The 56,770-nt window shown below is 64.6% G+C and carries 50 protein-coding genes and 3 tRNA genes (1 of these 53 cut by a window edge); 26 read left to right on the top strand and 27 right to left on the bottom strand.

Going from position 1 to position 56,770, the window contains the following annotated elements; genetic code table 11:
- Positions 1-420, bottom strand: the 5' portion of a protein-coding gene (locus Q4G14_RS09105; RefSeq protein ID WP_303361424.1) for a lytic transglycosylase domain-containing protein. It extends 171 nt beyond the left edge of the window; only the first 420 of its 591 coding nucleotides appear in the window; the start codon lies at positions 418-420; its stop codon lies off the left edge, out of view.
- A gap of 240 nt (positions 421-660) precedes the next feature.
- On the opposite strand from Q4G14_RS09105, the gene gatB reads away from it, so the two are divergent.
- The 3 genes from gatB to Q4G14_RS09090 all read left to right on the top strand — a co-directional run bounded on the left by gatB (position 661) and on the right by Q4G14_RS09090 (position 3,254).
- The gene (gatB, locus tag Q4G14_RS09100; RefSeq protein WP_303361423.1) at positions 661-2,175 is read left to right on the top strand and encodes an Asp-tRNA(Asn)/Glu-tRNA(Gln) amidotransferase subunit GatB; all 1,515 of its coding nucleotides are present in this window, start codon (positions 661-663) and stop codon (positions 2,173-2,175) included.
- A gap of 36 nt (positions 2,176-2,211) precedes the next feature.
- Positions 2,212-2,688, top strand: a complete 477-nt coding sequence (locus tag Q4G14_RS09095) for a cell wall hydrolase (RefSeq protein WP_303361466.1) — start codon at positions 2,212-2,214, stop codon at positions 2,686-2,688.
- A gap of 107 nt (positions 2,689-2,795) precedes the next feature.
- Positions 2,796-3,254, top strand: coding sequence for a DUF4177 domain-containing protein (locus Q4G14_RS09090; protein WP_303361422.1), 459 nt, complete (start codon positions 2,796-2,798; stop codon positions 3,252-3,254).
- A gap of 23 nt (positions 3,255-3,277) precedes the next feature.
- Here the strand turns inward: Q4G14_RS09090 and Q4G14_RS09085 are convergent, their stop codons facing one another.
- The 4 genes from Q4G14_RS09085 to recA form a co-directional block, all read right to left on the bottom strand.
- Complete coding sequence (locus Q4G14_RS09085; RefSeq protein WP_303361421.1) at positions 3,278-4,072, bottom strand: class II glutamine amidotransferase; 795 nt, start codon at positions 4,070-4,072, stop codon at positions 3,278-3,280.
- Positions 4,073-4,132: 60 nt separating this feature from the next.
- On the bottom strand, positions 4,133-4,432 hold the full coding sequence (locus tag Q4G14_RS09080) for a DUF1330 domain-containing protein (RefSeq protein ID WP_303361420.1): 300 nt from the start codon (positions 4,430-4,432) through the stop codon (positions 4,133-4,135).
- Positions 4,429-7,086: an alanine--tRNA ligase gene (alaS, locus tag Q4G14_RS09075; RefSeq protein WP_303361419.1), complete on the bottom strand. Its 2,658-nt coding sequence runs from the start codon at positions 7,084-7,086 to the stop codon at positions 4,429-4,431. Before alaS ends, Q4G14_RS09080 begins: the two co-directional genes overlap by 4 nt.
- 134 nt (positions 7,087-7,220) lie before the next feature.
- Positions 7,221-8,291 (bottom strand): recombinase RecA, encoded by a 1,071-nt coding sequence (gene recA / locus Q4G14_RS09070; protein WP_303361418.1) that lies wholly within the window; start codon positions 8,289-8,291, stop codon positions 7,221-7,223.
- Between the two features lie 227 nt (positions 8,292-8,518).
- Here recA and Q4G14_RS09065 point away from each other — a divergent pair, with 227 nt between their 5' ends.
- Entirely contained in the window at positions 8,519-9,103 is a 585-nt protein-coding gene (locus Q4G14_RS09065; RefSeq protein ID WP_303361417.1) for a hypothetical protein, read from the top strand.
- A gap of 4 nt (positions 9,104-9,107) precedes the next feature.
- Here the strand turns inward: Q4G14_RS09065 and Q4G14_RS09060 are convergent, their stop codons facing one another.
- From Q4G14_RS09060 to Q4G14_RS09030, 7 genes are all read right to left on the bottom strand, one after another.
- Positions 9,108-11,111, bottom strand: coding sequence for an ATP-binding protein (locus tag Q4G14_RS09060; protein ID WP_303361465.1), 2,004 nt, complete (start codon positions 11,109-11,111; stop codon positions 9,108-9,110).
- 152 nt (positions 11,112-11,263) lie between these two features.
- Entirely contained in the window at positions 11,264-12,415 is a 1,152-nt protein-coding gene (locus Q4G14_RS09055) for an RsmB/NOP family class I SAM-dependent RNA methyltransferase (RefSeq protein ID WP_303361416.1), read from the bottom strand.
- Between the two features lie 58 nt (positions 12,416-12,473).
- Positions 12,474-13,322 (bottom strand): hypothetical protein, encoded by an 849-nt coding sequence (locus Q4G14_RS09050; RefSeq protein WP_303361415.1) that lies wholly within the window; start codon positions 13,320-13,322, stop codon positions 12,474-12,476.
- Positions 13,323-13,468: 146 nt separating this feature from the next.
- Positions 13,469-13,544, bottom strand: a tRNA-Thr gene (locus tag Q4G14_RS09045).
- Between the two features lie 89 nt (positions 13,545-13,633).
- On the bottom strand, positions 13,634-15,523 hold the full coding sequence (locus Q4G14_RS09040) for a heme biosynthesis protein HemY (protein ID WP_303361414.1): 1,890 nt from the start codon (positions 15,521-15,523) through the stop codon (positions 13,634-13,636).
- Positions 15,524-15,531: 8 nt separating this feature from the next.
- Positions 15,532-17,043, bottom strand: a complete 1,512-nt coding sequence (locus Q4G14_RS09035; RefSeq protein WP_303361413.1) for a COG4223 family protein — start codon at positions 17,041-17,043, stop codon at positions 15,532-15,534.
- Between the two features lie 95 nt (positions 17,044-17,138).
- The gene (locus Q4G14_RS09030; RefSeq protein ID WP_303361412.1) at positions 17,139-17,813 is read right to left on the bottom strand and encodes a uroporphyrinogen-III synthase; all 675 of its coding nucleotides are present in this window, start codon (positions 17,811-17,813) and stop codon (positions 17,139-17,141) included.
- Positions 17,814-17,881: 68 nt separating this feature from the next.
- Here Q4G14_RS09030 and tsaD point away from each other — a divergent pair, with 68 nt between their 5' ends.
- The 8 genes from tsaD to lpxK all read left to right on the top strand — a co-directional run bounded on the left by tsaD (position 17,882) and on the right by lpxK (position 23,938).
- On the top strand, positions 17,882-18,949 hold the full coding sequence (gene tsaD, locus Q4G14_RS09025; protein ID WP_303361411.1) for a tRNA (adenosine(37)-N6)-threonylcarbamoyltransferase complex transferase subunit TsaD: 1,068 nt from the start codon (positions 17,882-17,884) through the stop codon (positions 18,947-18,949).
- 30 nt (positions 18,950-18,979) lie between these two features.
- Entirely contained in the window at positions 18,980-19,294 is a 315-nt protein-coding gene (locus tag Q4G14_RS09020) for a hypothetical protein (protein WP_303361410.1), read from the top strand.
- The gene (locus Q4G14_RS09015; protein WP_303361409.1) at positions 19,291-20,229 is read left to right on the top strand and encodes an NAD(P)H-dependent glycerol-3-phosphate dehydrogenase; all 939 of its coding nucleotides are present in this window, start codon (positions 19,291-19,293) and stop codon (positions 20,227-20,229) included. Before Q4G14_RS09020 ends, Q4G14_RS09015 begins: the two co-directional genes overlap by 4 nt.
- 3 nt (positions 20,230-20,232) lie before the next feature.
- Positions 20,233-20,505 (top strand): YciI family protein, encoded by a 273-nt coding sequence (locus Q4G14_RS09010; protein ID WP_303361408.1) that lies wholly within the window; start codon positions 20,233-20,235, stop codon positions 20,503-20,505.
- A complete protein-coding gene (locus tag Q4G14_RS09005) occupies positions 20,505-20,924 on the top strand; it encodes an EVE domain-containing protein (RefSeq protein ID WP_303361407.1) in 420 nt (139 codons plus the stop codon). Before Q4G14_RS09010 ends, Q4G14_RS09005 begins: the two co-directional genes overlap by 1 nt.
- 604 nt (positions 20,925-21,528) lie before the next feature.
- A complete protein-coding gene (locus Q4G14_RS09000) occupies positions 21,529-21,774 on the top strand; it encodes a DUF4170 domain-containing protein (protein ID WP_303361406.1) in 246 nt (81 codons plus the stop codon).
- Positions 21,774-22,955, top strand: a complete 1,182-nt coding sequence (locus Q4G14_RS08995) for a 3-deoxy-D-manno-octulosonic acid transferase (protein WP_303361405.1) — start codon at positions 21,774-21,776, stop codon at positions 22,953-22,955. Before Q4G14_RS09000 ends, Q4G14_RS08995 begins: the two co-directional genes overlap by 1 nt.
- A complete protein-coding gene (gene lpxK, locus Q4G14_RS08990; protein ID WP_303361404.1) occupies positions 22,952-23,938 on the top strand; it encodes a tetraacyldisaccharide 4'-kinase in 987 nt (328 codons plus the stop codon). Before Q4G14_RS08995 ends, lpxK begins: the two co-directional genes overlap by 4 nt.
- Positions 23,939-23,995: 57 nt before the next feature.
- Here lpxK and pheT read toward each other — a convergent pair whose 3' ends face one another.
- The 9 genes from pheT to pyk all read right to left on the bottom strand — a co-directional run bounded on the left by pheT (position 23,996) and on the right by pyk (position 34,818).
- Positions 23,996-26,383, bottom strand: a complete 2,388-nt coding sequence (gene pheT / locus Q4G14_RS08985; RefSeq protein ID WP_303361403.1) for a phenylalanine--tRNA ligase subunit beta — start codon at positions 26,381-26,383, stop codon at positions 23,996-23,998.
- A gap of 637 nt (positions 26,384-27,020) precedes the next feature.
- On the bottom strand, positions 27,021-28,103 hold the full coding sequence (pheS, locus tag Q4G14_RS08975; RefSeq protein ID WP_303361401.1) for a phenylalanine--tRNA ligase subunit alpha: 1,083 nt from the start codon (positions 28,101-28,103) through the stop codon (positions 27,021-27,023).
- 104 nt (positions 28,104-28,207) lie between these two features.
- Positions 28,208-29,617, bottom strand: a complete 1,410-nt coding sequence (locus Q4G14_RS08970; RefSeq protein ID WP_303361400.1) for a sodium:alanine symporter family protein — start codon at positions 29,615-29,617, stop codon at positions 28,208-28,210.
- A 65-nt stretch (positions 29,618-29,682) separates the two neighbouring features.
- On the bottom strand, positions 29,683-30,780 hold the full coding sequence (locus Q4G14_RS08965) for an acyltransferase (RefSeq protein WP_303361399.1): 1,098 nt from the start codon (positions 30,778-30,780) through the stop codon (positions 29,683-29,685).
- Between the two features lie 40 nt (positions 30,781-30,820).
- A complete protein-coding gene (locus tag Q4G14_RS08960; RefSeq protein ID WP_303361464.1) occupies positions 30,821-32,197 on the bottom strand; it encodes a cytochrome P450 in 1,377 nt (458 codons plus the stop codon).
- 216 nt (positions 32,198-32,413) lie between these two features.
- Entirely contained in the window at positions 32,414-32,773 is a 360-nt protein-coding gene (gene rplT, locus Q4G14_RS08955; RefSeq protein ID WP_303361398.1) for a 50S ribosomal protein L20, read from the bottom strand.
- Positions 32,774-32,786: 13 nt separating this feature from the next.
- Positions 32,787-32,987, bottom strand: coding sequence for a 50S ribosomal protein L35 (gene rpmI / locus Q4G14_RS08950; protein ID WP_303361397.1), 201 nt, complete (start codon positions 32,985-32,987; stop codon positions 32,787-32,789).
- Positions 32,988-33,093: 106 nt separating this feature from the next.
- Complete coding sequence (locus Q4G14_RS08945) at positions 33,094-33,336, bottom strand: hypothetical protein (RefSeq protein WP_303361396.1); 243 nt, start codon at positions 33,334-33,336, stop codon at positions 33,094-33,096.
- A gap of 36 nt (positions 33,337-33,372) precedes the next feature.
- A complete protein-coding gene (gene pyk / locus Q4G14_RS08940; RefSeq protein WP_303361395.1) occupies positions 33,373-34,818 on the bottom strand; it encodes a pyruvate kinase in 1,446 nt (481 codons plus the stop codon).
- 114 nt (positions 34,819-34,932) lie between these two features.
- Here pyk and Q4G14_RS08935 point away from each other — a divergent pair, with 114 nt between their 5' ends.
- Positions 34,933-35,673, top strand: coding sequence for an N-formylglutamate amidohydrolase (locus Q4G14_RS08935; RefSeq protein ID WP_303361394.1), 741 nt, complete (start codon positions 34,933-34,935; stop codon positions 35,671-35,673).
- A gap of 229 nt (positions 35,674-35,902) precedes the next feature.
- Here the strand turns inward: Q4G14_RS08935 and Q4G14_RS08930 are convergent, their stop codons facing one another.
- The gene (locus tag Q4G14_RS08930) at positions 35,903-36,763 is read right to left on the bottom strand and encodes a D-amino-acid transaminase (protein WP_303361393.1); all 861 of its coding nucleotides are present in this window, start codon (positions 36,761-36,763) and stop codon (positions 35,903-35,905) included.
- Positions 36,764-37,038: 275 nt separating this feature from the next.
- Between Q4G14_RS08930 and Q4G14_RS08925 the strand changes: the two genes are divergently transcribed.
- Together Q4G14_RS08925 and Q4G14_RS08920 are read left to right on the top strand one after the other, a co-directional pair.
- Positions 37,039-38,370, top strand: coding sequence for an MFS transporter (locus tag Q4G14_RS08925; RefSeq protein ID WP_303361392.1), 1,332 nt, complete (start codon positions 37,039-37,041; stop codon positions 38,368-38,370).
- 131 nt (positions 38,371-38,501) lie between these two features.
- Positions 38,502-39,464 carry an L-malyl-CoA/beta-methylmalyl-CoA lyase gene (locus Q4G14_RS08920; protein WP_303361391.1) on the top strand — a complete coding sequence of 321 codons (963 nt, stop codon included), beginning with the start codon at positions 38,502-38,504 and terminating at the stop codon, positions 39,462-39,464.
- Between the two features lie 570 nt (positions 39,465-40,034).
- Here the strand turns inward: Q4G14_RS08920 and Q4G14_RS08915 are convergent.
- Positions 40,035-40,880 (bottom strand): TIGR02186 family protein, encoded by an 846-nt coding sequence (locus Q4G14_RS08915; protein ID WP_303361390.1) that lies wholly within the window; start codon positions 40,878-40,880, stop codon positions 40,035-40,037.
- Complete coding sequence (locus Q4G14_RS08910; RefSeq protein ID WP_303361389.1) at positions 40,877-41,791, bottom strand: sulfite exporter TauE/SafE family protein; 915 nt, start codon at positions 41,789-41,791, stop codon at positions 40,877-40,879. The genes Q4G14_RS08915 and Q4G14_RS08910 overlap by 4 nt, the downstream gene beginning before the upstream one ends.
- Positions 41,792-41,926: 135 nt before the next feature.
- Here Q4G14_RS08910 and surE point away from each other — a divergent pair, with 135 nt between their 5' ends.
- From surE to Q4G14_RS08895, 3 genes are read left to right on the top strand one after another with little or no spacing between them, the layout of a single operon-like run.
- Positions 41,927-42,721 (top strand): 5'/3'-nucleotidase SurE, encoded by a 795-nt coding sequence (surE, locus tag Q4G14_RS08905; RefSeq protein ID WP_303361388.1) that lies wholly within the window; start codon positions 41,927-41,929, stop codon positions 42,719-42,721.
- A gap of 4 nt (positions 42,722-42,725) precedes the next feature.
- Complete coding sequence (locus tag Q4G14_RS08900) at positions 42,726-43,373, top strand: protein-L-isoaspartate(D-aspartate) O-methyltransferase (RefSeq protein ID WP_303361387.1); 648 nt, start codon at positions 42,726-42,728, stop codon at positions 43,371-43,373.
- A 35-nt stretch (positions 43,374-43,408) separates the two neighbouring features.
- Positions 43,409-44,548 (top strand): LysM peptidoglycan-binding domain-containing protein, encoded by a 1,140-nt coding sequence (locus tag Q4G14_RS08895; protein WP_303361386.1) that lies wholly within the window; start codon positions 43,409-43,411, stop codon positions 44,546-44,548.
- Positions 44,549-44,969: 421 nt separating this feature from the next.
- On the opposite strand, the gene Q4G14_RS08890 is transcribed toward Q4G14_RS08895, so the two are convergent.
- Both Q4G14_RS08890 and Q4G14_RS08885 read right to left on the bottom strand, forming a co-directional pair.
- Positions 44,970-45,512, bottom strand: a complete 543-nt coding sequence (locus Q4G14_RS08890) for a hypothetical protein (protein WP_303361385.1) — start codon at positions 45,510-45,512, stop codon at positions 44,970-44,972.
- Between the two features lie 163 nt (positions 45,513-45,675).
- Entirely contained in the window at positions 45,676-46,134 is a 459-nt protein-coding gene (locus Q4G14_RS08885) for a hypothetical protein (protein WP_303361384.1), read from the bottom strand.
- 150 nt (positions 46,135-46,284) lie between these two features.
- On the opposite strand from Q4G14_RS08885, the gene uvrA reads away from it, so the two are divergent.
- From uvrA to Q4G14_RS08855, 6 genes are all read left to right on the top strand, one after another.
- Entirely contained in the window at positions 46,285-49,206 is a 2,922-nt protein-coding gene (gene uvrA / locus Q4G14_RS08880; RefSeq protein WP_303361383.1) for an excinuclease ABC subunit UvrA, read from the top strand.
- The gene (locus Q4G14_RS08875) at positions 49,203-50,267 is read left to right on the top strand and encodes a 3-keto-5-aminohexanoate cleavage protein (RefSeq protein ID WP_303361382.1); all 1,065 of its coding nucleotides are present in this window, start codon (positions 49,203-49,205) and stop codon (positions 50,265-50,267) included. Before uvrA ends, Q4G14_RS08875 begins: the two co-directional genes overlap by 4 nt.
- A gap of 94 nt (positions 50,268-50,361) precedes the next feature.
- Positions 50,362-50,436, top strand: a tRNA-Gly gene (locus tag Q4G14_RS08870).
- A gap of 134 nt (positions 50,437-50,570) precedes the next feature.
- Positions 50,571-51,914: an esterase-like activity of phytase family protein gene (locus tag Q4G14_RS08865; RefSeq protein WP_303361381.1), complete on the top strand. Its 1,344-nt coding sequence runs from the start codon at positions 50,571-50,573 to the stop codon at positions 51,912-51,914.
- 86 nt (positions 51,915-52,000) lie between these two features.
- Positions 52,001-52,075 (top strand) — tRNA-Gly (locus Q4G14_RS08860).
- Between the two features lie 267 nt (positions 52,076-52,342).
- Positions 52,343-52,954 carry a TetR/AcrR family transcriptional regulator gene (locus Q4G14_RS08855; protein ID WP_303361380.1) on the top strand — a complete coding sequence of 204 codons (612 nt, stop codon included), beginning with the start codon at positions 52,343-52,345 and terminating at the stop codon, positions 52,952-52,954.
- 6 nt (positions 52,955-52,960) lie between these two features.
- Here the strand turns inward: Q4G14_RS08855 and Q4G14_RS08850 are convergent, their stop codons facing one another.
- Positions 52,961-55,450 (bottom strand): FAD-dependent oxidoreductase, encoded by a 2,490-nt coding sequence (locus Q4G14_RS08850; RefSeq protein WP_303361379.1) that lies wholly within the window; start codon positions 55,448-55,450, stop codon positions 52,961-52,963.
- 168 nt (positions 55,451-55,618) lie between these two features.
- Between Q4G14_RS08850 and hisF the strand changes: the two genes are divergently transcribed.
- Together hisF and Q4G14_RS08840 are read left to right on the top strand one after the other, a co-directional pair.
- On the top strand, positions 55,619-56,380 hold the full coding sequence (gene hisF / locus Q4G14_RS08845; RefSeq protein ID WP_303361378.1) for an imidazole glycerol phosphate synthase subunit HisF: 762 nt from the start codon (positions 55,619-55,621) through the stop codon (positions 56,378-56,380).
- Positions 56,377-56,685 (top strand): phosphoribosyl-ATP diphosphatase, encoded by a 309-nt coding sequence (locus tag Q4G14_RS08840; RefSeq protein ID WP_303361377.1) that lies wholly within the window; start codon positions 56,377-56,379, stop codon positions 56,683-56,685. The genes hisF and Q4G14_RS08840 overlap by 4 nt, the downstream gene beginning before the upstream one ends.
- Positions 56,686-56,770: the final 85 nt, after the last annotated feature.

Genomic DNA, 56,770 nt, shown 5'->3' with positions numbered 1-56,770 from the left:
CATATTATCGGCCCCGTCCAGCATCTTGCCATCGCAGCCATAATGCCGCCACGTCGCGGGCGAGATCTGCATCAGCCCCAGCCAGCGACCGCCGCCGCCCTTGGCACCGGGGTTATAGGTGCTTTCATGCTTGGCCACCGCCGACATGAACCCGGCCCAAAAGGCGCGCCGTCCCTCAGGCCCCTGATCGGCATAGGCAGGGCAATAGGCGCTGACGTCACTGGGAACGCGCGACATGATGGTGACGCCATGCTGATCCAATGCGTCCAGCGTGGCCTGCGTCCATGCGTCCGAACCGGCGCGCCCGGTCCAGCGCATCGACACGTCAACCTTTTCCGCCACCGCCTGCGTCGCCGGCTCTGCACGCAGGTTCATCTGCCCGCCCGCACCGCCGCTGTCACAGGCAGACAGGGTGGCCACAGCAGCAAGGGCAGCAATGCAGGACAGGAAAGGACGCATGATCGGACCAGAGTTGTTTCGTTCAGCGAACTGCTAAGCCCGGACCGTTAAAAGACAATTACCGGATTCGTGATCCGCCGCCCATCGGCGATTTCCCGCCACCACGCGCCCCGGCGTTTCGGCGGTTTTCCGCCGCAGGCGCACCCTTGCCGGGCCGCGCCCCCTGCCCTAAAACCACCGCAACACGCACAAGAGGCCGCCATGCTTGACCACCTGTCCTTCACCGCCCCGGAACCCAAAGTCATCGCAGGCGCCAAAAGCGATTGGGAGCTGGTCATCGGGCTAGAAGTTCACGCCCAGGTCGCATCCAACGCCAAGCTGTTTTCCGGCGCTTCGACCACATTCGGGGCCGAACCGAACAGCAACGTGGCCTTCGTTGACGCCGCCATGCCGGGAATGCTGCCGGTCATCAACGAATTCTGCGTCGAACAGGCGGTGCGCACCGGGCTGGGGATCAAGGCGGCGATCAACCTGACCTCGGCCTTCGACCGCAAGAACTATTTCTACCCCGACCTGCCGCAGGGCTATCAGATCAGCCAGCTTTACCACCCCATCGTCGGCGAGGGCGAGGTCATCGTGGACATGGCCCCCGGCATCGCCCGCCGCGTGCGGATCGAGCGTATCCATCTGGAACAGGACGCGGGCAAGTCGATCCACGACATGGACCCGAACATGTCCTTCGTCGATTTCAACCGCACTGGCGTCGCGCTGATGGAAATCGTCAGCCGCCCCGACATCCGCGGGCCGGAAGAAGCGGCGGCCTATGTCAGCAAACTGCGGCAGATCATGCGCTATCTGGGCACATGCGACGGCAATATGCAGAACGGCAACCTGCGCGCGGATGTGAACGTGTCGGTCTGCAAACCCGGCGATTATGAACGCTTCATCGAAACCGGCGATCATTCCGTTCTGGGAACCCGCTGCGAAATCAAGAACATGAACAGCCTGCGCTTTATTCAGGCCGCCATCGAATACGAGGCGCGCCGCCAGATCGCCATCATCGAGGACGGCGGTTCCGTGGTGCAGGAAACCCGCCTTTACGACCCCGACAAGGGCGAAACGCGGTCGATGCGCTCCAAGGAAGAGGCGCATGATTACCGCTATTTCCCCTGCCCCGACCTGCTGCCGCTGGAAATCGAACAGGCTTGGGTCGATGGCATCGCCGCCGACATGCCGGAACTGCCCGACGCGAAAAAAGCCCGCTTTGTGCAGGCGATGGGGCTGTCGGAATATGACGCGGGCGTGCTGACCGCCGAGGTTGAAAACGCCGATTTCTTCGAGGCGGTGGCCGCGGGCCGTGATGGCAAGCAGGCGGCAAACTGGGTGATTAACGAATTGTTCGGGCGGCTGAACAAAGAGGGGCTGACAGTGGCCAGCTCGCCGGTATCGGCGGCACAACTGGGCGGCGTGATCGACCTGATCGGCTCGGGCCAGATTTCCGGCAAGATGGCCAAGGATCTGTTCGAAATCCTGTGGACCGAAGGCGGCGATCCGGCCGAAATCGCCGCCGCGCGCGGCATGAAGCAAGTCACCGACATGGGGGCCATCGAAGCCGCCGTCGATCAGATCATCGCCGAAAACCCCGCTCAGGTCGAAAAGGCCAAGGCCAACCCGAAACTGGCCGGCTGGTTCGTGGGTCAGGTGCTGAAGGCCACCGGCGGCAAGGCCAACCCGGCGGCGGTGAACGAACTGGTCGCGAAAAAGCTGGGGCTGTAATTGATGCGCGTGCTGCGCCGCACCCCACTGATGGCGATGATGGCGGCGGTTGTCGCCCTGTCCGGCTGCGGCGATTCCGGCCTTTTCGGGCGTCGCCACAGCGAACTGGACTGCATGGAGCGGGCGATCTATTTCGAGGCCAACCGTTCCAGCCGCGAGGGTATGATCGCGGTCGGAACCGTGGTGATGAACCGGGTCAACTCGGCCCAATATCCGCGCAGTGTCTGCGCGGTGGTGGGGCAGAAAAACCAGTTCGCGCCCGGTGTGTTAAGCCGCAAGATGCCGCATGTTCCGCAGGTGCGCGCCGCAGCGGTGTCGGTGATGCGCGGCGAACGCCACCCGGCGGTGCGGAACGCGATGTTTTTCCACACCTACGGCCACCGTTTTTCCTATGACAACATGCACTATGTGCTGACCGCCGGGGGCAATGCCTTTTACGAACGCCGCCCGCGCAATATGGTAACGCAGCCGGTGCCTTTGCCGCCGCGCGACAGGATCGGGCTTGGCGGTTGATCCGCAGCATCGCGCGGATTGCGAAACAGCAAACGCGGTCGGGCTTGATCGCCATGGTGGATTGGCCATTCTTGGTCTGATTTTGGCTTAACAGGGTCGAGGTTCGCATGAAAAGCTATGATTACACCGTCATTCCCGCCCCGGAACGCGGCGACCGCATCAAAGGGCTGAAAACCCCTGGCGAGCGTTATGCCCATACCCTGTCGGCCGAAATCAACCGGATGGCCGCTGATGGATGGGAATATGTCCGCGCCGAAACGCTGCCATCCGAGGAACGCAGCGGGTTGACCGGGCGGCAGACGGTTTACCTGAACCTGCTGGTGTTCCGTCGCGCGGCCCCGGCGCAGGCATCGGTCCCCGCACCGACGGCACCGCCGCCGCAGCCGGAATACCCGGTTGCCGCCACCGCGCCAGCCGCGCCGCAGCCCGTTCCGGTTCTGCCCGATGCAGCGGCTCCACAACCCAGCAGCCACCCGCAGGCATCAGGGTTAAGCGATCGCCCCGGCACGGCGGATGCCGATCAGCCCGCAACGCCGCCCGCGCCGCGTGAACCGGGCAAACCCTGACCCGCGTGACCCGCGCACCGTCCTCAGGCGGCGACGCGGGCGAAATCGGGCTTGAACGGTTCAATCGCAACCCCGTCACCGTCAAAGGTGCAAAAGCTGCCCGGCGGCACCTCGGACCAGTCGGCTTGGTCTGTTTCCAGCGGCTCTGACACGACAGCAAGGCCTGCCCGGCTGGCAGACCAGCGATAGAACAGCGTCGGTGCCTGATCGTCGCTGGCATAGCGCAGCGCATACAGGCGCTGCCCGTCGGAAAATGCCGCCGTCAGCCGCACATAGGGCGCAGCCCCCTTGCGGTGGGCCAGATCCTCGAACACAGCGGTGGCGCGTTCCATGGCGCGATGCGGATCGTCGGCCAGCCCCTGTCCAAGAGCGATCAGAAACAACGCCTCGCTGTCGGTGGCCCCCCGGCGGAACGGATACAGTTCTTCGGGAATCAGCAGATCGGCATGGCGCCGATAACCATCATAGCCGCCGAACTGGCCATTATGCATAAAGCTCCACCGTCCGACGGCGAAGGGGTGGCAATTATTGCGGCTGGTCGCCGTGCCGGTCGAGGCGCGGACATGCGCCATGAACAGGCCCGATTTCACCGTCGCGGTCAGACTGCGCAGGTTCGGATCGCTCCACGCCGGCAGGACATCGCGGTAAAGGCCTGGCTCGGGGCGTTCGCCATACCACGCCAAGCCAAACCCATCAGCATTGACCACCGTATGACTGCGCCGGGCACCCTGACTTTGGTGAATCAGCGAATGCCCCGGCAGGCTGACGACATCTTCCAGAAAGATCGGCTGACCGATATAGGCGGCCCAGCGGCACATGCCCTTGCCTCATTTCATGTTCCTTTCGTGACGGTTAGCACGAAAGAGTTAACATTCCACCTATTCCGCAGCAGGCGGCGTTTCTTCGACGATCACAAGATCGCGTTCTGACGCGCCGATGGCATGGGCCAGTGCCGCCTGATATTCGGGGCTGCGATAGCATGCTTCGGCCGCCTCGACGCTGGGAAAGCGCGCGACGACGTGGCGTTCACGCTCGGCCCCCTCAAGCCGGACATAGCGGGCGCCACGGGCCAGAAACACGCCGCCATGCGCGGCAATCACCGGGCCAGCGGCCTTGGCATATTTGCCATAGGAATCAGCATCCAGAACCTTGACGTGAGCAATCCAAAGCGCGCTCATGCAGCACCTCCGATAAGGGTTTCAACTGCGGCAATCGCCTGATCCGCCGCTGCCAGACTGGGCGCACCGCCCTGAGCGCGGTCGGGACGGCCACCGCCACCCTTGCCGCCAAGCGCCGCCGTCGCGGCCTGCACCAGATCGACCGCCGACACCCGCGCGGTCAGATCGGGCGTCACACCCGCTGCAACGGTCGCCTTGCCATCGGCTTCGGCCAGCAGCAGCACCGCGCCCGAACCAAGCTGCGCCTTCATCTCATCGACCAGCGCGCCCAATTCCTTGCCGGAAACGCCCTCGACACGGCGACCGATGAATTTGATGCCTGCGATATCCTTGGCCTCGGCACCCGCGTCGCCGCCCATGGCCAGTTGCCGTTTCAGTTGCGCAACTTCGTTGCCCAGTGCCTTGCGCTCATCCGCCAGCGAACGGACCCGCGCAACGACATCGCCGGCCTGCGCCTTGAGAATACCACCAATTTCAGCTAGTTGCGCATCAGATGCGCGCAGGTGATCCAGCGCCGCCTGCCCCGTCAACGCCTCGATCCGGCGCACCCCGGCAGACGAAGCACTGTCGCCCAGAATGACGCAAGCGCCGATGTCACCCGTGCGCAGAACATGAGTGCCGCCGCACAATTCGATCGAATAGGTATCGCCAGCCTGCCCCTTGCCCGAGCCGGTCAGGCTGCCCATCGACACCACGCGCACCTCGTCGCCATATTTTTCGCCGAACAGGGCCTGCGCGCCGATGGCCCGCGCATCGTCCGGCGTCATCAATCGCGTTTCCACCGGGCTGTTCTGGCGGATGAAATCGTTAATCTCAGCCTCGACCGCCGCCAGTTCGTCGCCGCTGACCGCTTGATTATGGCTGAAGTCAAACCGCAGCCGATCCGGCGCATTCAGCGATCCACGTTGTGCAACATGCGCACCCAAGGACCGGCGCAACGCCTCGTGCAGCAGGTGCGTGGCCGAGTGGTTGGCGCGGATCGCACTGCGCCGCGCATGATCGACGGTCAAAACCGCCCCCTGCCCGCGTTCGATCCGGCCCATCGTCACCTCGGCGATATGCACGAAAACGCCCGCGACCTTTTTGGTATCCGTCACCCGAGCCGCGCCGGTTTCGGTTTTAATCAGGCCCGCATCGCCTACCTGACCGCCGCTTTCGGCATAAAACGGCGACTGGTTTACCACGATCTGCACCGCTTCCCCCTCGGACGCGGCATCAATCGCGGCGCCGTCGCGGACCAGAGCCAGCACCTGCCCCTCGGCTTCTTCGGTGTCGTAGCCCAGAAATTCGGTCGTGCCATGCTGTTCGGCCAGATCGAACCAGATCGCGGCATCCTTGGTTTCGCCGGAACCGGCCCAAGCCGCCCGCGCCTTGGCCTTTTGTTCGGCCATGGCACTGTCAAAACCGGCTGTATCAACGCCGCGGCCTTTTTCACGCAGCGCGTCCTGCGTCAGATCCAGCGGGAAACCATAAGTGTCATACAGCTTGAATGCCGCCGCGCCGGGCAAATCGGCCCCATCGGGCAGGCGCGACAGTTCGTCATCCAGCAGGCGCAGGCCACGATCCAGCGTCTGGCGGAAACGGCTTTCTTCGGAACGCAGCGTTTCCTCGATCAGTGCCTGTGCGCGCGGCAGTTCGGGATAGGCCGCACCCATCTGACGCACCAGCGCGGGCACCAGACGGTGCATCACCGGATCGGTTGCGCCCAGCATATGTGCGTGCCGCATCGCCCGCCGCATGATCCGCCGCAGCACATAACCGCGCCCTTCGTTCGAGGGCATGACGCCATCGGCGATCAGGAACGATGTAGAGCGCAGGTGGTCGGCGATCACCCGATGATGCACCTTGCCCGGCCCGTCCGGGTCGCTGCTGGTGGCATGGGCCGACGCTTCGATCAGGCTGCGCATCAGGTCGGTGTCATAGTTGTCATGCTTGCCCTGCAACAGGGCACCGATGCGTTCCAGGCCCATGCCGGTGTCGATCGAGGGATTAGGCAAATCCTTGCGGCTGCCATCCTCGAACTGCTCGAACTGCATGAAGACGAGGTTCCAGATTTCGATGAAACGGTCGCCGTCTTCATCCGCGCTGCCGGGGGGGCCGCCCCAGATGTGATCGCCGTGATCGTAGAAGATTTCCGTGCAGGGGCCGCAGGGACCGGTCGGCCCCATCATCCAGAAGTTGTCGCTGGTCGGGATGCGGATGATCCTGTCGTCAGACAGACCCGCCACTTTCTTCCAGATCGCCGCCGCCTCGTCGTCAGTATGGTAAACCGTGACGAGCAGCCGATCCTTGGGGATGCCGAATTCGCGCGTCAGCAGTTCCCACGCAAAGGGGATCGCGTCGGTCTTGAAATAATCGCCAAAGCTGAAATTGCCCAGCATTTCGAAAAAGGTGTGATGCCGCGCGGTATAGCCCACATTGTCCAGATCGTTATGCTTGCCGCCCGCGCGCACACATTTTTGCGCCGTGGTGGCCCGTTTGTAATCGCGCGTTTCAACCCCGGTGAACAGGTTCTTGAACTGCACCATGCCCGAGTTGGCAAACATCAGCGTCGGGTCATTCCGCGGCACCAGAGGGCTGGAATCCACGACGCGGTGGCCGTTTTTGTCGAAATAACCAAGAAAGGTCGAGCGGATGTCGTTCAGGCTGGGCATGTGGGGCCTTTGGGTCGGATGGGCATATCAGGCCGATGATCTATAACTGCCAGACGCGCCTGTCCAGCGAACGACGCATTTCTGGATAACAAGAGATGACCGGCGCCAGATCACCCCGGCGCCGGCAGCAACCGTCAATCTTCGGTCAGATCATCGCCCTCTTCCGGGGCGACACCGAAATCGAGACCGTGGCTGGCACGGATCTTGTCTTCGATGGCATAGGCAACCTCGGGGCGGTCGCGCAGAAATTGCTTGGCGTTTTCACGGCCTTGCCCGATGCGTTCGTCGCCATAGGAATACCACGCACCGGATTTTTCAACCACGCCCGCCTTGACGCCCAGATCGACCAGTTCGCCCACCTTGCTGATGCCTTCGCCATACATGATGTCGAATTCGACCTGCCGGAAGGGCGGCGCGACCTTGTTTTTCACCACTTTGACGCGGGTGGTATTGCCGATCACCTCGTCGCGGTCCTTGATCGAGCCGGTGCGGCGGATGTCCATGCGCACCGAGGCATAGAATTTCAGCGCGTTCCCGCCCGAGGTTGTTTCCGGGTTGCCGAACATGACGCCGATCTTCATGCGGATCTGGTTAATGAAGATCACCATGCAGTTGCTGCGGCCGATGCTGGCCGTCAGCTTGCGCATCGCCTGGCTCATCAGACGGGCCTGTGCGCCAACCTGCGCATCACCCATATCGCCCTCGATCTCGGATTTCGGGGTCAGCGCGGCGACAGAATCGACAACCACCATGCTGACTGCGCCCGACCGAACCAGCGTATCAACGATTTCCAGCGCCTGCTCGCCGGTGTCCGGCTGCGAAATCAGCAGATCGTCCAGATTGACGCCCAGCTTTTTCGCGTATTGCGGATCAAGCGCGTGCTCGGCGTCAACAAAGGCGCAGACGCCGCCTTTTTTCTGTTCCTCGGCCACGCAATGCAGCGTCAGCGTGGTTTTGCCGCTGCTTTCAGGGCCATAAATCTCGATGATCCGCCCCTTGGGCAAACCGCCGATCCCCAGCGCAATGTCCAGCCCCAGCGATCCGGTCGAGGTCGCCTCGATCTCGGCCACGGGGTTATCGACCCCCAGCCGCATGATCGACCCCTTGCCGAACTGCCGTTCGATCTGAGCCAGTGCGCTGTCCAGCGCCTTTTGTTTGTCTGCCGACCGCTTGTCGTTCATGTCAAAGAGACCTGCCGTAGCCATTCTGTCCTGCCTGTTATTTCACAGCCCCCCGTCGGGGGCAATCTGCCCGACCCAAGCGATGTTCTTCACTTGTTCTCATCTTCCTGCGCGATTCCCGCAACCTTTGCAAGCATTTTACCGGGCTGCGATGATTCGCCGCCCTGATGATGCCGTGAAAGCACTTAACAAACGGTTTACAGCGCCCGGCCCTGCCTTTATTCACACGTCCCGAACTCAGACGGGGCATCATGCTTATATTCTGGAATCCGCGGCTGGCATTTCTGGCCACGCCCAAGGCGGGGTCATCGGCAGTCGAGGCCGCGCTGGAACCGCTGGCCTGCGCCGCGATGATGCGTCCGCCGCAACTGAAACACACCGACCTTGGCCGCTGGCGCTCTCATGTCGGGCCTTGGCTGAGCGATGCCGCGGGCGGGCCGTTCACCACGGTTGCCTTGATGCGCGAGCCGGTGGACTGGCTGCGGAGCTGGTATCGGTTCCGGTTGCGCGACGATCTGGAAGACCCGTCCCACGCCATGCAGGGCGTCAGCTTTGCGGCGTTTGCCCGCGCATATGCCGATCCAGACAGCGCGGTTCGGCAGATGACCGGAACGCAGTCCGCCTTTCTGACAGATGGCGCGGCGCGGGCCGACCGGATTTTCCGCTATGAGGATATGCCGGCCTTCATCGCCTATCTTGAAGACATGCTGGATTGCGTGATCGAACTGCCGCGCGTCAACGTGCCGCCTTCGGTCGAGGTCGAACTGACCCCCACCGAAGAAGACGCCCTGCGCGCTGCCATGGCCGACGATCTGAGGCTCTACGACAGTCTGTGACCCGTCAGTGCAGCACCGGAGCCTGTCCGCCAAGGTGCCGCGCGACGATTTCGGTCAGTTCCGCCAGCGTGAACGGCTTGGCAAGAAAGACTGAGTTGGGCACGGGGGCGTGACCCTCGCCGAAAATATCCTCGGTATAGCCGGACATGAAAACCACGCGGGTCTGCGGGCGGTCAACCAGCGCGGTGCGCACCCATGTCGGCCCGTCCATGCCGGGCATGACGACATCCGTCACAAAGACATCCACCGACAGCCTGTCATCCGCCAAAAGCTCCAGCGCGGCTTCGGCACTGGCGGCTTCAAGCACCTCGTAGCCCTTCATCCGCAGCGCCCGCGCAGCAAAGGCGCGCACGGCAGCTTCGTCTTCGACCAGCAGAACGGTGGCCGGGCGCGTCGGTTCAGGCGTGGGTGCCAGCGGACGCGCCACCTCTGCCGGGGCATGGCTTTCGCGGCGGTCATGCGCAGGGAACAGCAGGGTAAAGCAAGTCCCCTCGCCCGGCGTGCTGTCGCAGAAAATATAGCCGCCGGTCTGTTTGACGATGCCATAGGCCGTGGACAGGCCCAGCCCGGTCCCTTCGCCAGTGCGCTTGGTGGTAAAGAACGGCTCGAAGATTTTTTCCACGATTTCGGGCGGGATGCCGGTGCCTTCGTCCTGAACCTGCACCTCGACATAGCGCCCCGGCGGCAGCGTGGCACGACCCATAACATGGCCTTGGGGATAGTGCAGGTTGCGGGTGCGCACCTGAATATCACCGCCATCCTTCATCGCATCGCGGGCATTCACGACCAAATTCATGATGACCTGTTCCAATTGCCGCTTGTCCGCCCGGATCGCGCGCAAATCCGGCGCGTGATGGATGCTGAGTGCGATACGCTCTCCGACAAGGCGGTTCAGCAGATGGCGCAGATCGGCCAGCGTATCGCGCAGGTCGATGATCTGCGGCTTCAGCGTCTGCTTGCGCGAAAACGCCAGCAACTGGCTGACCAGCGCAGCGGCACGGTTGGCGTTCTGGCTGATCTGGTCCAGATCCGCATAGTCGGGATCGGCCTTGTCGTGCCGCAGCATCAGCAGATCGCAATGCCCGGTGATGGCGGTCAGCAAGTTGTTGAAATCATGCGCAACGCCGCCCGCCAACTGACCGATTGCCTGCATCTTCTGGCTTTGCACAAACTGCGCTTCAAGCGTTTTCAGGGCACTCGCGTCATGCAGAACCGCCAGCACAGCCGAAGGATCGCTGGCATCGGGGGCCAGCGAGACCTGAAAATACCGCTCGAGCCCTTCACGAAGCCGCAGCATTTCTGCCTTGCCGCTGGTGCGCCCCTCGCAGACATCGGCCACCCAATCGCCTACCGAGCGCCCCGGTCCGTCCATCAGGCTGCCCAGCAGGGGGTGCTGATCCAACCCCGGCACCAGCCGGCAGGCCGCCTGATTTGCGCGGCTGACGCGGCCTTCGCGATCCAGTTTCAGCAGCGCGACGGGCAGGCTGTCGAAATACGGCTCGGCCCCAGGGTAGGCGCGATCCGGCGCGTGGGGCGCAAGCTCGGCCTTTGCCCCGCCTATCGTCCAGATCTGCAACGGCGCGTCGCGCCCCATGGTGACGGACAGGGTTTTGTCATCAGCCAGCATCATGTCTGAACTGCCGATGCGCCCCGCACGCAAGATCATATCCGCCACCGCCCCATCGGCATCGGCCCGCGTTCCCGCAACCAAAGCCCGGATACGTTGCCCGGTCAGATCGCCATAAGCCACCGTCGCCGCGTCATTCTGCAACTGAACCACGCCCGACGGGTCGCAAATCCAGACGGGTTCGGGGCTGGCCAGAACCTCGGCACGGATGCGCAACAGGCTGCGCCGTGCAACGATGCCGCGCGCCAGATGCCCGACCGACACCGCCCCGCCCAGCACATACCATGCCACCGCAATGGTCGAAGCCACCACCGCTGCCACGCCGCCCGCATGGCCGGGCAAGGCCAGCAGAGCCAGCGCACCAATGGCCATCGGGGCCATCAGCAGCGGCAAAAAAGCAATCGCGTCGCGCGGCAGCCCGACCTTTTCATCCCAATGAGCCACGAATGAAGCCCCTTCTCGAATCAATCGCAGCCAGACTGCATGGGCGCGGGTTAATTCCCGGTTAACGCGCTGCGAGAAACCCGAGCCTGTCACGGCGCTGTCCGTGACAAAATCGCCAGGAAAAACCCGTCGCTGGCGGTCAACGGCGTATAATCGCATGATCCGACTTGGGAAAAATCAGCATTCCGGGCCAGAAAAGCGGAAACCTGCGCCTGATTTTCCGCCTGTAACAGTGAACAGGTCATATAGGCCAGATGACCGCCGGGCCGCACATGCTGCGCGGCCTCGGCCATGATCTGAGCTTGCAGCCGGGTAAGCTGCGTCAGGTCTTGCGCAGTCAGCCGCCATTTCTGATCGGGCGTGCGCCGCCATGTGCCCGACCCCGAACAAGGCACGTCCGCAACCACCAGATCAAACAAGCCCGTCGGGCGCGTGGTCACGGCAATGCTGGCCCCCGCACGGGCCGCGCGCACCGGCAGATCGCGCATCCGCGAAGGCTCGGCGTCATGAGCCGTCACCCTGACATCTGCGCGCGCGGCCAGCGCCAGAGCCTTGCCGCCGCCACCCGCGCAATAATCCAGCACCCGATCGCCATCACACAGCGGCACGGCCGCGCAAGCCAGTTGCGGCGACAGGTCCTGAAGCTCGACCAGACCCTGTTGATAGGCGGCGGATGCCGAAATGCGCCGCTCGCCCGTTGTGACGCGCAAGGCGGTGGGCAGATCGCCAGAAGCCTCGGCGCTGATGCCGTCCCTGGCCAGTTGTGCAAGCGCCTGCGCCGGGGTCGCCTTCAGCGAATTGACACGCAGCCAGACCGGCGCCCGGTCACGCAGGGCCAGCGCAATCGCCTGCGCATCATCCCCCAGACTGCCGGCCCATTGCGGCAAAATCCAGTCGGGCAGGTCGCTGGCCTCGGCCCCTTGCGGCGGGGTGCCGCCTTCCTGCGGCGTCACGGGCTGCGGGTTGTGCCCCTGCCCCGTGAACACAGTCGCCGGATCGGTGCCGGTTTCGCGCAACATGCCCAGCATCAGCCCGCGCCCGGTTTCCGCCCCACCCAAGGCCGCACGCGACCGCCGCCGGCGCAGGCTGTCAAAGACCAGATCGCGCACCGCCGCACGGTCGCCCGAGCCAGCATAGCGCGCCCCCCGAGACCAGCGCAGCAGCGCCTGTTCGGCGGGCTGACCGGCCAGAATCGTATCCAGAACCGTTATCGCCGCCGCAATCCGCGCATTGGGTGTCATGTGCCGCCTCTTTTCGCCTGCATGCACTATAGGCACTGGGCCGCCATGTGCCAGCAGATCAGGGCAAATCGGCCTCGATCACCATGCCGCTGTGACCGAACATCGGCCCGCCGCCACCTGCAACCAGCAAGGCCCCGCGAGAATCGCCGATCACGGCCAGCGACCCCGCCCGTCCCGTTACCGGAGTGCCGATGGGCGCGCCCAACAAGGTCAGCTGTTCCCGCGCGCGCCGCACCTTTTCCACCGGCATCGGCGCGGCTTCGGCAAACTGGTTATAGGTTTCGGGCGATCCGGTCATGCCCTGAAACCCGCGCGACTGATACATGGCGCGCAATTCGTCGAACCGTTTCAGATAGCGGTTGGCATGAACCGGCGTGCGGGAATGAAATGCCCCCGCCGCCGCCCGCCAGTCGCCGGTTTCCTGATAAAGCTGCCGCACAAAGCGCGCCGCATAGCGCGCGTTCGTCATCGGGTCCAACATCGCGGCAACCGAAGGAAAATTCTCGCCATGCCAGCGATAATTCAACTGAAAACAGCCAACATCAACGCTGGGGCGGCCCATGGCGATGCGGTCCTCGACATAGGCCAGCGCGCTGGCCGGATCATCGAACCACGACCCCGAACCATCGGCATTCGCGCTCCACGCCCAGGGGCGCACAACGCCGTTGCGGCGGCGTCCGGTTTCGGTCAGCGTCAGCCCGGCCAGAATGTCGGCTGGCACCCCGCTTTCTGCGGCGGCCTGCATGGCAGCATGTTCACAGACCGACGCGCCCGCGTCCGGGTCATCCAGCCGCAACCGCGCCTGTGAACCATCGGCCCAGCATAGCACCAGCATCAGCCCCAGCAGCACCTGCCGCACAAAGGCATGGCCCGCGCGGGCGATAAAGTGGATCGAGGATCGGGTCATCAGGCTTACCGGCGTTCTGCTGTTCCGGCCCGATGTAACAGTCACAGGTTAAGATGAGGTTTCCAGCCAGCCATTACAGCGGAGGCGAGCCTGTCGCCCGACAAAGGAGGCAAATTTTTCGGGAAACCCGCCCGGCAGGGGCGAAGTGGTGCCGGTGAAGGGACTCGAACCCCCGACCCCATCATTACGAATGACGTGCTCTACCAGCTGAGCTACACCGGCACTGGTGGCGGCGCGGATAGCAGGTTCCGACACCGGGGAAAAGAGGGGGCGGCGCATTTTTCCGCCCCTTCTGACGTTTTAACGATGGATCAGCCTCTGCGCCTGTCCGCTGCGGCATCCGTTGCGCCTGCGGCACCTTTGCCGGCACGGTTCATCGCCTGATATTCATGTTCGGGGATGTCGAACTCCGCCGTGCGGATCGGCTGAGGTTCGGGCGCGGGCGGTTCTGGCACGGGTTCAACGGTCTGCACCGGATCGGGCCGCTTGGGCGCGGGCTCGGTGACGGGTGGCTGGACCGCCGGGGCCGCAACTGTTTCAACCGGCTGCCGAATTGGCGCGGGCGCAGGTGTCGTTACCGTCGCCGAAGGGGCCACGCGGACGTAATCATCCTCGCGCGGGACCATGCCGGGCGCGACATTCGCCACCTCGGATTCGGCCTTGCTGGCCTTGACCTCGGGCTTGGGAACCGGAACCGGCTCTGGCTCGGTCACGGTTTCGACGCCGGCCGAGGGCTGTGCCATCTGCGGCGCAGGCGTGGGGGCAGGTTCGGGTTCGGGGGTGATGTCCTGCGGTTTGGGCGCAGGCGGCTTGGCGGCACCCGGACCGATCAGCAGCGGCAGCATTTCGGCACCGGCGGGGGCCGCGCCGTTGTGCTTTTCGTCCGGCTCACGCCAGCTGAGCGTATCAAACCCGCCGCAGCTATCGCAGACCGGAGACCAGTTCTGCATGACATTCTGACACTTGTCACAGCACCATTGCGGGCCACGGCTGGCGGTCAGCGCACGGGCCAGCCAGCCGCGCACCACGGCCTCGTCTGCGCCCTCGCCACGTTCGACGGCGGCCATGATCGACAAGGTGCGCACCGTCGGATGCACCTCGGCCAGATCGCCAAGCGCGCGGCGGGCACCGGGGAAATCCTCGGTTGCCAGCAGCAGTTCGGCGCTGAGCAGACGCGATTCTTCGTGATCGGCGTTCTTGCGGATCAGCGTCTGGAACCGCGCAAGCCGTGCATCCGGCGTTTCATCCGGGGCGATCTCGGCATAAGCGGCGGCAACATCGGGATGCGGCCGCACCGACCAGGTTTTTTCCAGAACCCGCGCGGCGTTACGGAAATCTTTCTGCGCGATATAGCTGCGCGCCGCCAGCACAGCCGCCGGGATCAGATCGGGGCTGGCGCGGTTGGCAGAAATCGCCGCCTCGCGCGCGCTGATGGAACTGCCGTGGGCCAGAACCTCGGACGCTTCTTGCAGGGCCAGAACAGCGTCGCGGCGGATATGCACATCCTTGGGCAGATCGCCCCGCTTGCGCTTGTCCTTAAGCACCGCGCGGGCACCGTGCCAATCGCCTTCCTGCGTCTGCAATTGCAGCAGCGTATCCTGAATTTCCGTATGGCGCGGCTTCAGCGCATAGGCCTTTTGCGCCAGCAGCAGCGCGGTTTTGGTGTCGCCATCGGCCAGCGTTTGCCGCATCAGCCCCCGCACCCCGACAAAGCGGGTGCGTTCGTCATCCAGCAGCTTGCGATAGATCTGGCCCGCGCGGTCGGAATCGCCGGCAACCTCGGCGGCCTGCGCGGCCAGAAGGTTGGTGATATGCGGGCGATCCAGATATTTTTCCGCCTTGGCCGCCTTGTCCATCGCCAGACGCCCCTCGCCCGAGGCGACGGCCAGCATCCCCTCGCCCAGGGCCTCATAACCCTTACGCTCGCGCGAGCGGGCGAAATAGCGGTTGATCGCGGTTTCATCCCCGGCAAGAAAGCGCAGGAACGCGATGACCAGCCCAAGCGCGCGCAGCACAACCCAGCCCGCAACCATCAGCAGCGCGACCGCCACCACCAGTTGCAGCGGGCCAAGCGTCAGTTCAGTGCCCGCAAATTCCAGCCGCAGCGGCTGACCGCTTTCCGACAGATGCATGGCACCCAGCGCGACCGCCAGCACCACACCAAAGAAGAACAGGATTTTCAGCAGGGACAGAAGCATCATGTTCCTCGTTAATTGGATTGACCGGAAAGTTCGGACAGCGCGTCATGCGCCGCCTGCCACGCCTGCGCGCCCGCCAGCCATTCGGCCATCGGCGCCACGTTACGCGCGGTTTCGGGCAGCGTGCCGATTTCGGACAGCGCCGCCCCGATGTTGCCCGCATCAACGGCGGCACCGGCGCGCGACAGAACCGCATCCGGGTCGTCGCCGTCGCGCGGGGTGACAGACCGGGCACCCGTCTGGACACGCAGAAAGTTCCCGACTGCCCCCAAGGCCCCACCGTCGCTGGCATCCTCGCGCAGCGCGGCACGCAGAGCGGCGCGGGCAGCGGCGGGATAGTCGGCCTGCAATGCGGCCAGCGTCGGCGCGCCTGCGGTCACGGCGGCGGGCGGTTCGACCCCGGCGCTGCGCAACTGTTCGGCGGCGGCATCGGTGGACACGCCCTGATCCAGCGCGGTTTGCAGCGATGCGATGGCAGCCAGCGCCTCGGCCCGGCGGGTGGATTCAGCGGCGGCCTGTTGCAGACGCTCGGCCTCGGACTGGGCGTCGGCGATGCGGGATTCGGCATCCGCCGCTGCGGCGGCAAGCTGTGCCTCCAGCGTTTCACCCTGCGCGACCAATGCCTGCATCCGTTCCGCCAGCGCCGGGTCAAGGGCCGGGCGCGCCGCCAGTTCCGCGATCTGCGCGGCCTGCTGTTGCACCTGCTGCGCCAGCGCGGCCACGGCCTGCGGCGAAGCCCCCTCATCGGGCAGAGTCAGCGCGGCGATTGCCTCTTGCGCGGCGGTTTCGCCTGCCTGCCGGGCCTGTTCGCCGGTCTGCGCGACATTGCCTTCGATTTCGTCCAGCCGCGTTTCCAGCGCCGACAGATCGGGCGCATCAGGCGGCGTCAGCGTTTCCAGCGCGGTCGAGATTTCGCCGCGCACATCGTCCAGCGTGATGCCGCTGCCCTGTTCGACGACTTCGACCGGCTGTTCCGGCAGCCAGCCGGGCGGCAGATGCGGCAAGGCCCAGATCGTGGCGGCGGCACCCAGCCCCGCCGCGACCGCGCCGCCAAAGGCCAGCGGCCAAAAGCCGCCGCGCCGCTGAACTGTCACCGGAACCGGCGCGGGGGCGGGTTTGGCTGGTTCTGGCTTGGCAGGCTCTGGCTTGGTGCTTTCGGCTTTGGCGGGTTCAGCCTTGGCAACTTCGGGCCGGCTGGTTTTGGGAATACCGGATTGCGCAACCTCGGGGTCGGCCTTGCCCGGTTTGGCCGCCCCTCCAGCCGCCGCTGGCTGAGTCAGACGCAGCGGCTTGTCCCCGGTCTGGTCCTTTTGATCCGCGCCCGGCTTTTTCGCGGCAGCCGGGCGGGGCTGGCCTTGCGGTTGCCCCAAAAGGTTGCTGTCGGCGGGCGTAATATCGCCGCCCTTGGCCGTGGCCCCGGCCGGATCGCCTGCGGCAACCGGGCGCGATTCGATCACCTTGCCGGGCATGGCGGCTGTTTTCCTGGTGTTCCCGGCCCCGGTGTCATTCTCTGAATTGGTCACGTCTTGAATCCCCGTCAGAATCGCCCGGCACAGGGCGGCGTAGCACGTTGAGCGGCAGTCTAGAGGGCGCGCGCCCTTGCCTCAACCCGCGCCGGTCAGGATTGTTCCGGCGCGATCAGGCGACGAATCGCCTCATGGATGCCTTTCGCATCCGGCGATGCCGCTGTTTCGCAGCGCGCCGCTGGCCCCTGCCACGCCGCCCGCGCCGCCTCGCTGATCGGGGCGATCCATAAAGGTGCCCGCGCCCCCGCCGCCATATCCGCCGCCAACCGGGCCGAGCGGGGCGAAAACAGCGGCAGGATGACCGGCGCCTGACCTGCCAGCAGATCCAGCGCCTGCGGCGGTGGCGCCTGCGGCACCTGATCGTAAACCACCACGCCGCGCGCCCCCAGATCGCGAGCGATGTGGCGTCCGCGCGGGTGAATCAGGTCGGCGACAACCGGCGCGATCATCGGTGCCAGCCCCGCCGCATCGCCCGGCCCCTCGACCACATCAAAGCCCGCCGCCCGCGCCGCCGCCGCCGTATGCCCGCCCACGCACCACGCGCGCCGCCCCCGCCCCGCCCCGGCCGAGGGCACGGCGTGGGCCGAGGTAAACAGCAGCGCATCGGCCTGTGCCAGCAGCGCCGGATCATGGGGCACCGGCTCGATCCGCAGCAGGGGGGCGATCAGCACCGGCAAAGGCGCAAGCGCCGGATCACCGGCCAGACGGGCGGCGAAACGGTCACTGTCGGCCCTGGGCCGGGACAAAAGGATAGTCGGCAGCGGCATTGGCAAGCCCCCGGCAAGGGTGTTACGGACCAAGGGGTAAATCGCCTTTCCCTTTGCCACAAGCACCCATGACCGACCTGACCTTTCTTGGCATCGAAAGCAGTTGCGACGACAGTGCCGCCGCCGTAGTGCGGGGCGACCGGGCGATTCTGGCCTCGGTCGTGATCGGGCAGTCGGCGCTGCACGCCGATTACGGCGGCGTCGTGCCTGAAATCGCCGCCCGCGCCCATGCCGAGCGGCTGGATCTGTGCGTCAGCGCGGCGCTGAAACAGGCGGGGCTGAACCTGCGCGACCTTGACGGAATCGCCGTGACCGCCGGGCCGGGGCTGATCGGCGGGGTGATGGCGGGCGTCATGCTGGCCAAGGGGATCGCCGCCGGAACCGGGCTGCCGCTGATCGGCGTCAACCACCTTGCCGGCCATGCGCTGACGCCGCGGCTGACCGAGGGGCTGGCTTACCCCTATCTGATGCTGCTCGTTTCCGGCGGGCATTGCCAGTTTCTGCGCGTCGATGGGGCCGATGCCTTTACCCGCCTTGGCGGCACCATCGACGACGCCCCCGGCGAGGCATTCGACAAACTGGCCAAGCTGCTGGGCCTGCCGCAACCCGGCGGCCCCGCTGTCGAGGCCGAGGCCGCGCAGGGCGATCCGGCCCGATTTGCCCTGCCCCGCCCGCTGCTGGACAGGCCGGGCTGCGATCTGTCGTTTTCCGGCCTGAAAACCGCCGCGCTGCGCCTGCGCGACGATCTGGCTGCGGCGCAGGGCGGGTTGTATGAACAAGACCGCCGCGATCTCTGCGCCGCCTTTCAGGCCGCCGTCGCCGATGTGCTGGCGGAAAAATCCCGCCGCGCACTGGCAGCCAGCCCCGCCCCGGTGCTGGCCGTCGCCGGGGGGGTGGCCGCGAACCGCAGCATCCGCGCGGCGCTGGAACAGGTCGCAGCCAAGGCGGGCGCGCGCTTTGTTGCGCCGCCACTGGCGTTGTGCACCGACAATGCCGCGATGATCGCATGGGCCGGGATCGAGGCGTTCCGCACTGGCCGCCGCGACGACATGACCCTTGCCGCGCGCCCCCGCTGGCCGCTGGATCAGACCGCCGCCCCGATGCTGGGCGCGGGCAAGCGTGGCGCCAAGGCGTGACATTGCCGCGCCGCCGCCTATAAAGGCCGCATGATGGAACACCTGCCGCCCGAAGCGAAAATCCTGATCCTGAACGCCGCCTGTCTGGCGGTGGCCTATCTGGGCATCTACCCATCCATGCGGCACAAGACGATGCTGCGGCTGGCCGTCGCCGATCTGGGCGTCACCTTGGCGGCCCTTGCTGCGGCGGGGGCGATGTTCGCGGGGACCGGCACACAGTTCTGGCTGCTGGGGCTGCACACCGGCTGGGCTGGCTTTTCCATCGTCACGCTGATCGCAATGGGCTATCCGCTGATGCGCTGGTTCCTGCGCCGCCACCACATCATTCCGGGCAAACAGGCATGAGCGTCGCCATCCTTGGCGCAGGTGCCTTTGGCACAGCCCTTGCCGTGGCGCTCGCCGCGCGCGGGCCGGTTGTGCTGTGGGGCCGCCGGATCGATTGGGGGCGCACCAACCCGCATCTGCCGGGCGTCACCATCCCTGACAACGTGCATATCACCGACCGGCTGAGCGAGGCGCTGTCCGACACCATCCTGCTGGCCCTGCCCGCGCAGGTTCTGGGCGGCTTTCTGGCGGATCACGCCAAGGATCTGGACGGGCGCAATCTGGTCAGCTGCGCCAAGGGCATCGACCTGCGGCGCCTGACCGGGCCATCTGCGCTGATCGCCGATGCCTGCCCTGCGGCGACTCCGGCGGTTCTGACGGGGCCAAGCTTTGCAGCCGACATCGCACGCGGCCTGCCCACCGCGCTGACGCTGGCCTGCGCCGATCCGGCTGCGGGCAAGGCGTTGCAGCACGATCTGGCCACGCCCACGCTGCGGCTTTACCGCACCACCGATGTTGCCGGTGCCGAACTGGGCGGGGCGCTGAAAAACGTCGTCGCCATCGCAGCGGGGGCGGCCATTGGCGCGGGCCTTGGCGATTCAGCCCGCGCCGCGATCCTGACGCGCGGCTTTGCCGAGATGATGCGGCTGGCCCCGGCGCTGAACGCCCGGCCCGAAACGCTGGCCGGGCTGTCGGGGCTGGGGGATCTGGCCCTGACCTGCACATCGGAACAGTCGCGCAACTTTCGTTTTGGCCACGCGCTTGGCTCGGGTGCCGATTGGGATGCCGCGACCACGGTTGAAGGCGCAGCCACCGCGCGCGCCGTCACCGAACTGGCCCCCCGGCTGGGCGTCGATATGCCAATCGCCGCCGCCGTTGCCCACCTTTCCGCCGGCGAAATCTCTGTCGCCACCTGTATCGACCTGCTGCTCAGCCGCCCATTGAAAGAGGAATAGACCATGCCCCTGTTCGCCGTCATCTGCCGCGACAATCCCGATATGCTGCAAACCCGCCTGGATACGCGCGACGCGCATCTGGCCTTTCTGCGCGGATCAGACGTGCTGCGCATGGCTGGCCCGCTGATCGAAGACGGCGAGATGCGCGGCTCGCTGCTGGTGATCGAGGCTGACGATCTGGCCGCCGCCACGGCATGGGCCGCCGATGATCCCTATAAAGCGGCGGGCCTGTTCGCCAGCGCCGAGGTGATCGAGTGGAAAAAGGTGATCGGCTGATGAACTATTGGCTGTTCAAATCCGAGCCCGATGTGTTCAGTTGGGATGATCTGGTCGCGCGCGGTGCGGCTGGCGAACAATGGGACGGCGTGCGCAATTATCAGGCGCGCAACAATATGCGGGCCATGGCTGTTGGGGATCGCGGCCTGTTTTATCATTCGAACATCGGCAAAGAGATGGTCGGCATCGTCGAGGTCTGCGCCGAGGCCCACCCGGATTCCACCGCAGACGATCCCAAATGGGAATGCGTGGACGTGCGGGCGGTAAAGCCGCTGTCGCAGCCGGTCAGTCTGGATCAGGCCAAAACAGAACCCCGCCTGTCCGATATGGTTCTGGTGACCAACAGTCGCCTGTCCGTTCAGCCTGTTACCGAGGCCGAATGGGCGGTTATCATGGACCTGTCCGGCACCGACGATTGATCGGCAGCCGGAACCATGCTGCACGGGGGATCATGCCGCACGGAGGCGTTGTGCAGGGATCAGCCCAAGCTGCACAGGCCAAGCCAGATAATATCTGCGCGCCATCGCCTGTTCCCGGTTGCGCCCGTTCCCGGCAATCGTGCTGCGCAAGCCCCCCAGCGAGCTTGATCGAGCCAATCAACGCGCCAGCCACTCGACGCGCATCCGGCGAAATGCCCCCCTGCCCGCGCCAAAATCGCGCGTCACTACATCGTGTAAGCAGTCAGCACGCCCACCCTGCCCGTTGCCCCGATACAACCAGCCCGGTGTGCAGCAACCATCAAGCCAGCGGCCACCCAATAACGCCGCAAAATTAAAACGAAGGGTTCCGACCGCCCCAGTGTCAGCCGGAACCCTTCACCCCCAGCGTGCCCCATACCACCACACGCATCAGAGTTCAGATTTCGTTGACTGGCTTTCTGCCGTCGCAACACCGATCTAGCGCAAAGGACGATTCGGGGCAAAGCAATTACCCGCAGCATTTTAATCAAAGCCGCTATTCAGACCCCTTGGGTTCGAAACATCAACGCGCTAATGTCGCCCCACGACCCAAACAGGACCAACCATGACCCAAAGACTTCATCTCGTGTTCGGCGGCGAACTGGTCGATACACAAAGCACCGAATTCCAGGACACGAAAGATATTCATGTCGTCGGGATCTATCCCAACTACGCACTGGCCTTCGACGCATGGAAGGCCGAGGCACAGCGAACCGTTGACAGCGCCTCGACCCGCTATTTCATCGCCCACCTGCACCGCCTGACGGACGAGGCACAGCAAAACAGCCCGACCGCAGAACTGGGAATCTGATGTCGCGGGCGGGGCTGGGTGCCTTGGGGCTGTGGCTGCACCTGCGCAACCGCCCCGCTGCCCGGCTGGACCCATACGACTTGCCCTCGGGCGACGGCCCGCTGATCGTCCTCTGCCCCGGCACTGGCACACGCCCGGCCATCCGCCGCGTGACCGAGGCGATGCGCCTGATGGCCCCGGACATCCGGCTGATCTTGCCGGGGCAGGATAATGTGCCGGATTTCAGCGACGATCCGGTGGCCGCGCCGCAGTTCATCACCAACGCCCGGCCCTCTGCGGTGCTGTTGTTCGGTGACGCCCTGCCCCCCGCGCTGATCGACGCCGCGACACGCGCCAATATCCCCGTGATCCTGATCGAGGCGCAGATCAACGCCAACACCTCGGGGTGGACGCTCTCGGGCGGGATGCAGCGGCGTTTGATGTCATCGCTGACCCTTGTCATGGTCGCCGACCAACCTTCGCGCGATGCCGCACGGCTGCTGAGCGTGGCCGAGGCCCGCCTGCGGCTGACCGGGCCAGTCGCCGAAATCCACGACCCCCTACCCTGTGTCGAGGCGGAACGCATGGCACTGGCCACCATGTTGCGCGGGCGCCTGATCTGGCTGGCCGCATCTGTCCCCCTGGCCGAAGAACAGGCCGTGATCGAGGCTCACCGCGCCGCCCTGCGCCAATCGCACCGGGCGTTGCTGATCTTTGTGCCCAATCGCGCCGAACGCGCGGCATCGCTGGCGGACGCGCTGGAAACCAGCGGTCTGGCCGTCGCACGGCGCAACGACGAAGAAGACCCGACAAGCGAGGTTCAGGTTCTCGTGGCCGAGGATATGCAGGAAATCGGCCTGTGGTATCGGCTGGCTCAGGTCAGTTTCATGGGCGGCACCCTGTCTGGCCGCGATGGCGAGGCGCGCCATCCCTTTGAACCTGCGGCACTTGGATCGGCCATCATCCGCGGCCCGGCCATCGGTGCCTTTGAAACCGAGTGGCGACAGCTGGACGGCGCCGGGGCCAGCCGCAGCGTGCGCGATGCCGCCGGATTGGCCGATGCGGTGGCCGACCTGATCCAGCCCGAGCTGGCCGCGCGGCTGGCTGGCCACGCATGGACAGTCAGCACCGGCGGCGCAGTGGTTGCACGGCAAATTGCGCAGCCCGTGCTGGACCTGATCCACGAAAGAGCGCCCACATGACCCGCCCTCCCCGCTTTTGGTATCGCTCCCCGCCAACATGGGCGGCCCGCCTGCTGTCACCCTTGGGCGCGCTTTACGCCGCAGGAACATCGCGCCGATTGGCTCGGGGGGCGCGGAACCGGCTGGAGGTGCCGGTGATCTGCGTCGGCAATCTGAACGCAGGCGGCACCGGAAAAACGCCGACCGTGATCCATCTGATGCAGCTTTTGCAGACACGCGGCGTGGCGGCGCATGTCGTGTCCCGCGGCTATGGCGGACAGGCAACCGCCCCCCTGCGCGTGGACGAACGTTCGCACGATACCGCCCTGACCGGCGACGAACCCTTGCTGATCGCAGCCTTCGGGCCGGTCTGGGTCGGCAAGGACCGGCTGGCGACCACACAGGCCGCCGTTGCGGCAGGCGCGCAGGCCATCGTGCTGGATGATGGCTTTCAGGATGGATCGCTGGCCCATGACCTGTCACTGATCGTGGTCGATGCCGCCAAAGGGTTCGGCAACGGCATGTGCCTGCCCGCCGGCCCGCTGCGCGAACCGGTTCAAACCGGGCTGGCCCGCGCCGATCTGCTGCTGGCAATCGGCGATGGCTTCAGCCCCCCGACCAAAGCCCCCCCGCTGCTGCATGGCAGGCTGACGCCACTCCAGACCGGCATCGACTGGCAGGGGCACAGAGTGCTGGCCTTTGCCGGAATCGGCCACCCGGAAAAATTCTTTGCCACCCTGCGCACTCTGGGCGCAGACATCGCACGAGCCGAGGCGCTGGACGATCACCAGCCCTTCACCCCCGCCCTGCTGACCCGTCTGGAAACTGAATCCCGCTTGCTGGGGGCGCAACTGGTGACGACAGAAAAAGACGCCGTGCGCCTGCCCCGCAGCTTCCGCCCCAAGGTGCTGGCACTGCCCGTGCGGCTGGAACTGAACGACCCCACGCCCCTGAACACAGCGCTGGACAAACTCCTGACCCAAGCCGGCATCTTTGGTCCCTAAATATCCTCAGGGGGTGAATTGGCCGCAGGCCAAGAGGGGGCGCGAGCGCCCCCTTTCTCATGTCCGCAAACTGCCGCCGGTCGCCTTTGTCACCTTGTCGATGATCTTGGCGCTGACGGCCTCGATCTCGGCATCGGTCAGGGTCTTGTCGCGTGGTTGCAGCCGGGCGGTAATCGCAATGGATTTCTGACCGCCGTCCAGCCCGGTGAACTGGTCGAACACGCTGACTTTTTCGATCAGCGCCTTGTCCGCCCCCGCTGCGGCATTAACCAATGTCAGCGCCTCGACCTGCGCATCGACGACAAAGGCAAAGTCCCGCTCGACCGCTTGCAAGCCCGAGCTATCCAGCGCGGGCCGTGCCGGAGTGCGCGTTTTCGGGAAAGGCACAGCGGCGATATGCAGGGTAAAGGCCACTGCCGGACCTTTGACATCCATCGCCTTCAGCACGCGCGGGTGCAACTCGCCGAATGTCGCCAGAACATTCGGACCCAAAGCAATATTCCCCGCCCGGCCCGGATGCCACCAGCCGTCCAGCTTGCGGTTGATCTGCGCCTTGGCCGGAGCGCCGATGGCCGACAGCAGCGCCTCGACATCGGCCTTGGCATCATACAGATCAACCTTGCGGCGAGAGCCGAACGGATCGCGCGGTGCCGTCGCACCGACCAGCAGGCCAGCCAGTTGCAGCGCCTGATCGCCCGGCTCACCACCCGAAAAGACCGGGCCAACCTCGAACAGCGCCAGATCGGCAAAGCCGCGCGCCTGATTGCGCGCCGCCGCTGCCAGCAAGCCCGGCAGCAAATCCGGCCGCAGATGGGTCATTTCCGAGGAAATCGGGTTATCAACCCGCACCGCATCAGCCCCGCCGCCAAACAACGTCGCCTGATCCGCGCTGATAAAGCTGTAGGTAACGCATTCATTATAGCCAAGGCTTGCCGCCATCCGCCGCGCGGCCTTTTCGCGAACTTGCAAGGGCGTCAGCACCGGGCGCGGCACGCCCGGGCGCGGGCGCGGCAGCGGCTTGCCCTGCAATCTGGTCAGGCTGGCGATCCGGGCGATCTCTTCGACCAGATCGGCCTCTCCCAGAATGTCGGGGCGCCAGCTTGGCACCTGCGCCATATCGCCATCCATGGTGAATCCAAGCGATTCCAGCGTCTTGCGTTGAACATCTGCCGGAATATCCAGCCCGACGAGGCTGGCCGTGCGCGCGGGGTCCAGCCGATAGGCGCGGGTCTTGTCGGGCACCGCGCCCGCCGTCACAACATGCGACGGCTCGCCGCCGCAAAGGTCGATCACCATTTGCGTCGCGCGATCCAGCCCCTCCAGCGTAAAGGCCGGGTCGATGCCGCGTTCAAAGCGATAACGCGCATCCGAGTTGATCTTCAGCGCCCGCCCTGTCGCGGCGATGCTGATCGGGTCGAAATAGGCCGCCTCGATAAAGACATCCGTCGTGTCCCCCTGACTGCCCGAGCGCGCGCCGCCCATCACCCCCGCGATACTGTCCGGCCCGTGATCGTCGCAGATCACCACGGCACCTTCCGGCAGGCTGTAGGTCTTATCGTCCAGCGCCGTCACCTGTTCGCCCGCCTTCGCGGCGCGCAGCTTAAGCCCGCCAGAAATGCGGCCAACATCAAAGACATGCAGCGGCCTGTTCAGGTCATAGGTGAACAGGTTGGTAATATCGACCAGAGTGCTAATGGGGCGCAAACCAATGGCCCGCAGCCGCTGCTGCAACCAGTCAGGCGACGACCCATTCTTGACGCCGCGCACCACACGACCCGCGAAAAACGGCGCCTTTTCAGCAATTTCAGGCGCAATGCTGACGCCAATCGGGCTGTCAAACCGCCCCTCGACCGATACATCGGCCAAAGGTTTCAGCACCCCAAGCCCCCGCGCCGCCAGATCACGCGCGATCCCCCGCACGCCAAGCGCGTCGGGGCGGTTCGGCGTGATCTTGATATGGATCATCGGGTCGATCTTTTCGGGCGCATGTTCCGCCAGCCAATCGGTAAACCGCTGCCCGACCGCGCCCGAGGGCAACTCGATGATGCCGTCATGTTCGTCAGACAGTTCCAGCTCGCGTTCGCTGGCCATCATGCCGTGGCTTTCCACGCCGCGGATTTTACCGACCGACAGGGTGGTGTCGATGCCGGGAACATAATCGCCCGGCTTGGCCAGCACACCAACCAGCCCTGCCCGCGCATTCGGCGCACCGCAAACGATCTGCTTTTCGCCCTCATCCGTTTCCACACGCAGCACCCGCAGCCGGTCAGCATCCGGGTGCTGTTCCGCATGAGCGATCCGCGCGATGGTAAAGCCCGCCAGCCTGGCCGCCGGGTCGATGATGTCCTCGACCTCAAGGCCAAGATCGGTCAGCGCCTCGGCGATTTCCGAGACGGTGGCGGTGGTGTCGAGATGCTCTTTGAGCCAGGAGAGGGTGAATTTCATTTACGGCTCCTTTTGGTTGCCCCGTGATTAGCCCCGGATAATGAAAGCGTCCAGAGGGGAGCCGAAACGCTTTATTAACGTGATGCGGCTATATGTCAGGCATGTCGCGTTATATCCGTCCTCGTCGGCCTGGCGTCCCAATTTTCTTCACCGTTGCTCTGGCGCAGCGCAGTTCCCGCATATTGGTCGATGAAAATGCACCGCTCCGACAGGCAGTGCAGATGACGCGGGCAGAGCGGCCTTTCGGGATCATTGCATGGGTTGTGTTACCCGACCATATGCATTGTATCTGGCAACTGCCTGACGACGATACAGATTACTCCGTGCGCTGGCGGCTTATCAAGTCGCGCTTCTCACGCAGTTTGCCGATTGGGCCGCGCCGCGCCAGCCATATAAGGCGGAATGAGCGGGGGCTATGGCAGCGACGCTTTTGGGAACACCATATCAGAGACGAGGCCGATCTTACTGCGCATATCCGCTATTGCTGGTGGAACCCGGTCAAGCATGGCCTTGTGAGCCAGCCAGAGGATTGGCCGTATTCATCCTTTCGCCGGGAGACACAGAGCAATGTCATTGGTGCGTGCAAGCACACACCCTACGCGCCGTAGGGTGCGTGTTCACACGCACCCCCTACAGATCACCGCGACAGCCCCCCGGCCACACTCGGCACATCGCCCGCCGCGAACCCATAATGCCGCAGCCAGCGCAGATCGCTTTCAAAGAACGCGCGCAGATCAGGGATGCCGTATTTCAGCATCGCGATGCGGTCGATGCCCATGCCAAAGGCGAAGCCCTGCCATTCGGTCGGGTCCACGCCCGCCGCCTCCAGCACTTTGGGGTGGACCATGCCGGAGCCGAGGATTTCCAGCCACGAATCCCCCTCGCCGATGGTCAGCTTGCCGCCTTCCCAGCTACAGCGGATGTCCACCTCGGCTGACGGCTCGGTAAAGGGGAAATGGCTGGCGCGGAAGCGGAGTTCGACCTGATCGACCTCGAAAAAGGCGCGGCAGAATTCCTCCAGCGTCCATTTCAGGTTGGCCATGGAAATGTCGCGACCGATGGCCAGCCCCTCGACCTGATGGAACATCGGGGTGTGGGTCTGGTCCATGTCCATGCGATAGACGCGGCCCGGCGCGATCACGCGGATCGGCGCGCCCTGTTCCTGCATGGCGCGGATCTGCACCGGGCTGGTGTGGGTGCGCAGCACATGCGGCGGGCGGGTATCGCCCTCGGCCCGCGCCATGAAAAAGGTATCATGTTCCTGCCGCGCCGGGTGTTCCGGGGCGATGTTCAGCGCGTCAAAGTTATACCAGTCGGATTCGACCTGCGGCCCCTCGGCCACGGCAAAACCCATATCGGCAAAGATCGTCGTCACTTCGTCCATGACCTGCGACACGGGGTGGATGGTGCCAGCCGGGCGCGGGCGGCCCGGCAGGGTCACGTCCAGCCACTCGCCCGCCAGACGAGCGTCCAGCGCCGCATCCTCCAGCGCGGTCTTGCGGGCACGCAGGGCGGCGTCCACCTCGTCGCGCAACTGGTTCAGGGCAACCCCGGCGGTGGCGCGGTCCTCGGGCGTCATCTTGCCCAGTTCGCGCATCATCAGGCTGATTTCGCCCTTTTTGCCCAAGGCGGCGACGCGCACATCCTCGATCGCGGCAGGGTCGGTGGCGTCGGCAATACGGGTCAGCCAGGTCTGGCGCAGAGGGGCAAGGTCGGTCATGTCAGCATCCTTTCCGGTCGGAGGATGCGTTATCATGCAGCGGGCGCGGCGAAAAGACCGCCGCGCCCGCAATTTCGTTCCGCATCAAGGCGCAGCGGCCCCGGTCAGCCCCAGATGCCGCGATCCACGCCGGGGGCGATCCCCGGATGATCGCTGACGCGGAATTCCGGCTCGCGCCCGTCGGCCCGCTGGCGCAGATAATCGCGCGTGACGGCGGCGACGGTGCCCGACAGCAGCACCACGGCGATCAGGTTGATCGTCGCCATCACCCCCATCGAGGCATCGGCGAAATCGAACACCGTCCCCACGGCCTGAACCGCGCCCCAGACCACCATGGCCATCACCCCCACGCGCAGCGCCGTAACAGTCGCCGGATTGCCATGCCCCAGAAAAATCACCGAGTTTTCAGCATAGGCATAATTCCCGATGATCGAGGTAAAGGCGAAAAAGAAGATCGCCACGGCCACAAACGTATGCCCAAAGCTGCCGAAATGTTCGCCCAGAGCCGTCTGCGTCAGCGCCACTCCGGTCAGGGTTTCCGACGGGATCGCGCCTGACAGCAGGATCATCACGGCGGTCGCGGTGCAGACCAGAATCGTGTCGATAAAGACCCCAAGCGCCTGCACAAAGCCCTGACTGGAGGGATGATGCGGGTTCGGCGTGGCGACAGCGGCGATATTGGGGGCCGACCCCATGCCCGCCTCGTTCGAGAACAGCCCGCGCCGGATACCGTTCAGCGCCGCCGCCATGATACCGCCAGCAGTGCCCCATGCGGCCTGCTCGATCCCGAAGGCGTTTTTCACGATATGGCCCAGAATGCCGGGCACTTCGCTGAAATTCGTGGTCAGCACCCAGATCGCGGCCAGCAAATAAGCGCCCGCCATGAAAGGCACCACAAATTCGGCCACGCGCGCGATTTGCGGAATACCGCCAAAGATAATGATGCCAGCCAGAACTGCGACGCCCAGACCGATCCACAGCTTGCTGATGCCGGTGACGCCGGTCATGGCCTCGGCAATGGAATTGGCCTGCACGGCGTTGAAAATCAGGCCGAAACTGATAATCAGCGCGACCGAGAACAGCGCGCCCAGCCAAGGCAGCCTCAAACCATGCGAGATGTAATAGGCCGGGCCGCCGCGATACATGCCGCCGGGGCCATGCACCTTGTAAAGCTGCGCCAGCATCGATTCGGAATAGGCCGTGGCCATGCCGACCAGCGCCACCATCCACATCCAGAAAATCGCCCCCGGCCCGCCATGGGTCAGCGCCACCGCAACCCCGGCGATATTGCCGGTGCCGACACGACTGGCCAGCGAAACGGTCAGCGCCTGAAAGGGCGAGATCCCGTCCTTGTCAGACTGGCTGGACCCCAGAACGCAGCGAAACAGTTCGCCAAAGTGGCGGAACTGCAAAAAGCCCAGCCGGATCGTCAGATACAGACCTACGCCCAGCAGGCCATAGATCAGGATATAGCCCCAGAAGATGGTGTTCAGCTGATCTATCACCCAGACCATGATGTCCCCCTTTCTTTTCTACCTTTAGGGGACTGTCTGCCTGTTTGCGCAACCACGCAAGCGGTTCATACGGTTTCAGGCGCGCGACCGACCGAACCGACCTGCTTGTGCCGCAAATGCTGAAAATATGCCTCGACTGTTCGGAAACTCAGCTCGGCAAGAACATAGGACAGGGCCGAATAGATCAGGAATTGCGCCATTCCCTGCCCCAGACCGATCATGTTCACCACATGCAGCGCGATCAGATGATAGATGTAAATGCCATAGCTGACCTGCCCCACCCTTGCGATCGGGGCCAGCGTCAGGGCCGGGCGCAGGATGTTATCCTCGCGCACAACGATCGAGATCAGGGCGGCAGTCATCGTGCCATGCAGCAGCAGGTTGGGCCAGCCGGTCAGATTGCCCGGCAGGAATTGCAGCAGCAGCAAGATGGCCGGGAACAGCGCCAGCGGCATCCAGCGGCGGCCCAGAACCGGCGCGATCAGGTTAAAGCCGCGCGTGCTGTGCAGCATGACCGCTGCCAGCGACCCCATCAGAATCGGCGCATAGCCCACCGCGCCAATCTGCATGAACAGCGGTCCCAGTTCGAACGCGCGGATACCAAACGGAGCAAGCGTCCCCATCGCGCCGGCAATATTCACCCCGATCAGCACCACCAGCAGCGCGGGCACCCATCGCCATGGTGTCAGGACAAGCAACAGCGGCCAGACAACGTAATATTGCTCTTCAACCGACAGCGACCAGGTGATCGACAGCATCGGGATGTGTTCAGGCAGGTAATTCGACAGGAACAGATAGTAAAACGGCAGGATTTCAAGATATTGCGTCTGCCCCTTGACCAGAATGTAATAGGCTGCAACCGCCGTCACGGCGAGGAAATAGATCGGGATGATCCGCAAGAACCGCCGCCAGTAAAAGCCGCGCAACGATACCGTGCCCGTGTTCGCGCGTTCGCGCAGCAGCAGAGTCGTAATCAGAAAACCGCTGATGACGAAGAAAAAGTCAACGCCGGTAAAGCCACGCTTGGCCAGAACCGCGTCAACGCTGCGCATCAGATCGGAATGATGCCACAGCACCGCAGCGATACAGATAAAGCGCAATCCATCCAGCGATGCGAAATGGCGGGTTTCCAGAAAGCTCTGGTGATCGGGTGTCGGGCGCATGGCAGAAAACAAAAACCGTGAAACAGGATAGCCGCGCATATCATGTGCGTGGCGTGACGCGCAACCATACACCTCCGGCGGGGCGCAGGGTCAGGATCATTCGCGGCTGTGGCGGGGGATGGTCGGGGGCGGGATCAAAGCGGAACCGGGCCAGCAGCGTCGCCAGAATGATGACGGCCTCTTGCACGGCGAAATTCGCGCCGATGCAGATGCGTGGCCCTGCGCCAAAGGGCAGGAACGTGTTTTTGCCGGGTGCTGTCAAAAAGCGGTCTGGATCAAAGGCATCGGGGTGGCGCCACCACATCCGATGACGGTGCAGCGCATAGATCGGCAGCATCACCGTATCACCGGGGCGCACCTCGCGCCCGCCGAGTGTGTCGGCCTTGCGGGCCGTGCGCGACAGAAAGGCGGCGGGCGGATAAAGGCGCAGCGTTTCATCGACGATCCGCGTCAGCAGCGGCAACGCGGGCAGGTCTGCGGCCTCGGCGGCGTCACGGCCAGCCAGCACGGCCTGCGACTCGGCTGCGGCGCGATCCTGTATGGCAGGGTCAAAGGCGCACAGATACAGCGCCCAGGCCAGGGTCAGTGCGGTGGTTTCATGGCCCGCCACGATAAAAGTCAGCAGGTTGTCGCGCAGCTCATCGCGGCTCATGCGGCGTCCGGTTTCCGGGTCTTGCCCTGCGCGCAACAGGTCCAGCAGATCGGGCACCGGGCGCGGCCCGCGCGTGGTCCGTTCGGCGATGGCGCGGTCGGCAAAGGATTTCATCCGCTTGAGCGATGACCCCGAGATCAGACGCCCCGGCCGTGGCACCCAAGCGGGCAGGCCCAGCACGTCAAGAACCGAGACCTTGGCGGTCTGCGCGATATAGGCATCAATCGCGCCGTGAACCAGATCGCGGTCAAACACATCATCGCCTGAAAAGGTGACATCCGAGATGACCTCGAAGGTCGCGGCGACGGTTTCCTGAAACAGATCAATGGATTGACCACCCGCCCGCGCCACCCTTTCGGCACTGGCCCGCGCGGCGGCGGTCATCACCGGACCCAATGCCTGCACGTTGCGGGTGGCAAAGACCGGCGCCGCGGCCCGCCGCTGCCACCGCCAATGCGCGCCCTCGGCGACAAACAGCGACTGGCCGATTGCCGGTTCCAGCAGCATCCGCGTGACCGAGGATTTGGGATAATCGTCTACCCGGTCCTTGAGCACCCGTTCCAGCGCCTCCGGGTCCATCACCATATGCCAGCGGATGCCCAGTTTGCCCGACACCATCGGCTGACGCAGCGCCAGTTCCGGGATCAGTTCCAGCAAATTGCGCCGCGCGGTCATGGCCGAGGCGATGATCCCCAAGGGGCGCGTGGCCAGTTGCACCTTGACCGGCTCGGGCCTTGTGCCATGATCTGACGAGGTGCCCTCCATATTGCCCTTTCCCTGTTCCGTTGCAGCATAGACCGGAACCCGGCAGGTCGCCAACAACGGCTGTGTGAGCGGACGGGCGGTTGGGTTGGCAAGGCCGCGCCCCAAGGTGCGTATTTGGACAAACAGGAAGCGGCGGGCGTTTTCGCAACCTGTCAGACATGAAAAAGCCGCCCCGAGCGGGACGGCCTGTATTCCTGATGCTTGCGCGTGGGCCGATCAGGCGGCGGCGCGGGCTTTTTCGACGATGGCGCCGAATGCCTCGGGTTCGTGGATGGCCAGATCGGCCAGAACCTTGCGGTCAACCTCGATGCCGGATTTCGACAGCAGGTTGATGAAGCGCGAATAGGTCAGGTCGGCGTCGATGGCGCGGACGGCGGCGTTGATCCGCTGAATCCACAGGGCGCGGAAGTTGCGCTTGCGGTTCTTGCGGTCGCGGGTCGCATATTGGTTGGCTTTGTCAACGGCCTGAGTCGCGGTGCGGAAGTTGCGCGAGCGGTTGCCGTAATAGCCCTTGGCCTGATCCAGAACCTTTTTGTGGCGGGCGTGGGTGACTTTGCCGGATTTAACGCGGGACATATCTCAGCTCTCCTCAGCGGTCGTAGGGCATGTATTTCTTGACGATCTTGGTATCAGCTTCGCTGAGGATCATCGTGCCGCGCGCATCGCGGATGAACTTGGTCGTGCGTTTGATCATGCCGTGGCGTTTGCCGGCCTGACCCGATTTGACCTTGCCCGTCGCCGTCATCGAGAACCGCTTTTTCGCGGCCGCTTTGGTCTTCATCTTAGGCATTTTCGTCTCCTTTCAGAGTGAACGCGCGGCTCGGCAATGCCAGACGGGGCCGGCCACGCGGGTGGAAGCGCGCCGTATAGAGGCGCGGCTGCGTAAATGCAAGCGGTTATTGCGCGGGCGCAGGTTCGGGCGCGGCGTCGCCCGTTACCCGGTGCCAGGCCTCGGTAACGCCATCGGCGCTGATCCGGGTCGGGCCATCAAGGAACGGCACTGCCAGAATGGCGGCGATGCCCAGCACCAGCAGGATCGCCGCAGCACGCGGCGGGCGGGTCTGGGCCAGTTGCACGATGGCGAAGATCACCGACAGCAGGCACAGGGCAATGCCGCCAAGAAGCAGAAGGTCGGTCATATGGGTCACGCGACAGATTGAAACATTCACCGCCACTTAGTCAGGGTCGGTGCGATAGATCAAGCGTTCGTCGCAAGGCGCGATGCGCAGAATGTTCGTCGTGCCCGGCACGTTGAACGGCACCCCGGCCACCACGACGATATGATCGTCGTCATCGGCAAACCCGTGATCGCGGGCGACACGGGCCGCGTTCACCACCGCCTGTTTGAAGCGGACCAGTTCCGGCGTCTTGAAGCAATGGCAGCCCCAGGACAGCGACAGCCGCCGCAGCGTGCCCATCAGCGAGGACATGGCGATGATCGGCACACGCGGGCGTTCGCGCGCGGCGATGCGGGCGGTCGCGCCGGATTGCGTAAAGGCACAGATCGCGGCGATGTCGGTGGTTTCGGCAATCTCGCGCGCGGCGGTCACGATCCCGTCGGCAATGCTGTGCAGCTTGGCCTTGCGGCTGGATTCGATGATCTCGCGATAGGTCGGGTCGCTTTCGACGCTGCGCGCCACGCTGTCCATCGTGGTGACGGCCTCGACCGGATACTGGCCTGCCGCGCTTTCGGCGGACAGCATGATGGCGTCGGTGCCCTCATAGATGGCGGTGGCCACGTCGCTGACCTCGGCCCGCGTGGGCATCGGGCTTTCGATCATGGATTCCAGCATCTGCGTGGCGACGATCACCGGCTTGGCCGCCGCGCGGCAATGGCGCACCAGACGTTTCTGAATCGGCGGCACCGAATGCACCGGCAGTTCCACCCCCAGATCGCCGCGCGCCACCATGATGCCATCGGATACGGCCAGAATTTCAGTGAAAGCCTTGACCGCGGCGGGTTTTTCGATCTTGGAGAGAATGGCGGCACGGCCCCGCGCCAGTTGCTTGGCCTCCTCGACATCCTCGGGGCGCTGGACAAAGGACAGCGCCAGCCAGTCCACCCCCAGTTCGCAGGCGAATTCCAGATCGTCACGATCCTTGTCGGACAGGGCGGCCAGCGGCAGCACCACATCGGGCACGTTCACGCCCTTGCGGTCGGAAATCGTGCCGCCCACCGTCACGGTGCAATTGGCGAAATCGGGGCCGCAGTCATTGACGCGCAGGCGGATCTTGCCGTCATTGACCAGCAGTTCCGATCCGGGCTGCAAGGCCGCGAAAATTTCGGGGTGCGGCAGTTGCACCCGCTGCCCGTCGCCCGGCACCGCATCCAGATCAAAGCGAAAGCTGTCGCCTTCCTCAAGATCATGGGCACCGCTGGCAAAGGGACCGACGCGCAGCTTTGGCCCTTGCAGGTCGGCCAGAATCGCGATGGGGCGGCCGGTTTCCTCTTCCACGCGGCGGATGGCGGCGTGGCGGGCGCGGTGATCCTCGTGGCTGCCGTGGCTCATGTTCAGGCGGAACACATCGGCGCCAGCCTCGGCCAGCGCAAGGATGGTTTCATAGTCGCTGGAGGCCGGGCCAAGCGTGGCGACGATTTTCACATTGCGATGGCGTCTCATCCGTTCCGTCCTTTTGACCGTGTTTGCGCTATCTATGCCGGATTCAACTTGTGGTGGCAACTGGTGTTACGCGCCTCGATGGCCTAAATCCTGCGGGTCAATTACGGCGGAATCATGACGGACGAAGCATTCTGGATCACCGGGGCCGACCGCCCCTCGCGCTGGCTGGTGACATGCGATCATGCAACGAATCATGTGCCCGGCTGGGTGGCGGGCGGAGATCTGGGCATCGCACCGCAGGATATGGCGCGCCATATCGCCTATGATGTCGGCGCGGCGGGCGTGGCGGCGCATCTGGCCAAGCTGCTGGACGCACCGGCGATCTTTTCCAATTTCTCGCGGCTGGTGATCGACCCGAATCGCGGCGAAGATGACCCGACGCTGCTGATGCGGCTGTATGACGGCACGGTGATTCCCGCCAACAAACACGCCTCGCCCGAAGAAAAGCTGCGGCGGCTGGAACGGCTGCACCGGCCCTATCACGCCGCGCTTGGGGCACTGGCGGCACAGCACCCTGACCGCTGCATCTGCGCGGTGCATTCCTTCACCCCCCGCCTGCAAGGCCGCGCGCCCCGGCCGTGGCAGATAGGGGTGCTGTATTCGCATGACGACGAACGCCTTGGCCCGCCGCTGATTACCGCCTGCCGCGAACAAGGCTGGATCACCGGCGACAACGAACCCTACGCCGGGCATCTGGACGGCGATTCCATCGACCGCCACGCGCTGAAGCCGGGGCGCCCGAACGTGCTGATCGAGCTGCGCAACGACCTGATCCGCGACGATGCGGGCCAACGCGAATGGGCGGCGCGGCTGGCCCCGGTGCTGACACAGGTGCTGGCGCAGGCAGAGGTCTGAGGGGGCAATGCCCGGCCGGTTCGCCGCCATCGCTGCGGCCGAATTTACCAGCATCAATCTGGCCATCGCAGCACTGATCCGGGCGATACTCTATCCGACGATGATCCGGCGGCGCTGTCGGACCATCGACTCACGCTGTCGCTGATGGCCATCGCGAACCGCACCAAAGCGCGGTTCGCCTAAGGCGCTCGGGGCTTCCTGTTTGCCCAAATACGCATCTTCGGGCGGGTCAGACCGCCGATTTGCGGCTTTCCTCAAGATAAACGTCGCGCAGGCGGGCCGCCACCGGACCGGGAGCGCCATCCCCAACCGACACCCCGTCAACCGAAACCACCGGCATCACAAAGGCCGACGCCGACGTGTAAAACGCCTCATCCGCGGCCTGAGCCTCGGCGATGGTAAAGTTGCGCTCCTCGATCTTCATCTGCGCCTCGGCGGCAAAGCGCAGCACGGCGGCGCGGGTGATGCCGTGCAGAATATCGTTCGACAGCGCGCGGGTGATGATGACGCCATCCTTGACGATATAGGTATTGTTGCTGCTGCCCTCGGTCACGAAACCGTCCTCGACGAACCACGCATCATCGGCCCCCGCCGCCTTGGCCGCCATCTTGGCCATCGACGGATACAGCAATTGCACCGTCTTGATGTCGCGCCGCCCCCAACGCAGATCCGGCACCGAGATGACGCTGACGCCAACCCTGGCCGCCGGGCTGTCGGCCAGATTCGCCTTGGCCTGGGTGAACAGAACCACGGTCGGCGCGGTATCGGCAGGCGGATAGGCGAAATCGCGGTCGCCGGGGTTGCCGCGCGTGACCTGAAGATAGATCAGCCCTTCGTCGATGCCGTTATCCGCCACCATGCGGCGATGGATCGCCAGCCATTCGTCATCGCTGTGCGGATTGGCCATGTCCAGCTCGGCCAGCGACCGTTTCAGACGCAGCAGATGCCCGGCAAAGTCGATCAGCTTGCCGTCCAGCACGCTGGTCACTTCATACACCGCATCTGCCATCAGAAAGCCGCGGTCGAACACCGAAACCATCGCCTGATCTTCGGGCAGGTAATCGCCGTTCACATAAACGGTGCGGGTCATCTTGCTATCCTTTTATTGACATGGCGTGGGTTTCCGCCGAAAGGAACGGCCCGTCAAGGCTTGCCGAATCTGCCCAAAAATCCGGCAAAAAATGCGCCGCAGGAACGATCCCGCCCAAAGCCGCGCCATGCGACAATATTGTAACTATAAATTTATCGTGTTTGCGCTATCGCTAGCGCCAACGGAAGGCGATTCGCGGCATGGGGGCCGTCGATCCTCCGTTGCCTGCGGCATGTCACTTGGGGGAAAAAATGACAGTCGATCCACGAATAGCAATGACATTTCGTCAAATCATGTTGATGAATTTCGGTTTTTTCGGAATTCAATACAGTTTTGGCTTGCAGCAGACGGCGATCAACCCGGTGTTCAGCTTTCTGAACGCCAACCCGGAACAACTGCCGCTGCTGAACATGGCGGGGCCGGTGACGGGGCTGATCGTGCAGCCGATCATCGGCGCGCTGTCTGACCGCACCTGGGTGCCCGGCCTTGGCCGCCGGCGCCCGTATTTCCTGATCGGCGCCATCGGCTGTTCGATCTGTTTGTTCTTTTATCCGCATGTCACCGCGCTTTGGATGGCGGTTCTGCTGCTGTGGATGCTGGACATCAGCAACAACACCGCGATGGAGCCGTATCGCGCCTTTATCGCCGACAAGCTGCCCGCCGGTCAGCACGCCACCGGCTTTTTGATGCAGAGCTTTTTCACCGGGCTTGGCATCACGCTGGCGAACGTGTCGCTGTATGTGTTCCAGAAATACATCGGCGGCGTGACGGAATCGGGCATCCCCTATTGGGTATTCGGGTCGTTCTATGTCGGGGCGATCTGCTCGATCGGGTCGGTTCTGATTTCGGTGCTGTCCACGCCGGAAAACCCGCCGACCCCGGCCGAGCTGGAGGAACTGCGCGCCAAGCCCAAGGGGCTGTTTGCCGCCGTCGCGGAAATCTTTGACGCCATCCGCACCATGCCCAGTGCGCTGTGGCAACTGGCGCTGGTTTACCTGTTCCAGTGGTATGCGATGTTCATCTATTGGCAGTATGTGTCGCATTCCATTGCAAAATCTGTCTGGAATGCCACCGTCGCCGATCATGCCCTGTATCAAGAGGCCGTGGGCTGGACCGGGCTGGTTAACGGCTTCTATAACGTCGTGACCTTTTCTTCGGCCTTTGGTCTGGTCTGGCTGGCGCATCGCTGGGCACCCAAGATGGTTCACGCCTTTGCCGTGACGCTGGCCGGGGCGGCGCTGCTGATCTTTCCGCATATCACCAACAAATACATGCTGTTCGTGCCGATGATCGGGTTCGGGATCGGCTGGGCCAGCATGATGGGCGTGCCCTATCTGATCGCCGTGACCGAGATCCCCAAGGAACGCTATGGCGTTTATATGGGCATCATCAACATGATGATCGTGATCCCGATGCTGATCGAGACGGTGACATTCGGCTTTATCTACAAGACCTTCCTTGGGTCGAACCCCAGCACCGCCATCAGCTTTGCCGGTGTGCTGCTGATCCTTGCGGCGCTGGCGACGCTGATGATCCGCACCAGGCCGAACCAGCCGGTCAGCAACCTGCCCATGCCTGCGGCGGCGGCGGTCACTGATCGACGCTGACGCACGAAATTCAGCCGCGCCGGTTCTGCTGGCGCGGCTTTTTGCTGCGGGTGCGAGATGCGCCTTGCAAGGGGGGCGGCAATAATCTAGCCATCAGGCAGGTTTTCACGCAACTTTCCGAAAGGCCGAAGATGAGCTTTCGCACCCAGCCTTTGCCCGCCGCACGTCTGAACCGCTGCCAGCTGTTCGGCCCCGGCTCTCGCCCCGCGCTGTTTGAAAAGATGGCGGCCTCGGCGGCGGATGTCATCAACCTCGATCTGGAAGATTCGGTCGCCCCGGACGACAAGGAACAGGCGCGCAAGAACATCATTGCCGCCATCGGCGACGTGGATTGGGGCGACAAAACCGTTTCGGTGCGCATCAACGGGCTGGATACGCCGTTCTGGTATCGCGATGTGGTGGACCTGCTGGAACAGGCGGGGGATCGGCTGGATCAGATCATGATCCCCAAGGCCGGCAACGCCAGCGACATCTATGCCGTCGATGCGCTGGTGACGGCGGTGGAAAAGGCCAAGGGCCGGTCAAAACCCATTGCTTTTGAAGCGATTATCGAAACCGCCGCCGGTATCTGCCATGTCGAGGAAATCGCCGCGGCCTCGCCCCGGATGGAGGCGATCAGCCTTGGTGCGGCGGATTTCGCGGCCTCGATGGGGATGGCGACCACGGGGATCGGCGGGACGCAGGAAAACTATTACATGCACCGCGAGGGGGCGAAATACTGGTCCGATCCGTGGCATTGGGCGCAGGCCAAGATCGTCGCCGCCTGCCGCACGCATGGCGTTTTGCCGGTGGATGGACCGTTCGGCGATTTCAGCGATCCCGAGGGTTTCCGCGCGCAGGCGCTGCGTTCGGCGACTTTGGGCATGGTTGGCAAATGGGCGATCCATCCCAGTCAGGTGGCGCTGGCCAATGAGGTGTTTTCGCCCGACGAAAAGGCCGTGACCGAAGCGCGCGAGATTCTGGCCGCGATGGAGGAAGCCACCCGCACCGGCGCCGGGGCGACGGTCTATAAGGGGCGGCTGGTGGACATCGCCTCGATCAAACAGGCGCAGGTGATCGTCGATCAGGCCGACAAGATCGCGGCCAAAGGTTAACGCAACAGCAGCGCGCGTTGCGACAGGGGCGGCGCGCGTTGCAACAGGGCGCGGGGCCAGCGTTTGCTGGTTTCGATGCGGCACAACCTGTGCACAAGGCGTGCACAGGTTGTACACAGGCTGTGCACAGCGCGCGCAGGCTCGGCGAGTTTGGGCGCGGAAGTGTTAACCTTTGAGGGCGTGACGGGGGGGCCTGCCCAAGGGGCGGAATGACAGGTCGGGCCTATTCACCCCGCCAGCGCCATTCCTGACCGGATCAGTGATGCCTTGCAGCGTGGTCCTTGACCAATGCGGCGCTGGCTTGTTCACGGCCATGATTTGCGGAACCGCCGATCCGGTTCCTGTTTCGCGCGGCATGGCGTGGCTGGCCGGTTGTCGCGGGATGCAATCATGGGAGAGGCTGGGCCTGCAAGCGGAACCCGTTTCTGCGCCCTGCCCCGGATGATCTGCGTGGTTTCAGCCCTCGTCGCGGATGAAATGAACGCTGACCGGCGGCGGCACCGAGGTTGGCGCCCGGGCCACCCGCCTGCTGGCCCGCCATATCGCCCGCATCGCGCCCGAGAGCGGGCCTTAATTCCGCCGCGCCAGCCGGAACGCGGCCGAGGCACCCCAGCCCGCGATGACGGCGACCGCCAGCGACATCAGGCCGTAAAGCAGCGGCTGGTCAAAGGCCATGCGGTAAAGCCAGCGTTCCAGACCGACCTTCCGCACCTCGATCGGGGCGCGATAGACGTCGATGATGCGGCCATCGCGCAGCAGAAAGATGCGGGTGCGGTATTCGCCCTCGATCAGATTGGCGGGCAGGCGCACGTCGGCGCGGAACAGGGTTTGTTCGGCAATGTGAACATCGCCTTCGTCCAGCCGGTAGATGCCGTCCTGCTGACGCTGGCGGACCAGCGATTCGGTAAAGGCAACCGCGTCTTCCACCTCGACCGGGCCGGCGAAGGCGCGCATCGCCAGCGGCACCGAGATGCGATAGCGGGTGTCGTAATCGGGCCGCAATATCTGCGACAGCGGGGCCGATGTCGCCACGACGTAAAAGCTGGGCACGGCCCCGACATGCAGCGATTCGGTGTTGATCCAGATGCCAAAGCGCCGCGCCTTGCGCCGGATGGTCAGCACCTGACCCGGCCCCTCGACCGTGACGATCACCTGCAAGGGCGGGCCGGAGGGGATCGGAGTTTCACGCTTGACCGCGCCATAGATCAGGATGTCGGACCCGTCAAAGCTGGCGGTGATCGCCACCGCATCGCTGGACAGCCCGGCGACGACCTCTTCCTGCGGGGGGGGATTGCCGGTTTCGGTATCGGGGCGGCCGAAATCGCGATAGGTGGGGTACACGTCATCCGATTGCTGCGCGACGGCGGCGGCGGCAGGCAGGGCGAACAGCAATGCGGCCAGCACAAGCGCCCTCATGTCCGGCCCACCGCGACGGAATACAGGTCATCGGGCCGCAGGAACAGGTCCAGCGCCAGCTTGCCGCAGACCGCCAGCACCAGCAGCGCCAGCAGGATGCGCAACTGTTCGGCCCGCAGCCTTGCCCCCAGATGCGTGCCCAGTTGCGCCCCGGTCACACCGCCCACGATCAGCAGCACCGCCAGCATGACATCGACGGTATTATAGCTGACCGCGTGCATCAGCGTGGTAAAGGCGGTCACAAAAGTGATCTGAAACAACGAGGTGCCGACGACGACCTTGGTCGGCATCCCCAGCAGGTAGATCATCGCGGGCACCATGATAAAGCCGCCGCCCACCCCCATGATCGCGGCCAGCACCCCGACCAGCAGCCCGACCACCAGCGGCGGGATAACGCTGATATACAGGCCCGACGCCCGGAATTTCACCTTCAGCGGCAGGCGATGCACCCAATTATGCTGATGCAGCCGCTTGCGCACGGCGGGTTTGCGGCTGGCAGACAGGGCGCGCAGGCTTTCCTGCAACATCATCACCCCGATCAGGCCCAGAAACACCACATAGCAAAGCTGCACCACCAGATCGACCTGCCCCAGCCGTTGCAGCAGGGTAAAGACCCAGACGCCCAGCCACGACCCGACCATCCCCCCCGCCAGCAAGACCCCGCCCATGCGGAAATCGACCGTCTTGCGCTTCAGATGCGCCAGCACCCCGCTGACCGACGAGGCGACGACCTGATTGGCCCCGGTCGCCACCGCGATGGCGGGGGGGATACCGATAAAGAACAGCAGTGGCGTAATCAGAAAGCCGCCGCCGACGCCGAACAGCCCGCTCATCAATCCGACAATGCCGCCAAGGCCGATCAGCGTGAACGCATTGACCGAAACTTCGGCGATAGGAAGGTAGATCTGCATGGCCTGCCTGTTGTGCCCTTTCCCTATCCTGCCCGTGCTGCGGGGCGGCGTCAAAGGGCTTTGCGCCCGCTGTGCCTTGATGACTACACCATGCACCGTTAATCAGACGTAAAGTGACAGCAAAACGGGGCGGCGATGCGCATTCTCATTACCAATGACGACGGGATCAACGCTCCGGGGCTGGAGGTTCTGGCCGAAATCGCCGCTGAAATCGCCGGGCCGGGTGGCGAGGTCTGGACCGTGGCCCCCGCCTTTGAACAATCGGGCGTCGGCCATTGCATCAGCTATTCGCACCCGACCATGGTGGCCAGGCTGGGTCAGCGCCGCTTTGCCGCCGAGGGCAGCCCCGCCGATTGCGTCATGGCCGCAATTTCCGACGTGATGGCCGATTGCCCGCCCGATCTGGTGTTGTCGGGGGTGAACCGCGGCAATAACGCGGGCGAAAATGTCATGTATTCCGGCACCATAGGCGGCGCGATGGAGGCGGCGCTGCAAGATGTGCGCGCCATTGCGCTGTCGCAGTATCTTGGCCCGGAAACCGCCGGGCTGGACGATCCGTTTCAGGCCGCGCGCCAGCATGGCGCCCGCGTCGTCCGCGCCATTCTGGACCACGACGACTGGAGCAGCGACGCCGATTTTCCGTTGTTTTACAACATCAACTTTCCGCCTCTGCCCGCCAGTGCCGTGCGCGGCATCCGGGTGGCGCCGCAGGGGCGGCGGGGCGGGTCGCGCTTTGCGATGCAGCCCTTCGATGCGCCGAACGGGCGGCGGTATCTGTGGATCGCCGGCGGGCCGCAGAATACCAGCGCCACGCCCGGCAGCGATGTGGCGGCCAATCTGGACGGCTATATCGCCGTGACGCCGATGCGCGCCGATCTGACCTGCCGCGATTCGCTGCAAGGCGCGGCGACCGCGCTGAACGAAGGCTGAGCGGATGGAGGGTGACGACGCCTCGGAACGCAAGATGCGGTTTCTGTTCCAGCTTCGCTCGCGCGGGGTGACGGACCCGCGCGTTCTGGCCGCGATGGAGCGGATCGACCGGGGCGACTTTGTGCGCGGCCAGTTCGCCGAACGCGCCTATGACGACATGCCGCTGCCGATCCCCTGCGGGCAGACGATCAGCCAGCCCTCGGTCGTGGGGCTGATGACGCAGGCGCTGGAGGCCAGCCCGCGCGACACCGTGTTAGAGATCGGCACCGGGTCCGGCTATCAGGCGGCGGTGCTGGCGGGGCTGGTGCGCCGCGTCTATACCGTCGACCGCCATCGCCGCCTTGTCGCCGAGGCGCAGGCGCTGTTCGACCGGCTGGGGCTGAGCAATATCACCGCTCAGGTGGCCGACGGGTCGCGCGGGTTGCCCGATCAGGCGCCCTTCGACCGCATTCTTGTGACCGCCGCCGCCGAAGACCCGCCGGGGCCGCTGTTGGCACAGCTCAAGATCGGCGGTATCATGGTTGTGCCGGTGGGGCAGTCGGATGCGGTGCAGACGCTGATCCGGGTGCGCCGGGGCGAGGATGGCTTCGACTATGACGAGCTGCGTCAGGTGCGGTTCGTCCCGCTGGTCGAGGGGTTGGGCCAGACATGACCCCCGGCCGCGATACAGGCGAAAAGGACAGTAAAATGCGCATTTCATTCAGGGCCTTGGCTGCGACAGCCGGGCTGGCGGCTCTGGCGTCCTGCACCGGGCAGGGCAGCGGCGGCATGGACATCGACCTGCGCGGGATGATCCCCGGCGCGCTGAACACCGCGCCCGCCGCGCAGGCGGCGCAGGCGCGCCCGGCCCCGGATGCGCAGGGCGTCATCACCTTTCAGAACACCCGCGTCGCCGTGGCGCGGCAGGGCGACACCATTGCCGCCATCGCCGCGCGGCTGGGGCTGAACGCGGCGCAACTGGCCAGCTATAACGCCATCGCCGCCAATGCGCCGCTGCACGCCGGGGCGGTGGTCGCCCTGCCCGGCCAGCCCGCCGCGCGGTCGGGCAGCTACGGCAACCAGACGGCAGCGGCCCCGGCGGCGCAGCAAGGCGCGGCCCCTGCCCCGACCCCTGCGCCCGCTGCCGCCGCGCCGCGTCAGCATGTGGTGACGACGGGGGAAACGGCGTGGTCCATCGCGCGGCGCTATTCCGTCAGCGTGGCCGATCTGGCGGCGTGGAACGGCCTGCCCTCTGACATGAGCCTGCGGCCCGGTCAGCGGCTGCTGATCCCCGTTGCCGGTCAGGCCGCGCCCGCCGCCGCAGCCACCGCCGCGCAGGCCGGGGCGGAAACCCGCACCGTCACGGCCCCCGGCACCGGCAGCCCCACGCCTGAACCTCCGTCCGCGTCGCGCGCGCTGCCGACCGAACAGACGCCCGCCGCCGCGACCCCGGCTCCGCCGCCCGCCGGCCCGGATCTGGGCGCGACCCGCACCGCGGCCTCAACCCGTGGCCGGTTCAGTATGCCGGTGAACGGGCCGATCATCCGCCCCTATGCCAAGGGCCGGAACGAGGGCATCGACATCGCCGCCCCCGCAGGCACACGGATCAACGCAGCGGCCAGCGGGCGCGTGGCCGCGATCACCCGCGACACCGAGGGCACGCCCATCGTCGTGCTGCGCCATGAAAACGATATGCTGTCGGTCTATGCCGGGATGGACGATCTGACCGTATCGCGCGGCGATGCGGTCAGCCGGGGGCAAGCCTTGGGGAAATCCACGACCAGCGGGGTGCTGCATTTCGAAATCCGGCGCGGCTTTGACAGCGTGGACCCGGAAGGGCTGTTCTAAGGCGATCAGCCCGCCGGGGAACAATGGCTACGCGGGCTTCACCGGCCTGCGTGGTTGTTGCTGTTGTGGCAGGCGGGGCGAGGGCGGGCGATGCCGGATCGCAACCAGCACCCCAAGGATGCCGATAACCCGGAGCGCAGCCGGTGTCGCGGCCAGATAGAGCCAAGCGCATAGGCCGCACAGGCGCGGCTTCGCTGCGGAGGCGACCCGGGGCAGCCGCACTGCCCATCCTCGACGGCAAGCGGATGCCGTTAAACCGGACGAGGGTCTGCCCGGGGTTCATCACCGGACCGCCGCCATGGATCGGGCAGGTATGCGCGTGGCCCAGCAGAGCTATGGGCTTACCCATCTAATTCCCCGAACCCTCTTGCGATGCCCATTCGTAACAGGCGTGTCGATCTGAGAAGAGTTTGCGAAGCAATCACCTTTCTTGTCCCGTGATCTCGCCCGGGGCGTATTCATAAGGGCCGGCCAGATCCATTTCCTCGTCAAAACCTTTTCTCGAATACAGGCCGACGCTTCCGTTCTTCTTCCAGAATCTTGGTGCGGTTATCCTCACCCCGATAGATTCAAAATAGTAATCCGACCCGCTGAACAACACTGTGCTTTCGCGCTGGGCAAGTTGCCGGATGATGGCAATCCTGTCGCTGCCCCACACATTTACTCCGTTGATGACAAGAGTATCATTTTTATCGCGTAGGAAAAACGCTGTCAGCTCATCGCCGGAGAATATGGCTTCGGGACGCTGATTATTGGTCGGCGAGTCTGAGAAACTCATCGTGTTCTGGGTTTTGAGCACCTCGATATAGTGCTCGCCCAAGACATCAGGGTCGAGCGCATGCTGCATGCTCTCATAGGAGTTCACAATCGATTCCGGTGTGCCAAGCTGCTGGATGACCTGCTCGTGGGTCATGCCATAGGTCAGGGGGCCATACCCCCTATATGCTCTGAATTCCCACGACATTATCTTCTTCCTCTTCTTCTGCGCTGAGGTCCTGCCGGGTATTTGTCAGGGTATCGCGAGAATTGCGGATCATTGTGCCCCCATGCTGCCCGGTCTTTACGAATTTGCAAGGTTCAGCGGCTATGTCTTGGGGCAGGATGCCGCCCGGCCCGCAACCCGCCGCCTAGCGGATGTCGAGCGAGACCACATCCTTGACATAGCGCGCGCCGCGTTCGTCGCCCGGCGCGACCATGCGCAGCCCGTCGGGGATCGGCGCGCCGTCCAGCTCGAATCCGATCAGGATCGGGCGGGCGCCAAACTCGGGCAGGATTTCTCCGACCGAAAAGGCCACCTGATGATCGTCGCGCGCGGTGACAAGGATGGTATGGCGCAGCGCCGCTTTCGGATCGGCATCCAGATCGGTATGCGCGGCCAGCACATCCCACAGCAACACGCCGCGATACTGGCCGCGCATCTCGCCCCGGCTGCTGGCGTGAGCCGTTTCGACCTCTTGCACCGGCATGGCGGCCAGCGTGTCGGCGCTCAGATCAACGCGCAGGCCGTTGGGACCGGTCAGCACCGCATCGGCGCCGGCTGCAAGGGGAATGGCGGCCAAGATCAGGATCGCGAACAGACGGGTCATCGGGCACCTTTCGATTCGATGTATCCACCCAAACATATCGAAAAATGCCGCCGCGACAAAGCGCGGCTTTGTTCCGCATTCGTTCCTGATTTTCGGTTGCTTTTGTCTGCGCGCGCATTATCTGATGCGCTTGGGTCAAAGGAACACGCCATGGAACAGAAGTTCATCGAGGTGCGCGGCGCGCGCGAACACAACCTGAAGGGCGTGGATCTGGACATTCCGCGCGATCAGCTGGTGGTGATTACCGGCCTGTCGGGGTCGGGCAAATCATCGCTGGCCTTTGACACCATCTATGCCGAGGGTCAGCGCCGCTATGTCGAATCGCTGTCGGCCTATGCGCGGCAGTTTCTGGACATGATGGGCAAGCCCGATGTCGATCACATCAGCGGCCTGTCCCCCGCGATCAGTATCGAGCAGAAAACCACATCCAAGAACCCGCGTTCGACCGTGGGCACCGTGACCGAGATCTATGACTATCTGCGGTTGCTGTTCGCCCGCGCTGGCACCCCCTATTCGCCCGCCACCGGCCTGCCGATCGAGGCGCAGCAGGTGCAGGACATGGTGGACCGGATCATGGCCATGCCCGCCGGCACCCGCGCCTATTTGCTGGCCCCCATCGTGCGCGACCGCAAGGGCGAATATAAGAAAGAGTTCATCGAACTGCGCAAGCAGGGCTTTCAGCGGGTCAAGGTGAACGGCGCGTTCCACGAGCTGGACGAACCGCCGGTGCTGGACAAAAAGTTCCGCCATAACATTGACGTGGTGGTGGACCGGATCGTCACCGGCGGCGATATTGCCACGCGGCTGGCCGACAGTCTGCGCACCGCGCTGGATCTGGCCGATGGCATCGCCATTCTGGAAACCGCGACCGAGGAACCCGAACGCATCACCTTCAGCGAAAACTTTGCCTGCCCGGTGTCGGGCTTTACCATCCCCGAAATCGAGCCGCGGCTGTTTTCCTTTAACGCGCCCTTCGGGGCCTGCCCGGTTTGTGACGGGCTGGGGGTGGAGCTGTTCTTTGACGAACGGCTGATCGTGCCGGATGCCGCCCTGTCGGTGGACAAGGGGGCGATTGCGCCATGGGCCAAGTCGAAATCGGCCTATCTGACGCAAACCATCAATGCGCTGGCCAAGCACTTTGGCTTCGACAAGAAAACCCCGTGGAAGGATCTGTCGCCCGATGTAAAACGGCTGTTCCTGCACGGCTCCGGCAACGAGGAAATCGAGTTTCGCTTTGACGACGCGGGCCGGGTCTATCAGATCAGCCGCGCCTTCGAGGGCGTGATCCCCAATATGGAACGCCGCCTGCGCGAAAGCGATTCCGCATGGGTGCGCGAGGAATTCGAGAAATACCAGAACAACCGCCCCTGCGGCACCTGCAACGGCTATCGCCTGAAGCCCGAAGCCTTGGCGGTCAGGATCAGCGGCAGCCATATCGGTCAGGTCGTGGATCTGTCGATCCGCGAAGCCCTGGCCTGGGTCGAGGCCGCGCCCGACAGCCTGACCAATCAAAAGAACGAAATCGCCCGCCCCATCCTTAAGGAAATCCGCGAAAGGCTGGGGTTTCTGGTGAATGTGGGGCTGGATTACCTGACGCTCAGCCGCGCGGCGGGCACCTTGTCGGGGGGCGAATCGCAGCGCATCCGGCTGGCCAGCCAGATCGGCAGCGGGCTGACCGGGGTGCTGTATGTGCTGGACGAACCCAGCATCGGCCTGCACCAGCGCGACAACGACCGGCTGCTGGACACGCTGAAGGGGCTGCGCGATGCGGGCAATTCGGTCATCGTGGTGGAACATGACGAAGACGCGATCCGCCATGCCGATTACGTCTTTGACATGGGACCGGGCGCGGGCGTGCATGGCGGCACCATCGTCAGCCGCGGCACGCCGGGCGACATCACCGCCGACCCGGCCAGCCTGACCGGGCAATATCTGTCCGGCGCGCGCGAGATCAGTGTTCCGGGCGAACGCCGCGCCGGGAACGGCAAGGCGGTGACGGTGGTCGGCGCGACCGGCAACAACCTGAAAGACGTGACCGCCGAATTTCCTCTGGGCCGCTTTGTCTGCGTCACCGGCGTCTCGGGCGGCGGCAAATCGACGCTGACGATTGAGACCCTGTTCAAGACCGCCAGCCTGCGCCTGAACGGCGCCCGGCAGACACCCGCCCCCTGCGAAACCATCAAGGGGCTGGAACATCTGGACAAGGTGATCGACATCGACCAGCGGCCCATCGGGCGGACTCCGCGATCCAACCCGGCCACCTATACCGGCGCGTTCACCCCGATCCGCGACTGGTTCGCCGGCCTGCCCGAGTCGAAGGCGCGCGGCTATAAGCCGGGGCGGTTCAGTTTCAACGTCAAGGGCGGCCGCTGCGAGGCGTGTCAGGGCGATGGCGTCATCAAGATCGAGATGCACTTTCTGCCCGATGTCTATGTCGAATGCGAAACCTGCAAGGGTCAGCGTTACAACCGCGAAACGCTGGAGGTGCAGTTCAAGGGCAAATCCATCGCCGACGTGCTGGACATGACGGTCGAGGACGCGCAGGAATTTTTCAAGGCCGTGCCCTCGATCCGCGAAAAGATGGACGCGCTGATGCGGGTCGGGCTGGGCTATATCAAGGTCGGCCAGCAGGCGACGACTCTTTCCGGGGGCGAGGCGCAGCGGGTCAAGCTGTCCAAGGAGCTGTCGCGGCGTTCCACGGGCCGGACGCTGTATATTCTGGACGAACCGACGACCGGCCTGCATTTCGAAGATGTGCGCAAGCTGTTGGAAGTGCTGCATGAACTGGTCGATCAGGGCAATTCGGTGGTGGTGATCGAGCATAACCTTGACGTGATAAAGACCGCCGACTGGATCATCGACATCGGCCCCGAGGGCGGCGACGGCGGCGGGCAGTTGGTGGCGGTCGGCACACCCGAAACCGTGGCCAGCGTCGCGGCCAGCCACACCGGGCGCTATCTTGCGCCGATGCTGGATGCCGCGCGCCAGCGGCGGGGCCATGACGTGATCCAGCCGCAAGCCGCCACCGCAAAACCGCGCCGCAACAGCAGACGCAAGGACGCCGCCGAATGATCCTGCAAGCCGCGCTGAACGGCGCGCGGCAGGCGGAGGTTCCGCTTCTGCCGCTGCTGCCCGATCAGGTTGCGGCGGATGCGCTGGCCTGCCGCGCGGCGGGCGCGGATTGCCTGCATATCCACCCGCGCGACGATGCCGGGCGCGAAACGCTGGCCCCGGATACTGTCGCCGCGCATCTGCGCGCGGTGCGACGCGCCGTGCCGGGGATGCCGGTGGGCATCAGCACCGGCGACTGGATCGCCCCGGCGCGGGGGCGGCTGCGGGATATGGCGGCGTGGGATGAAAAGCCCGATTACGTTTCCGTTAACCTGTCCGAACCGGATGCCCCTGCGGTCATGGCGCTGATGCGGCGTCTGGGGGTGGGAATCGAGCTGGGCCTTGCCCGCATGGCCGATCTGGACCGGCTGTTATCCCTGCCCGATGCGGCTGCGGGCGCGGTTCGGGTGATGATCGAAATGGACCACGGCGATCTGCCACAGGCCGGGCCGCTGGCGCAGGCAATGCTGGCGCGTCTGCGCCGCGATCTGCCGGGCTTGCCGGTGCTGTTGCACGGCTTTGACCACACGGCTTGGCCCTTTGTTAACCGCGCCCGCATATGGGGCTGCGAGGCCGCGCGCATCGGGTTAGAGGACGTCTTGACCGCGCCCGACGGCACCCCGGCAGGCAATGCGCAACAGGTCGCCATCGCACGCGAAATTCTTGACGACCCGTCGCCCGCCCATGACACGGAAAGGCCCGCCATGACCCCGAGCTTTCCTCGCACCCCCGACGCTCTGCCGCACGCCTGGGGGCTGACGGGCGATGTGCCGGTGGAAATCTGGGAACGGTTCTCGCCCGCCTACGAGGCGCAGGCCGAACGGCTGGTGCGTGCCATCGCGGCGCAGGGATATGCGGCGGCCTTCGGCGGTGCCGGCAGCGAGGATGGCGAGTTCGTCGCCATCACCCGCGCGGGCAAGGCCGTGGCGCTGATCCATCTGGAACACCCGGACGAGGCGCAGGAACTGGCCGCGATGGACGATGCCGCACTGGCGGCGTGGCTGGCCAAATCCGTCGCATGACTCCGCGCCGGGGAAACGGAAAAATGCTGCACCTGCATTTTCCCCCTTGCGCGCGGACGATCCTGCGATTAAACGCGCCAAACCGAAACGGAGTGCGGGCGTAGCTCAGGGGTAGAGCATAACCTTGCCAAGGTTAGGGTCGTGAGTTCGAATCTCATCGCCCGCTCCAGTTTCTTTCCCGACAGTGTTGGTCAGGCGATTATCGGCCGGCGTGCCGGTTGTCATCATCTTGTCACGACACTGCGCAGGTTTCGTCATAAACGCGCCGCATAACCGCCCCATCGACAACCCGATGGAATCATCATGCGCCACCTTTTCCTGACCGCAGCCGTTCTGACCACCGCCGCCCCCGCGCTGGCCGAGGAAACCTTTCCCGCCACGCTGGCCGGGCACGCCTTTGTTCCGGCGATGACGATGACCGCCCCGCCCGCTGACGCGCCGCGCGATGCCTGGGTGTCGGGCAAGTTCACCGGCGAAACGCCCAACCGCCAGCCGATGACCAAACCGGGCGACACCGGCGCGGCCTATGGCAGCCACCCGACCGGCATCAGCCTGCCGTTTCTGGGCCAGCCGATTCAGGGCTTTTCCGGCTTTGCGATGAACCGGGCGGATGATGGCTCGGTCTATGTGCTGATCGACAACGGTTTTGGGTCCAGAGCGAACAGCCCCGACGCGCTGCTGATGTTCAACCGCATGACGCCGGATTTCGAATCAGGCGATGTGGCGATCAACGAAACCGTGTTCCTGCACGACCCCGACCACAAGGTGCCGTTCCGCATCGCCTATGAGGGCAGCGATTCGCGCTATCTGACCGGCGCGGATTTCGACCCTGAAAGCATTCAGGTGCTGAACGATGAAGTCTGGATCGGGGATGAGTTCGGCCCCTGGCTGATCCGCGCCGGGCTGGACGGGCGCATCATCGACGTTTACCCGACGCTGATCGACGGCCAGCCGCTGCGCAGCCCCGACCACCCTGCCCTGCGCGTTCCGGCCGCGCCCGGCACCGATTTCCAAAGCCAGCGGTCGGGCGGGTATGAGGGCATGGCCCTGCAACCCGGCACCAACCTGCTGTGGGCGATGCTGGAAAAGCCGCTGCTTGGGGCGGATGGTCAGCCCGAGGGCAATTTCCTGCGCGTGCCGATCTTTGATCCGGCGGCGGGCGAATGGACCGGCGAAACGGCGCGCTTTGCGCTGGCCGAAGGGGCGACCGCCATCGGCGATTTCAACTTTATCGACGAAACCCGCGCGCTGGTGATCGAACGCGACAATGGTGAGGGCGACCCGTCGCTGCAATGCGCGGGCGAACCGGCGCAGGATTGCTATCCGGTGCCGGCGCTGCACAAGCGCGTCGTGCTGGTCGATACCGCCGACCGCGATGCCGATGGCTTTATGCGCCGCATCGGTCATATCGACCTGATGAACATTGCCGACCCGGACGGGCTGGCGCGGCTGGAAACCTCGCGTCAGGGCGACGGGCCGTTCACCTTTCCGTTCTTTACCATCGAAGATGTGATGGCCGTGAATGACACGCAGATCATGGTCGCCAACGACAACAATCTGCCGTTTTCCGCCGGGCGCAAGCTGGGCGAGGCCGCGAATAACGAGTTCATCCTGTTAAACGTGCCGGAATTGCTGGCGGCACGCTGATACCACAGGGCAGCGCGGATTTTTTCGCGCTGCCCCCCTTGCACCCCGCCGCGGCGGAGGCTATGTCCGATCCACCGAAACGGAGTGCGGGCGTAGCTCAGGGGTAGAGCATAACCTTGCCAAGGTTAGGGTCGTGAGTTCGAATCTCATCGCCCGCTCCATTCGGGCCGCGCCGCCTTTCGGGGCGGCATTTTTGTTGGCAGGGATCTGATGACCCATATAATGCCGCCGGACAGCAAAGACATGCCACCAACGGGGCGCGCCCGGTCTGGGAAATGGTTGGCAGGACTGGTTACAAAGGCAACAGTCCCTTTCGCATCCCCCTGCCACCCGGATGCGGGTAAATCTGACATTGTAAACTACCGCCTGTCCTTTGCTGGATTGCGGCACATATGTCAAGAAAATCAGCAGCGACGGACGATATGACAATGAAAAACCTGACTCTCCCCCTGTCAGAGCGGCTGATTGAGGCCGGAATGCAGATTCTGCTGTCGGGCGAAACGCTGACCTTGCGTGGGGCCGCGGCGCGGGCGGGGGTGTCGCATGGCGCACCGGCGCATCATTTCGACGGGCTGTCGGGCTTGCGCACCGCCATTGCGATCAAGGCGTTCCGCGATTTCGGTAAATTCCTGCGCGATGCGCTGGATCAGCCGGTGCCCGACGATTCCGATGCGCCACGCCAGCGGCTGCGCAATCTGGGCCGCGCCTATTGCCAGTTCGCGCAGGATCAGGGCACGCTGTTTCACCTGATGCTCGTGCATACCGAGGTTGACCGCGACAACCCCGATCTGGCCAGTGCGATGCAATACGCCTACGAGCCGCTGCGGATCGCGGCGGCGCCCTTTACCAAGGGGCGTGATCCGGTGATGATCGAAACCATGATCTGGAGCCTTGCGCACGGCTATGCCATGCTGGGCTGCGCCGAGCGGGTCAACAGTCTGGCCCCGCCCTTTGGCGCGCCCGCACTGGACGATCTGATGCGGGAAATGGGCATTCTCGGTTCGCTGCGGACAGAAGACCCGACCGCAGCAGGGCAATAAGCCGCCTTAGCCGTCCACGCGGATGCGGGCGTTTTCGGGGTCGAAGGGGCTGTCCTCGGTCACTTGGGCGTCCCACAGCTCGCGGAACATGCGCACCTTCAGTTTCGTGCCCGGCACGGCCAGATCGGGGCGGACATAGCCCATGGCGATCTGTTTGCCGAACGCCACCGAATACCCGCCCGAGGTCAGCCGCCCGACGCGCTGCCCGTCAAGGAACAGCCCCTCGCGGCCCCACGGATCGGCATCATCCGGCCCGTCGATCAGCAGCGTGACGCATTTCGAGCGGATGCCCTTGGCCTGCATCGCATCCTTGCCGTTGAAGGATTTCGACAGATCGACAAAGCGATCCAGCCCGGCCTCAAGCGGGGTGGCGTCGCGGCCCAGTTCGGTGCCAAAGGCGCGATAGGATTTTTCCTGCCGCAGCCAGTTCTGCGCCCGCGCGCCGACCAGTTTCAGCCCGTGCTTTTCGCCCGCCTTAATCAGTTCATCCCACAGGTAACGGCCGAATTCGATGGGATAGTGCAGTTCCCAGCCCAATTCGCCGGTATAGGCGACGCGAATGGCGCGGACGGGGCACATGCCCAGTTCGATGTCGCGCACCGATAGCCACGGGAATCGCTTGTTGCCCAGCACCGTGTCGGGGTCGGCGTCGCGCACCAGTTCGCGCAGGATCGCGCGGCTGTTCGGCCCGGCCAGCGCATAGACGCCCCATTGCGTGGTGATGTCCTGAATGATGACCTGCCCGAATTCGCCGCCCATTTCCTCGGCCAGTTTGCGCAGGTTGTCGCCATCGTAATCGGCCCATGCCCCGGCAGAGATGACATAGTAATCATCCTCGGCCAGTCGCACGATGGTGTATTCGGTGCGCGTCGTCCCGGTTTCGGTCAGGGCATAGGTCAGGTTGATGCGCCCGACCTTGGGCAGTTTGTTGGTGGTGAACCAGTCCAGAAACGCCGTCGCCCCCGCGCCGTAAACGCGATGCTTGGCAAAAGCAGAAGCGTCGATCAGGCCGGCCGTTTCGCGAAGCGCCTTGGCCTCGTCCAGCGCATATTGCCACCAGCCGCCCCGGCGAAAGCTGCGCGCGGCATGGTCATCGAACCCCTGCGGCGCGTAATAGTTCGGGCGTTCCCAGCCGTTCACCTGCCCCATCTGCGCCCCGGCCGCGATCTGGCGGTCATAGGCGGGCGCGGTGCGCAGCGGGCGCGCGGCTTGGCGTTCTTCGTCGGGGTGATGCAGGATGAAGACATGCTCATAGCATTCTTCGTTCTTTTTCACCGCATAATCGGTGGTCATCCAGCGGCCAAAGCGGCGCGGGTCAAGGCTGGCCATGTCGATTTCGGCCTCGCCCTGGGTCATCATCTGCGCCAAATAATAGCCGGTGCCCCCGGCGGCGGTGATGCCAAAGCTGAAGCCCTCGGCCAGCCACATGTTGCGCAGGCCCGGCGCGGGGCCGACCAGCGGGTTGCCATCGGGCGTATAGCAGATCGGGCCGTTGAAATCATCCTTGAGACCCACGGTTTCCGAGGTCGGAATCCGGTGGATCATCGACATGTATTCCTCTTCGATGCGTTCCAGATCCAGCGGGAACAGATCGGCGCGGAAGGTTTCGGGCACGTCATAGATGAACCGCGCGGGCGCATTGCGTTCATAGGGGCCAAGAATCCAGCCGCCGCGTTCTTCGCGGACATACCATTTCGCATCGGCATCGCGCAGGACCGGGTGTTCGGGGTTGCCCTCGGCCCGCCATTTCAACAGCGCGGGGTCGGGTTCGGTGACGATGAACTGATGTTCGACCGGGATCGCCGGGATCTTGATGCCCAGCAGGCGCGCGGTGCGCTGTGCGTGGTTGCCGGTGGCGGTGACGACATGTTCGGCGCGAATCTCGAACGGTTCGTTGGCGGGCACAAGGTTGCCGCCCTTTTCCACCATGCGGTCGCAGGTCACGATCCATTCATCGCCGGTCCATTTATAGGCGTTGACCTGAATCTTGCGCTCGATCGAGGCACCGGCCATGCGGGCGGCGCGGGCCATCGCCTGCGTCACATCGGCGGGGTTGATATAGCCGTCGGTCGGGTGGAACAGCGCACCTTTCAGGTCTTCGGTGCGCACCAGCGGCCAGCGATCCCTGATCTGGGCGGGCGTCAGGAATTCATGTTCGACGCCAACGGTTTCGGCGGTGGCGGAATACAGCATATATTCATCCATCCGCGCATCGGTCTGCGCCATGCGCAGGTTGCCCACGCGCGCGAAACCGGCGTTCAGGCCGGTTTCCGCCTCTAGCCCGGCGTAGAGTTTCACCGAATAATCATGGATATGGCTGGTCGCATAGCCCATGTTGAACAGCGGCAGCAGACCGGCGGCGTGCCAGGTGGACCCGGCGGTCAGTTCGTCGCGTTCGACCAGCATCGTATCCCAGCCCGCGCGCGCCAGATGCAGCGCAATCCCGCATCCCACGGCACCGCCGCCCACCACCAACGCCTTTACATGTGTCTTCATGGTCCGAATCCCCTGTCAGCCTATTGTCTTTTTCTGTCAGACCGTCCGCGCGCGCGACAGGGGCAGGCGACAGGTTGCGGCCAGAATGCGACATTCGACATGTCTTGCGGGGCTTGCCTGTCGCCCTGCCCCCTTTCCCTGCGCGCCTGCCCGCGCTATCACCGCACCATGCTGAAAACCCGGATCATTCCCTGTCTTGATGTCGCCGATGGCCGTGTGGTCAAGGGCGTGAACTTCGTTGACCTGATCGACGCCGGCGATCCGGTCGAGGCGGCCAAAGCCTATGATGCGGCGGGCGCGGACGAGATCTGTTTTCTCGACATTCATGCGACGCATGAAAACCGTGGCACCATGTTCGATCTGGTCACGCGCACGGCAGAACAGTGCTTTGTGCCGCTGACGGTCGGCGGCGGCGTGCGGTCGCACAGCGATGTGCGGGCGCTGTTGCTGGCCGGAGCGGACAAGGTGTCGTTCAACTCGGCCGCAGTGGCCGACCCGGATGTGGTGGCGGCGGCGGCGGATCGGTTCGGCAGCCAGTGCATCGTCGTGGCCATCGACGCCAAGACGGTCGCGCCGGGGAAATGGGAAATCTTTACCCATGGCGGGCGCCGCCCCACCGGCATCGACGCGGTTCAGTTTGCCCGCACCGTGCAGGCCAGGGGCGCGGGCGAGATCTTGCTGACCAGCATGGACCGCGACGGCACCAAGTCCGGGTTCAACATCCCGCTGACGCGCGCCATTGCGGATGCCGTGAATATCCCGGTCATCGCCTCGGGCGGGGTTGGCACGCTGGATCATCTGGTCGAGGGCGTGACCGAGGGTGGCGCATCCGCCGTGCTGGCGGCATCCATCTTTCACTTTGGCACCTATACCATTGGCGAGGCCAAGGCTCATATGGCTGCCGCCGGCATCCCGGTGAGGCTGACATGAGCGCGCTTGACCGTCTTGCCGCCACCATCGCCGCCCGCAAGGACGCGGACCCGGACGAAAGCTGGACAGCCAGGCTGCTGTCCAAAGGCCCCGAAAAATGCGCCGAGAAATTCGGCGAAGAAGCGATCGAGGCCGTGATCGAGGCCGTGCGCGGCGACCGCGCCCGCCTGACGTCTGAGGCGGCGGATGTGATCTATCATCTGCTGGTGATGCTGGCAGCACGGGATGTGACGCTGGCTGATGTGCAGGCCGAGCTGGAACGGCGCGAGGGCACCTCGGGCATCGCCGAAAAGGCAGCGCGGTAGCAGGGGGTGCGGTAGCGGGGGGGGGGGGGGGGGGGCCGGCGGGGGTCGGGGCGGGGCGACCGCCGCGCGGATAGGGTTGGGGGCT

Source organism: Paracoccus sp. (in: a-proteobacteria) (assembly GCF_030538755.1).
In the GTDB taxonomy this organism is placed as follows: domain Bacteria; phylum Pseudomonadota; class Alphaproteobacteria; order Rhodobacterales; family Rhodobacteraceae; genus Paracoccus.
This window is presented reverse-complemented; position numbering and strand designations above follow the sequence as displayed.

Bases quoted from the DNA above. Each gene is read 5' to 3' on its own strand.
- gatB (WP_303361423.1), top strand. From the start codon at position 661: ATGCTTGACCACCTGTCCTTCACCGCCCCGGAACCCAAAGTCATCGCA.
- Q4G14_RS09095 (WP_303361466.1), top strand. From the start codon at position 2,212: ATGATGGCGGCGGTTGTCGCCCTGTCCGGCTGCGGCGATTCCGGCCTT.
- Q4G14_RS09090 (WP_303361422.1), top strand. From the start codon at position 2,796: ATGAAAAGCTATGATTACACCGTCATTCCCGCCCCGGAACGCGGCGAC.
- Q4G14_RS09085 (WP_303361421.1), bottom strand. From the start codon at position 4,072: ATGTGCCGCTGGGCCGCCTATATCGGTCAGCCGATCTTTCTGGAAGAT.
- Q4G14_RS09080 (WP_303361420.1), bottom strand. From the start codon at position 4,432: ATGAGCGCGCTTTGGATTGCTCACGTCAAGGTTCTGGATGCTGATTCC.
- alaS (WP_303361419.1), bottom strand. From the start codon at position 7,086: ATGCCCAGCCTGAACGACATCCGCTCGACCTTTCTTGGTTATTTCGAC.
- recA (WP_303361418.1), bottom strand. From the start codon at position 8,291: ATGGCTACGGCAGGTCTCTTTGACATGAACGACAAGCGGTCGGCAGAC.
- Q4G14_RS09065 (WP_303361417.1), top strand. From the start codon at position 8,519: ATGCTTATATTCTGGAATCCGCGGCTGGCATTTCTGGCCACGCCCAAG.
- Q4G14_RS09060 (WP_303361465.1), bottom strand. From the start codon at position 11,111: ATGGCCCCGATGGCCATTGGTGCGCTGGCTCTGCTGGCCTTGCCCGGC.
- Q4G14_RS09055 (WP_303361416.1), bottom strand. From the start codon at position 12,415: ATGACACCCAATGCGCGGATTGCGGCGGCGATAACGGTTCTGGATACG.
- Q4G14_RS09050 (WP_303361415.1), bottom strand. From the start codon at position 13,322: ATGACCCGATCCTCGATCCACTTTATCGCCCGCGCGGGCCATGCCTTT.
- Q4G14_RS09040 (WP_303361414.1), bottom strand. From the start codon at position 15,523: ATGATGCTTCTGTCCCTGCTGAAAATCCTGTTCTTCTTTGGTGTGGTG.
- Q4G14_RS09030 (WP_303361412.1), bottom strand. From the start codon at position 17,813: ATGCCGCTGCCGACTATCCTTTTGTCCCGGCCCAGGGCCGACAGTGAC.
- tsaD (WP_303361411.1), top strand. From the start codon at position 17,882: ATGACCGACCTGACCTTTCTTGGCATCGAAAGCAGTTGCGACGACAGT.
- Q4G14_RS09020 (WP_303361410.1), top strand. From the start codon at position 18,980: ATGATGGAACACCTGCCGCCCGAAGCGAAAATCCTGATCCTGAACGCC.
- Q4G14_RS09015 (WP_303361409.1), top strand. From the start codon at position 19,291: ATGAGCGTCGCCATCCTTGGCGCAGGTGCCTTTGGCACAGCCCTTGCC.
- Q4G14_RS09010 (WP_303361408.1), top strand. From the start codon at position 20,233: ATGCCCCTGTTCGCCGTCATCTGCCGCGACAATCCCGATATGCTGCAA.
- Q4G14_RS09005 (WP_303361407.1), top strand. From the start codon at position 20,505: ATGAACTATTGGCTGTTCAAATCCGAGCCCGATGTGTTCAGTTGGGAT.
- Q4G14_RS09000 (WP_303361406.1), top strand. From the start codon at position 21,529: ATGACCCAAAGACTTCATCTCGTGTTCGGCGGCGAACTGGTCGATACA.
- Q4G14_RS08995 (WP_303361405.1), top strand. From the start codon at position 21,774: ATGTCGCGGGCGGGGCTGGGTGCCTTGGGGCTGTGGCTGCACCTGCGC.
- lpxK (WP_303361404.1), top strand. From the start codon at position 22,952: ATGACCCGCCCTCCCCGCTTTTGGTATCGCTCCCCGCCAACATGGGCG.
- pheT (WP_303361403.1), bottom strand. From the start codon at position 26,383: ATGAAATTCACCCTCTCCTGGCTCAAAGAGCATCTCGACACCACCGCC.
- pheS (WP_303361401.1), bottom strand. From the start codon at position 28,103: ATGACCGACCTTGCCCCTCTGCGCCAGACCTGGCTGACCCGTATTGCC.
- Q4G14_RS08970 (WP_303361400.1), bottom strand. From the start codon at position 29,617: ATGGTCTGGGTGATAGATCAGCTGAACACCATCTTCTGGGGCTATATC.
- Q4G14_RS08965 (WP_303361399.1), bottom strand. From the start codon at position 30,780: ATGCGCCCGACACCCGATCACCAGAGCTTTCTGGAAACCCGCCATTTC.
- Q4G14_RS08960 (WP_303361464.1), bottom strand. From the start codon at position 32,197: ATGGAGGGCACCTCGTCAGATCATGGCACAAGGCCCGAGCCGGTCAAG.
- rplT (WP_303361398.1), bottom strand. From the start codon at position 32,773: ATGTCCCGCGTTAAATCCGGCAAAGTCACCCACGCCCGCCACAAAAAG.
- rpmI (WP_303361397.1), bottom strand. From the start codon at position 32,987: ATGCCTAAGATGAAGACCAAAGCGGCCGCGAAAAAGCGGTTCTCGATG.
- Q4G14_RS08945 (WP_303361396.1), bottom strand. From the start codon at position 33,336: ATGACCGACCTTCTGCTTCTTGGCGGCATTGCCCTGTGCCTGCTGTCG.
- pyk (WP_303361395.1), bottom strand. From the start codon at position 34,818: ATGAGACGCCATCGCAATGTGAAAATCGTCGCCACGCTTGGCCCGGCC.
- Q4G14_RS08935 (WP_303361394.1), top strand. From the start codon at position 34,933: ATGACGGACGAAGCATTCTGGATCACCGGGGCCGACCGCCCCTCGCGC.
- Q4G14_RS08930 (WP_303361393.1), bottom strand. From the start codon at position 36,763: ATGACCCGCACCGTTTATGTGAACGGCGATTACCTGCCCGAAGATCAG.
- Q4G14_RS08925 (WP_303361392.1), top strand. From the start codon at position 37,039: ATGACATTTCGTCAAATCATGTTGATGAATTTCGGTTTTTTCGGAATT.
- Q4G14_RS08920 (WP_303361391.1), top strand. From the start codon at position 38,502: ATGAGCTTTCGCACCCAGCCTTTGCCCGCCGCACGTCTGAACCGCTGC.
- Q4G14_RS08915 (WP_303361390.1), bottom strand. From the start codon at position 40,880: ATGAGGGCGCTTGTGCTGGCCGCATTGCTGTTCGCCCTGCCTGCCGCC.
- Q4G14_RS08910 (WP_303361389.1), bottom strand. From the start codon at position 41,791: ATGCAGATCTACCTTCCTATCGCCGAAGTTTCGGTCAATGCGTTCACG.
- surE (WP_303361388.1), top strand. From the start codon at position 41,927: ATGCGCATTCTCATTACCAATGACGACGGGATCAACGCTCCGGGGCTG.
- Q4G14_RS08900 (WP_303361387.1), top strand. From the start codon at position 42,726: ATGGAGGGTGACGACGCCTCGGAACGCAAGATGCGGTTTCTGTTCCAG.
- Q4G14_RS08895 (WP_303361386.1), top strand. From the start codon at position 43,409: ATGCGCATTTCATTCAGGGCCTTGGCTGCGACAGCCGGGCTGGCGGCT.
- Q4G14_RS08890 (WP_303361385.1), bottom strand. From the start codon at position 45,512: ATGTCGTGGGAATTCAGAGCATATAGGGGGTATGGCCCCCTGACCTAT.
- Q4G14_RS08885 (WP_303361384.1), bottom strand. From the start codon at position 46,134: ATGACCCGTCTGTTCGCGATCCTGATCTTGGCCGCCATTCCCCTTGCA.
- uvrA (WP_303361383.1), top strand. From the start codon at position 46,285: ATGGAACAGAAGTTCATCGAGGTGCGCGGCGCGCGCGAACACAACCTG.
- Q4G14_RS08875 (WP_303361382.1), top strand. From the start codon at position 49,203: ATGATCCTGCAAGCCGCGCTGAACGGCGCGCGGCAGGCGGAGGTTCCG.
- Q4G14_RS08865 (WP_303361381.1), top strand. From the start codon at position 50,571: ATGCGCCACCTTTTCCTGACCGCAGCCGTTCTGACCACCGCCGCCCCC.
- Q4G14_RS08855 (WP_303361380.1), top strand. From the start codon at position 52,343: ATGAAAAACCTGACTCTCCCCCTGTCAGAGCGGCTGATTGAGGCCGGA.
- Q4G14_RS08850 (WP_303361379.1), bottom strand. From the start codon at position 55,450: ATGAAGACACATGTAAAGGCGTTGGTGGTGGGCGGCGGTGCCGTGGGA.
- hisF (WP_303361378.1), top strand. From the start codon at position 55,619: ATGCTGAAAACCCGGATCATTCCCTGTCTTGATGTCGCCGATGGCCGT.
- Q4G14_RS08840 (WP_303361377.1), top strand. From the start codon at position 56,377: ATGAGCGCGCTTGACCGTCTTGCCGCCACCATCGCCGCCCGCAAGGAC.